The organism is Corynebacterium marambiense (genome assembly GCF_016342275.1).
GTDB classification, from domain to species: Bacteria; Actinomycetota; Actinomycetes; order Mycobacteriales; family Mycobacteriaceae; genus Corynebacterium; species Corynebacterium marambiense.
Genome location: NZ_JAEIOT010000005.1, coordinates 460,115 through 517,182 on the forward strand (window position 1 = coordinate 460,115; position 57,068 = coordinate 517,182).

Genomic DNA, 57,068 nt, shown 5'->3' on the forward strand with positions numbered 1-57,068 from the left:
GGTGAGTCCGTCCATGCCGGGCATCTCGATGTCGAGCAGGCACACGTGGGGTTCCAGACGTCGCGCGGCGTCAACGGTTTCGGCGCCGTCCGCGCATTCGGCGACGACCTCGATGTCGGCCTGCAGGGACAGCAGCGCGGCGACCGCGCCCCGGACGAGTGCCTGATCGTCGGCGATGATGATCCGTATCCGCCCGGTCATGACCACCGTGCCTCGACGCGGGTTCCGGTTGGTTCGGTTGCGGTGATCCGCAGTGTCCCACCGGACTGCCGGACACGTTTCGTCATCGACGCTGTCCCGGTGCCGGGGGCATCCGTCGCACCGGGCCCCCGCCCGTCGTCCGTGACGATGATCCGGTCCGACTCAACCCGGATCCGGCATTCATCCGCACCGGAATGCCGGACCACGTTGGTCACGGCCTCCCGCACGACCCACCCCATCACGGGGCTCAACGACTCCGGGACCAGCTCCAAACCGCGCCGGGGGATCACCGGGGTGATTCCGGCGGCGGTGAGGATGTCTTCCGCGTGATCGAGTTCCCGAGCGAGACCGGAATCGTGGAGATCACTGATGAGCGCCCGCAGCTCCGTCAGTGCGCGGCGGACGAGTTCCTCCGATTCATCCATCTCCCTGCGGGCGCGAGCGCCGAGGTCATCGGCGCTCGCTCCATTCGAGGACGCGGAATCGAAGAGCTGCCCGGCGACCTGCAGTTTCACTACCGCGGCGGTCAGTGTCTGCCCCACCGTGTCGTGGATGTCGAGCGCCAATCTGGAGCGTTCGGAGGTCACTGCTCCCGCGATCTCCAGGCTTCCCCGGCGCTGCCTTCCCGTGAACACGCGGATGGCCCCGATGATGAGGATGAGCGGCGCACCGGGGTAGAGAAAGATAATCCCCATCCCGACGCCCATCAACTTTAGGGCCAAAAACTGGGCGACGATCTCGAGAATGACGAAGAGGGCCCAGCCAGGCAACCAGACACGCCACGGACAGGAACAGACGAGCCAGAGCGCGGCGAGGAAGAATCCCGCCGCCGACGAATCCGGGTTCAGCGGCAGCATCAGTCCGGCGATGGCCGCCAGTCCTCCCGCGCCCCACAACCGCCGGCGGAGTGCGAGACGGCGTTCGCCGCGGTGGAACAGCCAGAGGAGCAACCCGCCGTAAGCCACCAGGAGCGCGATGACGCAGGGATGGAGGATCCAGGGACTGAGCGTGTACGGGCGATACTCCGGACCGTAGACGACGCCCGGTATGAGCGTCAGCAGTGCCGGCGCGGCGGTGATCGCGTTCGATCGGACACGTTCATCTGTTGTCGTCACGGGGGTGGCCTCCGGTGGGTGGGGGACAGTCTGGGGGTGCACGGATCCGTAGCGTGCATGCACCCACTAAACGGTACGTCGCACCGTACGGACACTGTCATATGTCACGGGTGCGGTGATCCGTTGTCGCGGGCCCGGGGAACCGCGGACAGCACAGGTGCGGCCCCGATGTCTCCCCCCGTTGTCCGTGACGCTAGAATCGTCCGCATGCGTTTTGGACGAATTGCCACCCCTGATGGTCTGTGCTTCGCGGTCGTGGAGGGCGACGGCGATGCAACGGTGTGCCGTGAGATCGAGGGCACCCCATTCACCGAGCCCTCCTTTACCGGCCGCCAGTGGCCCCTGAAGGAGGTTCGTCTGCTGGCCCCCTCGCTCCCGTCGAAGGTCGTGGCCATCGGCCGCAACTACGCCGACCACGTCGCCGAGGTGTTCAAGAAGTCCGCGGAATCACTGCCGCCGACCCTGTTCATCAAGCCGAACACCGCGGTGATCGGGCCGGGCGCGGCCATCCGGATCCCCGAGTTCGCCACCAACGTGGAATTCGAGGGCGAACTCGCCCTCGTCGTCGGCAAGCCCTGCAAGAACATCAAGGCTGCCGACTGGAAGTCCGTGATCCGCGGATTCACCATCGTCAACGACGTGTCCTCCCGCGACCTCCAGTTCGCTGACGGACAGTGGGCCCGTGCCAAGGGCATCGACACCTTCTGCCCGCTCGGCCCCTGGATGGAGACGGACCTCGACTCCATCGACACCACCAACCTGCCGATCAAGGCGCACCTCACCCGTGACGGTTCGACGGAGACCAAGCAGGACTCCAACTCCAACCAGATGATCATGAACATCGGGGAGATCATCGAGTTCATCACCGCGTCCATCACGCTGCTGCCCGGCGACGTGATCTGCACCGGCTCGCCGGCCGGTACAGCGCCGATGGAGCCGGGTGACTTCATCGAGATCGAAATTCCCGGCATCGGTCGACTCGGCAACCCCGTCGAACGCGCCTGATCGCCATCCGCTCAGCCCCGTCCAGTGGGCGGGGGCCGTCCTGACGGATTAATCTTGAAATCATGACCGATACCCGACGTCGATTCTTCCCGGGGCTCCAGATGTCGAGCTGGCAGGTGCTCGTGATCAGCCTCGCCCCGATCTTCTGGTACGCGGGAGCCTTCGGGCCTTTCTTCAGTCCCGATAGCACGCCGTCGTTCTCCGGTATACATCTTGCGTTGCTGGTGCTGGCGGTCGTCGCGGCGGTGTTCTCCGGGATCTGCGTGGAGATGCACTTTCCGCACCGTGGTCTGCGGATACCTGTCCTGGTCACCCTCGTGATGCTGGTGCTCACTGCGGTGACCTGGTCCGGGTTCATCGACGATTCCCTGAGCCGTTTCATCGCCAACGTCATCGACGCCGTGGTAGCCACCGCCGTGTACATTCCTGTTGTTCGCCTACGGCGGGCACTGCCCGCGACGAGCTGAGAGGATCACGATGGCAGATCATCCCAATGCCGCCTCCGGTGAGGAACATCTCTACGTTGGCCGTGCCCGGCGTTGGAGTGGCCGTCCGAACTATGCCTTGACCCATCTCGCTGCTGGCCTGCACCCCGGAACCGCTCTCGACGTGGGCTGTGGTGAGGGTGCGGACTGTGTGTGGTTAGCGGAGAATGGATGGCGGGTCACGGGGGTCGACATCGTCGCCACCGCTACCCGCAGAGCCGCAGCGGCGGCAGCATCCGCCGGGGTGGACATCGAGGTGATCACCGGTGGTTTGCGGGCGGTGACCGGACGGGTGTTTGACCTGGTGACCTGTTTCTATGTGCCGCTGCGGCGGGGGACCGGGGATCTCGATGATTTGCTCGCGCTCGTCGCTCCGGGAGGCTCCCTGATCGTGGTGCACCATACCGACGCCTCGAAGCAAGCCGCCCGGTTGGGCGTCAATGTGTCGGACCTGATTCGTCCGTTGGAGATAGCGGAGCTTTTGGCGGACTGCTGCTTCACCATCGAGGAATCCGGCACGGTCCCCGGAGGTAGCATGCACGCGAACAACCCCGACCAGGTGCTCAGGGCCCGTCGGAAGCTCAACTGATCCCGAGGGCGTGGAGCACAGTCCGCAGTTTCGCCGTGGTCTCCTCGAGTTCCGCCTGCGGATCGGAGTCGCCGATGATTCCACCGCCGGCCCAGGTACGGGCAGTCATCCCATCCGCAGAGACTTCGGCGCACCTGATGGCGACCATGTATTCGCCGTCTCCCGTCGAATCACACCATCCGACGGCCCCGGCGTAGAAACCCCGATCAGACTCCGCCGCACTGATCACAGCTTGAGCTGCTTCAGTGGGGGTTCCGCAGACGGCAGGCGTCGGATGCACGGCCAGAGCGAGTTCGAGTGCCGTCGTCCGCTTGTCTTTCAGTCTCCCGCTTATCGGCGTCGCTAGGTGCCACATCTCATTCGTGCGGGTCAGTTCCGGGTGAATCGGAACATCAAGCGAAGAACACAGGGGAGACAACGCCGCGGCGAGCGCATCAACGACGAAGCGGTGCTCCGCGAGGTCTTTAGTGGAGGTCCGGAGTTGTTGGCCCACGAGACAATCCCGGTCCCGGTCCGCGAGTCGCGCCGCGGAACCCGCCAGGGGATAGGCGCTCACCGTGGACCCGTGCTTGCGGACGAGTACCTCCGGTGAGGAACCGACGAGCAACCGGCCGGTGAATCGGCCGCCGGCCGGTGAGAGATCGGCGATGAACCCGTCCCGGTTCGCGGAATGGTCGATGAGTCTCGCCGCTACCAGAAGCGGATCGACCGGTGGATCGAAAGCGATGTCGACCGCGCGCGCAAGAACCACCTTCTGCAGCGGGGTGCGGGTGATGGTGCGGACGGCGGCGGAGACACGAGAGAGATGAGTCTTCTCGTCTGGATCGACCCCGGCTAGATGCGCGTTCAGCTGACTGCCCGGACCGAAACGGTAGTGGGCGTGCGGTTCCAGCGGTGAGTCCGAACGGATGATCGACTCGGGCACTGTCAGCGCGCACAGTGCCTCGGGGTCGAAGGGGAGGGCACCGACGATCATGTCGTGGCGGCCGGCGCGGAGCGCGGAGACGGCATCCCACGGATCATCGAAGGTGTCGCGGCTGCCCTGGGTGCGCACCGAGCCGTGGGCTCGGGAGAGGAGAAAGTCTGGGGCGGTCACCGGACGGGAGTTGGGCATGGAGAGACAGTCTACCGGGGAGCCCGGACGCCTCTGGACTACCATGGGGAACCATGTCTGATGTTCGCGTTCGCTTCTGCCCATCGCCCACCGGAACCCCGCACGTCGGTATGGTCCGCACCGCCCTGTTCAACTGGGCGCACGCCCGACACACCGGTGGGAAGCTGATCTTTCGCATCGAGGACACCGATGCCGCCCGCGATTCGGAGGAGTCGTACCAAGCGATCATCGACTCCCTCGAATGGCTCGGACTCGGGTGGGATGAGGGGGTCGTCGTCGGCGGTCCACACGAGCCCTACCGGCAGAGCCGACGGATGGACATCTACCTCGATGTCCTGGAGAAGCTGAAGGAGGCCGGTGAGATATACCCGGCGTACTCGACCGCTGAGGAGGTCGAGGAGCGTCACCGCGCAGCGGGCCGCGACCCGAAGCTCGGCTACGACAACTACGACCGGGACCTCACCGAGGAGCAGATCGCGGCGTTCGAGGCCGAGGGCCGCAAGCCCGTCTGGCGGCTGCGGATGCCTGATCAGGACTGGTCCTGGAACGATCTCGTGCGCGGCGAGATTGAGTTCAAGGGTACGACCCAGCCGGACTTCGTCGTCGCCCGATCCAACGGAGCACCGCTCTACACGCTGGTCAACCCCGTCGATGACGCGCTCATGGGGATCACCCACGTCCTGCGCGGCGAGGACCTGCTGCCCTCCACGCCGCGCCAGCTAGCCCTCTACGCGGCACTCGAGCGCATCGGTATCGCCGAACGGACGCCCGAGTTCGGCCATCTACCCTTCGTGATGGGGGAGGGCAACAAGAAGCTGTCCAAGCGCGATCCGCAGTCCAACCTCTTCAACCACCGGGATGCTGGCATCATCCCCGAGGGGATGCTCAACTACCTCGCTCTGCTCGGATGGTCGCTGTCCAAGGACCGGGACATCTTTGGTGTTGATGATCTCATCGCCAACTTCGATGTCACCGACGTCCTCGCCAACCCGGCCCGATTCGACCAGAAGAAGCTGGAGGCCATCAACGCCGACCACATCCGGCTGCTCGATCCGGAGGACTTCCAGGACCGGCTGCGCAGTTACCTGGAGAAGTACAAGGGATTCCCGGCCGACTACCCGGCGGACAAGTTCGCCTTCGCCGCCGAGCAGGTGCAGACCCGCATCAAAACCCTCGGCGACGCCTGGGACCTGCTCGAGTTCCTCGTCGTCTCCGACGACGACCTTGAGCTGGACGAGAAGGCCGCGCGGAAGAACCTCAAGGATGATGCGGTCGCTCCGCTCGACGCCGCCATCAGTGCCCTCGACGCCGTCGAGGATTGGACGACCCCGGCCATCGAGGAGGCACTGCAAAAGGCCCTGATCGAAGAGCTCGAGCTTAAGCCACGCAAAGCGTTCACCCCGCTTCGTGTCGCGGTGTCTGGGCGTCAGGTCTCCCCGCCGCTGTTCGAGTCGATGGAGCTTCTCGGCAAGGACTCGACCCTGGCGCGGCTACGCGCGGCTCGTGAGATCACCCCGGTGGCTCCGTCCGCACAGTGAGTCCAACGATGATCAGCAGGTGCGTCACCGCCTTGAGTGTTGGTCCACCTGCTGATTTGTCCGTGATCGGGCAATGAGGTTATAGTGTTCTTCGTTGCACAGCGCGGCGAAGCGGTGAGAATCGCCTGATCTGCGCGTGAAACGATGGCCTATGGTGTAATTGGCAACACAGCGGTTTCTGGTACCGTCGTTCTAGGTTCGAGTCCTGGTAGGCCAGCAGCGGATACAATCCGCGTCCTTTATGCCCCGTTCGTCTAGCGGCCTAGGACGCCGCCCTCTCACGGCGGTAGCACGGGTTCAAATCCCGTACGGGGTACGAGCAGAAAAGACCCTCACAGTCGACAGTTACGTCGCTGTGGGGGTCTTCGCATGTTTTACTGCATGCGTGGGATCGGCGCCGGGGTGGGGCGGTGCATCGGGACGCAGCAGTGTGAGAACCTGGTTATCGTGCGTGGAGAATCGATGATCGACATCAGTCCCCGGTACCGGCGCAGGGTCCTCGGGGCACTGATGGGGCCCAGGTCATGGCCGGACTCGCGAACGGGATCGCCTATTCGATGGGGAGCCTGCTTGCTGCGGACAAGGCCGGGACGGCGTGGGCGGGATAGCCGCGACCTGCACTACTCTCGGGGCCGCCGGGTTCGCTGTTCCGCTGGGATGGCTCGTGGTGTCCCGTGGGCGGCGTACATCGCTGAGCGTCGGACTTCTCCTTGGCGCGACGTGTGCGGGCTGTGCGATGGGCGCAGCCCAGATCTCCTCGTTGCCCTTGCTGATCGCAGGCTTCGTCCTCCTGGGTGCCGCATCCGCTGTCAATTTACAGAGCCGATTTGCCGCGACGGATGTGTCCGTTTCCGCATCCACCCGGGGACGGGACCTCTCCTTGGTTGTATGGGTCACGACCATCGGTGCCGTGGCAGGTCCGAAGCTCTTCGAAACCAGTGAGGTTCTGGGAGCCTGGCTGGGCGTGGCTCCGCACTCCGGGGCCTACCTCATCACCATCACTGCACAACTGTTGGCCGTGGCCGTATTGCAGGCTGCGCTGCGTCCGGATCCGGCCTGTGTACGGCGTGCCGGAGGTGAGGAACCACCGGGTGCCGCGACCGCACCGAGCAGATCGTGGCCCGGGCCGGTCGGAGTCGTCTTCACGATCGCGGTGGTTCACTTCGTGATGGTGGCTATCATGTCGATCACCGCCGTACACGTGCACCGGCACGGCGTGACGCTCACCCTGATTGGAGTCACCATCAGTCTCCACGTCGCCGGTATGTACGCACTGGCCCCTGTGTTCGGTCTTGCCGCTGATCGCATCGGCCGCTTGCGGACCATCGCGGTGGGCTACGGCATGATTCTCGTGTGTTGTGGGATTCTGGTGGTCGGCGATGGGGCGGCAGCAGCCGTCGTCGTGGCCCTCACGTTGCTGGGACTCGGTTGGTCTGCCGCCCTCATCGGCTCATCCGCGCTGCTCGTCGACGTCGTCGCCGCTGATACGCGGGTCCGGGCGCAGGGGCGCAGTGACCTCGTCATGAATGTCGCGGGGCGGCCGGTGATGCGTTGTCGGAACCAGTGGTGGCTTTCTGGGGGATGCCAGTCCTGGCAGGAGCAGTGCTCGTCATCGTTGCGGGGTACTTCATCTGGTTCGCCGGATCGGTTATCCGGACGTCTCGATAGTGGCGGACGTCGGGTCTCTTTCGCAGGTTGAATCCGGTCCGCAGACACTACGCTGTTCGCTGTCCAATCCGTGGCGTGGCGACGCCGGATGCCGAGAAGTGATGCACATCTCTTCTTCTGGATCGCCTGGAAAATGCCCGGGCGTGGTTAATTTCCGGATGATGTAGCATCATCGCTGATGGGGGGCGGTTTCTGCTTGGAACATGTCCGGCGATGGGCCGCCTCCGAAGGTCCCCGATTCCGCCTCCCGGGGACGGGTGGACACTGAGCCCTCACCGCTATCTGTGCATAAACCAATAGTATAGGTTATGCTTAATGAGCATTCACTAAATAAAGGAGCACTAAAGTATGAAGATTTCTAAGATCCGTCGTCTCAGCCTCATCACGACCGCGAGCATCATGGTCGTCGCTGGTTCCCTGTCGGGCTGTAGCTCAGACAAGGCCGAAGAGAAGGCCGAGGAAGTCACCTCGTCCGTTTCCTCCGCTGCAAAGGAAGCCACCGAGGAATCCTCGACGGCTACCAGCACCGAAGCCGAGAGCGACGACGATGCAGAGGAGGAGGCCAAGTTCGAGAACGTGGTTTCCGCTGAAGAGGTCGTCAAGGACCTGAAGAAGGGCGGCTACGTCATCTTCATCCGTCACGGCCACACCGCCAAGGACTACGCCGACCAGGCTGATCCGAACATGAAGCTCGATGACTGCTCCACGCAGCGTCAGCTCGATGACCTGGGCAAGAAGCAGGCTAAGGAGATCGGCGAGGCTTTCAAGAAGCTCGAGATCCCGGTCGGCGACGTCATCACCAGTGAGTACTGCCGCGCGTACAATACCGCTGATCTGGCATTCGGTCGTTACGAGAAGACCGCGAAGCTGAACTTCGAGCCTGCCGAGGAATACACCGACGCGCAGATCGAGACGATGAAGAACAACATCACTCCGTTCCTCGAGACGATGCCCGAGGACGGTAAGAACAACGTCATCGTCGGCCACGACGATGTCTTCGACGCCGCGACGGGTATCTACCCGGAGCCGCAGGGTACCGCCTACATCGTGAAGCCGGAGGGTGACAGCTTCGAGGTCATCACCCGCATCACCGCTGAAGAGTGGCCCAAGCTCGCTATGTGATCGTGATTCGCCGCACGTGGTAGTGCAGGTTTTCTGAGGCCGGTGGGCCGTCCCCTCGTGGGGCGTCCACCGGTTTTTCACTGTCGGTTCCCTGCCGTCTGCGCCGGGCAGATCGTTCCCGTGTTGCTATGCTGGGCCCTCAACCGTCCAGGGGTCGAAAGAGGAGAACCGAAACATGGTCGCAGTACGTCGGCGGGCGGCGTTCGGAGCGTTGTTCGTCTACGGCGGGGTGATGATCGCACTGACCATGCTCAAGGCGTTCTTCGTCATCGGTCACCTGTGGCGCCCAGAGAATCAACGCACCCGGTCCCTGGAACTCGTGCCCTTCGCGGAGGCGTTCCGGGGATCGAGCTGGTTCGCGCCGTTGTTCGACGGGGTGGGAAACGTCGCATTCTTTGTTCCCCTCGGCGTGCTGCTATACATCATCGTCGGATCGGGGTCGAACCCGCTCCGCAGGGTGTCCCTCGTGGGGGCGGCGGTGAGCCTGTGCATCGAGATACTTCAGTACGTTTTCGCGCTCGGGCACTCCGACGTCACCGACATCCTGTTCAACACGCTGGGCGCGTTTCTCGGCGCATGGTTCGCCGGGCTCTGCGGACCGAGGTACCACCGAGTGTGGGTCGGCCTGTCGTGTCTCCTCGGGGCGGTGTTCCTCGTGCTCGTGGGGCTCGGGGACCGCCTCGGCGACCCGGAGAAGATCGTCGAACTACGCTGATCCGGTAAATCTAACGCTACGCTGAGGTATCCCGCGACCTGCCCAGAAAAGTTGCCCGGATGCCGGCGCAGAACGCCAGTGAGACACTGGCGCCGGCGCCGAGGAACAGGGCACCGACCCCCGATTGGCCCGTGGTGTCCGTCGCGGCCGCTATGCAGAACGCGGTGACAAGCCCTGCGGTCACCCCGATCGCGGCGCTGAACCCGCCGAGCTTCCGCCATGAGGACAACCGGGCCGCCAGGAACCAGAAAATACCGACCGTGAGGGCGCAGGCCGCGATCTGCCAGGAGGGGAAGTTGGTCGGCGGCGGGAACCCGGGGGCCGTGATTCCTCCGTGGTCGTCCGCCGACCAGCTCAACCAGCCGACGGCCGCCAGAACGCCGAAGACGAACCCGATGAGCCCGGTCAGCCACAACCCCGGTCCGGACGCGGAACGGTCATCTGGGAACCGCCAGGCGAGGACCGCGAGAATCCCGCCCCACACGGCCGACGGGACGGCCGCGAAGATGAACGTGATCCAGAGGAAATGTTCGAAGGGGTAGCTGAACATGGTGCCGAGGCTACCACCGGGGTCACCCGGAGGGATCAGGTCGCCACCACGTTTGGCCGGGGGATCTGCTGTCAGAGACTCCGCCGGGATGCCCGCAGGGCCCCCCAGGCGAACACCAGAAGAAGTCCGCCAAACCAGATGAGACTGAAGGTGAGCGAATCCCCGACGCCGGTACCGTCGTTCAGCCCGGTCGCCGTTCGTACCGCATGGCTCACCGGGGAATTCACCGCCAGGGGTTGGACCGTGGCGACGAACCTATCCGCGGGCATCAGACCCTCGTTGAAGAACTGGAGAATCATCACCAACGGCGCGATCACCATCGCTGATTCCGGAGTCGTGAACGCGGATCCGATCAGTACAGACAGCGCTCCGGCAGTGAGTCCGGCGAAGACGATGAACGACGCCAGCCACACCCCGGCGGTGATCGTGTGTATCCGAAGTCCACAGGGGACGGCGACCGCGACGACGAGTAGGCCGCCGAGGATCATCCGGAACAGGGTGAAGAGCAGGTTTCCGGCGATGTACGAGCGGATCCCCGCCGGGGTGGTGGCGAACCGTGCGGTCAGGCCGAGGCGTTTCTCCCGGATCATCTCCGCCGACGTCGAGATAGTGAGCATGAATTCCACCGCGAAGATCATCATGACGGTCAGCGGCAGGAGGTCGAGCTCACCCTTCGGATGGACGGCCCGGATGAGATCACCGAACATGGCCCGGGTGATCAGCGTCATCAGTATCGGGGTCCCGAGGGTGTTGATAACGGCGGACGGGTTACGCCGCCAACCGAGGAAGAGTCGTCGGGCGTGAGTGGCAGCGGGGGAGAGGATGGACTGGGTCACTTGTGCTCCCTGGAGAATGCGGCGGAGAAACCGAGGACGGCGAGAACCGTGAGGATGATCAGCCAGATTGCGGCCTCAATGGTTGTTCCTCGGGTTAACTCAGACCCGGTCATGACCGCGCGGACGGTGTCGAGGATCGGTGACAGCGGCATGTGGGTGATGATCGGTCGGACGGTTGAGGACATCGCCTCGGCGGGAATGAACGCCGTGGAGAAGAGGATGAAGGGCATGACCAGGGACTGGATCAACATCGCCGTGGACGTCGGCTTCCGGCCGAGGAGACTGAGCCCACAGAAACCTGCGCAGAATGTCAGGGTGAGCAGAAGAAATACGAGGAGAACCGCTCCGATCCGCCACGCTCCGTCGTGGATGCGTGCCCCGAGTAGAAACGCGATGAGGGTGGCCACGCCCCCGGAGATGATGACACGGGTGACATCGCTCAGCAGGCGTCCCGTGACGATCTGGCCCGGGCTGACGGACATCGTCGCCAGGCGCGAGTGGATTCCGTTCTCCCGGTCCAGTGCGACGTCGAGGGCGGAACCGCCGGCTGCGAAGACGATCACCTGCATCATCGCCGCCGGATACAGGAACGTCGCGTAGTCGATACCGAATATCGACGTCGCGTCGGAGAAGACGCTGTAGAAGCAGGTAAGAAAGATACCGGGGATGAACAGCGCCGAGATCATCGCCGCGCGGTTGCGGAGAAACCGCAGGATACCCCTCGTCCACAGGGCCGTGAGTGTATTCATCGGTCGCCGTCCCCGTCCGACCCCTGTGAAGCCTGTACCCCGTCGCGGGCGAGCGCGAAGTAGACGTCGTCGAGGGAAGGTGGCGTCATACCCACGTCGGTGATGGTGAGGCCCGCTGAGTCGATCGCCTGCAGGAGGGGGTTGAGCTCGGTGAAACCGGAACGGACGAGAAGCTCGACAACGCCGGTGTCGCCCACCACGAGGTCATTGTCCTGGGTGGTGTATCCACGAGCCGTAAGGAGTTCACCGGCGGTGACTGCCGAGGCGTGATCCGGGAAGGACACCGAACACCGGTGGCGGCCGTACGCGGCTTTGAGGTTGTGCGGCGTGTCCACGGCGATGATCCGTCCGTCCCTGAGGACTGCCACCCGGTCCGCGAGCCGGTCGGCCTCATCCAGATACTGGGTTGTCAGGAGGATTGACATCCCGTGGTCGCGGAGGTCGAGGATCTGGTTCCACAGCGACTCTCGCGACTCCGGGTCTAGCCCCGTGGACGGCTCATCCAGGAACAGCAGGGCAGGTGGGATGACGAGTGACGCGGCGATGTCGAGTCGGCGGCGCATACCCCCGGAATAGTCCGACAGACGCTTGTCCGCTGCATCGGCGAGGTTGAATTCATCCAGTAGTTCCACCGCTCGCTCACGTGCCGATCGCCCGGACAGTCCGGAGAGGCGCCCGAAAAAGGCGAGGTTCTCCGTTCCTGTCAGGTCGTGGTCAACCGCGGCGAACTGGCCGGTGAGCGAGATGGCGTTGCGGACCCCGGTCGGGTCGGATTCCAGGTCGTGGCCGGCGACGGTCACCGATCCGGAGGTAAACGGGATCAGGGTGCTCAGGACGTTGATCAGTGTGGTCTTACCGGCCCCGTTCGCGCCGAGGACAGCGAGGATTCCGCCGGCGGGGATGGTCAGATCGACCCCCTTGAGTATCTCGGTGCCACCGCGGTCGCAGTGCAGGTCGCGGACGTCGAGAATGGTCGATGGCGGGGATGCGTGGGCGGAGACGGTCATCAGGCTCCTTGTGTGAGTTGACCCTAATAGAATTGTGAACATAATTTAGCAATCACATCTTGATTGTGCAAAACATGTGCTTCTGCGAGTCCGGTTGGTGCTGGTGGTCGTGGCGGTGGTTTGGGTTGTGGGGTGTCGTTGGGTGTGGAAAATGCTTCCTGTACAGGCGATTTGTCACTCCTTAAGTGGTCGCATAGAGTAGTTCGAGTCCACAAGGCATGCCCCGTTCGTCTAGGGGCCTAGGACGCCGCCCTCTCACGGCGGTAACACGGGTTCAAATCCCGTACGGGGTACAACACTAAAACGCCCGGACCGGTCATGGTCCGGGCGTTTTACTGTGTTTTCAATGGTTTATAGCATTGCCGACAGTTCCCGCGCCGCCCTGCCCAGTTCCACGCCCCACTTCTGGCCGGGGTGTGGGCGTAGCCGTTCCGCCGGGCCGGAGATCGACAGTGCCGCGACCATGGCGGCGTCTTCAAACACTGGTGCGCTGAGCGAGGCGAGGCCCGCCTCACGCTCGCTGACTGATTCCGCGTACCCGAGACGGCGGACCCGCTCGAGATCGTCGGTGGTGAAGGCGGCGTCGGGCAAGATGACGCCCCGGAGCTGCGGGGAGGCATAAGCCATGAACACTCGTGCCGCGGAGCCAGCGGTGAGGGACATTCGGGATCCGACGGGGACGGTGTTCTGTAGGCCCGACGGTGGCTCCAGGGATGCGATGCATGTCCGGGTCGTTCCCGTCAGCCGGTAGAGCTGTACGGATTCGCCGGTGGTGTCCATGAGTGCGCTCATCACATGGCGTGCTGCGTCGATGAGCTTGTCGGAGGCGTTCGCCCCGAGTGTCGTGAGTGTCCGCCCGATACACCATCGACCGTCGCCGGTACGGGTCAGCATGTTGTGCACCTCGAGGGCGGTGGCGAGTCGGTGTGCGGTGGCCCGGGGGAGCCCGGTCGCCTCACAGAGTTCCGCCAGTGAGCGGGGGTGTTCGGCGACCGTGGAGAGGATGAGTACGGCGCGGTCGAGGACCTTGATCCCGCTTCCTTCGGTGGCGTCCGGTGAGCTATACTGTCCCATATTCTGATACTAACATCTCATGCTGTGAGAAAGCGAGGGCGTTGCGTGGCGCCTTCTCCCGTGCGTTCCCACAGTTGATCCACACATGGAGGTGCTCCGACATGAGCGGTCCGAAAGATGGTGCCGCCACCGGTGTCGCAGCAGACGGACCCCGCACCCTCGCGGAGAAGGTCTGGGCGGACCATATCGTGGCCAAAGGAGACGGGGAGGACCCCGACTTGGTCTACATTGATCTGCATTTGCTGCACGAGGTGACGTCCCCGCAGGCGTTCGATGGGCTAAGGCTCGCTGGACGTCGGCTTCGTAGACCGGATCTCACCCTGGCCACCGAGGATCACAATGTCCCCACCTCCGGGATCACCACCGGCGCGGTCATCGAGATCGAGGACCTCATCTCCCGTACCCAGGTGGACACCCTGCGGAGGAACTGCGAGGAGTTCGACGTCCCGATCTTCCCGATGGGAACCGCGGAACAGGGCATCGTCCACGTCGCCGGTCCGCAGCTGGGGCTCACCCAGCCGGGAATGACGGTCGTCTGCGGTGACAGCCACACCGCGACGCACGGCGCATTCGGGGCCATCGCCTTCGGGATCGGGACCTCGGAGGTCGAGCACGTCATGGCGACGCAGACGCTCTCGCTGCGACCGTTCAAGACCATGGCGGTCAACGTTTCGGGGACCCTGCGGGACGACGTCACCGCCAAGGACCTCATCCTCGCGATCATCGCGCAGATCGGTACCGGCGGCGGGCAGGGACACATCATCGAGTACCGCGGAGAAGCCATCGGGAAACTCTCGATGGAGGCCCGCATGACGGTGTGCAACATGTCTATCGAAGCCGGTGCCCGGGCGGGCATGATCGCCCCTGACGACGTCACCTTCGAGTACCTGAAGGGCCGACGGCACGCCCCGACCGGTGCGGACTGGGACGCCGCCGTCGAGTACTGGCGCAGTCTCCGCACCGACGACGGCGCCGAGTTCGACACCGTCGTCGAGATCGACGGCTCTGCGTTGACCCCTTACGTCACCTGGGGTACCAACCCCGGCCAGGGGCTACCTCTCGATGGGTCTATTCCGTACCCGGAGGATTTCACCGACGAGACGGACCGTGCAGCGGCTGAGAAAGCCCTAACCTACATGGATCTTGTTCCGGGAACCCCGCTCCGCGAGATCTCCGTCGACACCGTGTTCGTCGGCTCGTGCACCAATGGCCGGATCGAGGACATGCGGGCGGTCGCCGCAGTTCTCAACGGTCGTCGTATCGCCGACGGGGTACGCATGCTCGTCGTCCCCGGTTCCGCTGCGGTGCGGGCGCAGGCCGAGGCTGAGGGACTTGACGCGATTATCCGCGCTGCGGGAGCCGACTGGCGCCAACCCGGCTGTTCCATGTGCCTGGCGATGAACCCGGATAAACTCCAGCCGGGCGAACGGGCGGCGTCGACATCGAACCGGAACTTTGAAGGCAGACAGGGGCCTGGTGGGCGAACTCACCTCGTATCCCCGCAGGTCGCCGCAGCTACCGCCGTGTCGGGGCATCTTGCCGCGCCGTCCGACCTCGAGCCCGTGCCCGCACTCGCGAGTGCCTGAGTGACGCAGGAGAGAAAATGGAGAAGTTCACTGAATTTACAGGTGTCGGAGTTCCACTAAAGCGTTCAAACGTGGACACGGACCAGATCCTGCCCGCCGTCTACCTGAAACGCGTCACCCGCACCGGATTCGAGGACGCGCTGTTCGAAGGCTGGCGGAAAGACCCCGAGTTCGTGCTCAACCACAATGCGTTCCGCAACGGATCGATTCTCGTCGCGGGCTCCGACTTCGGGACCGGTTCCTCCCGAGAACACGCCGTGTGGGCGCTCATCGACTACGGGTTCCGGGTCGTGTTCTCCTCGCGCTTCGCCGACATCTTCCGGGGAAACGCCGGCAAGTCCGGGCTGCTCGCCGCGCAGATGCAACAGACCGACATCGATCTCCTGTGGAAACTGATGGACGCCGATCCAGGCATGGAACTCACCGTGGATCTCGTCGAACGCACCGTGAAAGCCGGATCCCACGTCCTGCCCTTCACCGTCGACGACTACACCCGCTGGCGGTTGCTCGAGGGCCTGGACGACATCGGACTGACACTGCGGGACGAGCCGGCGATCAGCCGCTTCGAAGCCGCGCGGCCGGCGTTCAAACCGGTGACCCGCCGGGCGTGACCTGGGGGTGCACCGCGGACCCGCCGCTCAGAGGTACGTGAAATCGTCGTCGTCCATTGCCTGCGCGAAGCGCTGGATGCCAACGATCAGAACGACGATGACGATACACTGGATCACCTCGACGCGATGCTGCTCCGGGGTGGAGATCCAGACGCCGTAGAGGGTGCTGGCGACGAAGAACACGATAGCTGCCAGTGTCGTTCCGGTCAGTCGCGTCGGACGATCGATCCCGGGATGGAGCACCCCGAAATACGAGGCGAGTGACTGTTTGATCTTGAGGCCGATATCCATGGGGTCTCCTTGTGAACTGTGTAGCGGGGAGCTGCCGATGGTGGCCAATCAGCTGCCCCGCGGCGGGAAACGCACGCTATTTCACGGGCAGGGGGCTCACGAGGTAGTCCGCCCCGGTGAGCTCGCCGTCGGTGGTGAAGGTGAGAACCCACACCGAGGCCTTCTTCGCCTCCGGTTCCTGCAAGGGCAGTCGCCCCTCGGCGGACAGCCACGCGACGACATCAGGAATCGTGAGTCCCTGGGAAATCACCACCGGGGTTCCACCACCGGAGATGATCTCCCGGAAGCGTTTCTTCGAGTCCTTCATCGCGGTGGTCCACCCCTCATCACCCAGCAGCACGTCGGACTCGATGTCGAGGCCGAGGTGCGCGGCGAGGGGCTCTGCCGTGGCGACGCAGCGGTCAGGTTTAGCCGAGTAGATGCGGTCGGGCCGGTAGGGGGCGAGTAATTCCGTCAGAGCAGTCGCCTGGCGGCGGCCCTTCTTGTCCAGTGGGCGGACGTCATCGTTGCCGGACCAGGTGCGGCGCGCGAAGGCGTGTGCGTGCCGAACCAGAAGAAGACGGGTGTCCACCGGGACCGCCAGCCGCTTGGCCGCCTTGTCCAGGACCTGCCGGTCGACGTCGTAGCTCAGCAGGCCGTGGGCCTGCGTTATCGGCAGCCAGCGGATCTCATCGACCTCATCGTTGGTGGTGAACTCACCACCGAGCACCTTTCCCGTGAAGTAGTAGACGACCTTGGTGCGGTCAGCCACCGGGTACGTCACGCGGCCGAGCAACTTGCCCAGGCGGACCTCGTAGCCAGTCTCCTCGAAGATCTCGCGGGCGGCGGTCTGAGGCAGGGACTCGCCGGGATCCACCTTTCCCTTGGCCAGGGACCAGTCGTTGTAGCGCGGACGGTGGATGACCGCTACCTCGACGCTCTCCGGATCGGTGAGCTCGCCGCGCCACAGCACGGCGCCGGCCGCGAGAGTACACCTACGGAACTCGTCGGCGGGGTGGGCGGGAATGGACTGATAACGCCCCGTCACATTCAGCGCATTACTGCGGTCCTTGTCGGATTCGCTCGATTTCTTTGCCATCTGGCTTCCACTCTCCTTGGCTGGTTTTACGGGGGTGCTGTCCTCATCATTGTCCATCCTGGAGTGTCGTGTGGGCGAAACCGGGGTGATGTAACCACGTTTACTGGAAGAAAACGGCACGTAGAAAGGCAGAAACCACCCAGTAAATCGCCATCACAGGCGATCCCCTCTTGCAACAGGAAAGTCCCAGTAAACCCGCTCGGCCCACACCGTTTACTGTGGTCCGGGCTCTTTTCGTGTGCATCTGGGTCAGTAAAGAAATAAAAGTCCCACCTACTATACGTAGTAGATGGGACAGCAGATACATTTACATCCAACGTAGTGCCGGGGTCACTCAAGCTTATGGGCCTCTATCCACCGGGAGGACACCGACGAAAGCAGTTATCTTGAGCGACACGGCAAGACTAAACGATCGAGAGGATGTTTCCGTCCCCACGACTGTTCGAATGGCGACTTCAGCCCCTCTTCCTTGGACGCGAGAATAAGATTTCCGGGCTCAACCAAGCGGCGAAGTGTTTGCTGCAGTGGTCTCCCGCCAGGCAATCGGTAGGTTGAGAACTACCCGGGATCCGAGCTGCCACCAGGGATGACCTCAACTTTGAACGGGGACCCGTTCAGCAGGCCCAGGCGGGCTGAGATCATATCTCTCCTATCGTGAACCACTACCTCTGGACTGTGGCTCAGTAGCTTGTTCGTCAGCTTGTAGCGCATCCGTACTGCTACTGGTTCACCGATCTTCACAAGAGCGAGATCACCTCCCCAACGGCCTTGTGTGGACACCCCCCCGCAGCACACCACAGGACGAGTAAACGCCTGGTGGAATCTGAAAAGGGAAACGAAACGGTGCGGACGAATGTCGGCCTTGACCGCCACGAAATCATCCACGTCAGCGGAATCTGTTGATGTGGAGAGAACAGAAATATATGTGTAGCGATTAGGCGGTGTAATTATAGATAGGCAGCAGCCAATCATAATAAGGGCAAAACTAACAAGACCCATATTAAATATAATACCGCCGTGCAGGATAACAACTAAGGTGAATGCAAATCGCCGCATATTAGCGGTGCCGATAACATTAATCGCAATCAACAATACCAGTGCTATAGGCATCCATGTAGCCGCTGCTAAAAGCCAGCCATGCTCGAAAATTTCAGATCTCTCGAGAACCTGGAACCAATCACCAAATAAAGCATTCTTCTCGATATAGTAGAGAGCGGTTCCATTTGTCCAACCGGCAACGCCGAGCTTGGCAATCGCAGCATCAGCGTAAAGATAACACAACTGAACTCGCCCAAAAATGATCGCGGCCTGACTGACTCCCTGTAAGGGTTCCGGAATACGATCGACATCAAGGTTTGTGAGGTAGCAATTACGCCTGTTATCACTCAAGCTCACAACCGCAAGAAGGCCAATAAAAATAAGCGCTACAGATTCTCCGCCGTCTGGAAGAGTGACTGCAGTCGATATTGTGTAGGTAATGTAGAGATGTAGGATTCCGGTCCAACGCGGGTAGAATCCAATTATAACCAGGATCAGCCCAAACGCAATCACCACGTCAGCCAGGGTCAAATGCTCCTTACCAACCACGCAGTACAGACCGGCCTGACTCCAACTTTGACATCGCGGTCCGAACGGTTGCGGACCAACCTCCGCAAATCGCGCCTCTTGCGAGGTGAAGAGAATGAAGCTCAATTGTGCGACAGCGATGATTGCTCTGCCAATTGAAATGAACTTAGATTGAATATTCGCAGATCCAATTATAGCGTTGAGTTTTGCCGATGATTCTTCTTTGATTATTGGCACATTTTGATCAGTCATCACATATCACTCGTACCTTTGCGGCCTTTTCGATCCTGTGTTCATCTGTAGTTAGTGATCGATAAGACCAAGGGGTGATATGACTCAAGGTGATTATCACGTCTCCACATATTGTTTGCAGTGATGAGGTGTTCCTAATTTCTTCAGGAGTTATTTTTTGCGCATCTTTGAGGCACGACGAGAAATTATCGACGCAGTCCCTCCATTTGTCGTCTGGTATCTCTGAGACAAGCATAGCAACCTCAGGGCCTTGAGCGCGTTGATTCCGAGATATACCAAAATAATTTGACGGACGGTTTTGAGGGGTTCGCATCAGGCTTTGAAGAGAATCGCCGTCGACAACAATCAGTTCCGATGATTCAGGATCTTTGGTAAAGTATGCCCAGTTTTGCGGAGCGAAGGTGTACAAAAACCGGTGCAGACTGTCCTGTTGCCGTGAAGCTGCAGCGTTAGTGGGTATACCTGCAAATAAGCCCGCTAGATTAAACGTCAGAAAAACAGCAAATGCGAGAACAAATGAGAATTTCTTAGTCATCTGCTACCTGATATCACTTTCTGAATTGTTCACAAAGTTGAGCAATGAAAAGGTCGCCGTCCAGCGTATTTGCCATCATGGGGAACTGATAGCTGATAGCTCCGGGTACAATGTAAAGAACGAAGGCTACCTCAGTCGCTACAGCCACATTTGCGTATACCGCAGCATTTAAAACAGCAGCACCATTGAGTTCAACATAGGCGTGAGTATCATGTCAGCCGTACGGTGTATATTGGTTTTCTCCTGGTGTGTGGCTGTATTCCCTCTCGATCTCACGAAGAGCCTGTGCAGTGGTCACAATTGCTTGCTGCGTAAGATACGGGTCTCCGCTCTGCAGTTTGAGCGAAACTTCATCATGGTAATCCGGGATTTTTTCGAGCAGTTTGTCGTAAACAAACGTAACTTGCTCTTCAGTAGGGTGAACCTGTTGAGGATTATTCGTCTGGAACAAGCGGGCAAGCTCAGGATTCATTTCAGCCGCTCTGCCAAAGCCAAAAACAGTCAACTCGGCCACTTCCCGGTCAGTGTAAAGGGGTTTGATAGCGCTCAGCCTGTCTTCAAGGCGCTGTGCACCAAGGGGCCGTTCTGTTGGAAATGGGTCTTGGTTTTTTGGCGAGATTCTCGACAGTTCCTGCAAATCTTCTGGCTGGTTAGCGACGGCGGTCGGTGATCCCAAAAGAAGCAATGCGAGTGAGACAGTTAATCCTAGAGTACGTTTCATTGAAGGTTTCTCCGGTTACACGACTTGTCTTCGTATCTAATCCTCAGGCCGGATAAGCCTTAGACCGGGCCGGGATGTTTAGAGTTTGGAGAGGCTTGGCCCCTTCACTTTTTGGAGCCTAATAAACAACTAAAATACATGCTGGCAAACGTGATTAACATTACAGACAGCCGTTATTGTCTTAGGGAACACAGTTCGCTCCGGCAAAATCTTCTCCCACTGGTTACCGGTTCAATATGAAAGGTGTCACGCGAAGCTGAGTCGAGTCAGATGCCTGCTGCAACGCAAAAACCACGGGTCGGCCGCTTGCGGATTCCCGGATGTCCCCAGGGTGGAGGACCGGATCGTACGCGTTAGAATCGGGTGAGGGTTTTCTGGGAACCGTCGGCGGAGGGGTTCGCCGCACCGGACACCGAGGACGAGGAGAACGATCATGGTCAGAGTCGCAGTCATGGGCGCCGGTTCCTGGGGCACCACCCTCGCCAAGGTCTTCGCGGACGCCGGGAGTGCCGTCACACTCTGGGCCCGCCGCAGCGAGGTCGCCCGTACCATCCAGATCAGCCGAGAGAACACCGATTACCTCCCGGGGCTCGTCCTGCCGAGGGAGATCTGGGCGACGTCCGAGCCTGCCAAGGCACTGCAGGACGCTGACATCGTTGTGCTAGCGGTCCCGAGCCAGACGCTCCGGGAGAATCTTTCCGAATGGCGGGAACTCATTCCGGAGGACGCCACCCTCCTGAGCCTGGCCAAGGGCATCGAGCGGGGCACGCACCTCCGGATGACGGAGGTGATCGCCGAGGTCGCCGGTGTCGCCCCGGACCGTATCGCCGTTCTGTCCGGGCCGAACCTCGCCCGCGAGATCGCCCTCGAACAGCCTGCGGCGACGGTCATAGCGTGCACCGACGAGAAGAGGGCGAAAGCGGTTCAGGCGGCACTCGCGGCACCGTATTTCCGCCCGTACACCAACGACGACGTGATCGGCTGTGAGATCGGCGGCGCGTGCAAGAACGTCATCGCGCTGGCCTGCGGGATGGCGACCGGGAAGGGACTGGGGGAGAATTCGCTCGCCTCCCTAATGACCCGGGGACTCGCGGAGATCTCCCGACTCGGGGAGGCCCTCGGCGCGGACGCCCGCACCTTCTCGGGGCTCGCCGGTATCGGCGATCTCATCGCGACCTGTTCCTCGCCGCTGTCCCGGAATCGTTCCTTCGGAAAGTGCCTCGGACGCGGGGATTCCCTCGAGGACGCGGCCCGAGCGACCCACGGCCAGGTCGCGGAGGGTGTGATTTCGTCACAGTCTGTCTGGCAGCTCGCCCAGGAACATGGTGTCGAGATGCCGATCACCCAGGCGGTCGTCGGGGTGTGTCACGGCGGAATGGACGTGGACACCATGATCCGCGCGCTGATGGGACGTTCGAAGAAGGCGGAATAGGGCGGAACAGGACACAGGGCAGGGGCGCTCGGTACGATGACGGTCGTGACTTCACCCGTTGAACCCAGTACCGCCCCAGCAGGGGGCACCCCCGGATCCGATCGCCGCATCCGCGTCGCGGTCGTCTACGGGGGCCGCAGCTCCGAGCACTCCGTGTCATGCGTGACCGGCGGCGCGATCATGTCCCACCTCGATCCGGAACGCTACGAGATCGTGCCGGTCGGAATAACCCGCGAGGGAGTGTGGACCGTCGGCGAACCCGATCCCCGGGCGCTCACCATTTCCGGACGCACCCTGCCGGAGGTGCGGCTCCGTGAGCGCCTCCAGCTCTCCCTCGACCCGGACTCCCGGGGAAGGCTCATCGTGCTGGACGGGGACCGTGCCGGACAGGTGCACGCCGAGGTGGACGCGATCTTCCCGGCACTGCACGGCCGGTTCGGCGAGGACGGAACCGTCCAGGGGATGTTCGAGCTCTCCGGGGTGCCGTACGTGGGCTGCGGCGTCCTGGCGTCAGCGTGCTGCATGGACAAGGAGTACACGAAGAAGCTGCTCGCGGCGGCTGGTCTCGCGGTCGCCCCGGAGATCATCCTCCGGGAGCACAGGGACCTCGACTCCGCCGAGCGCGAACGCCTGGGTCTGCCCGTCTTCGTGAAACCCGCGCAGGGAGGATCCTCCATCGGGGTGTCCCGAGTGACCGCCTGGGAGGATTTCCCCGCCGCCCTCGACACCGCGTTCTCCGAGGACGACAAGGTCATCGTCGAATCCCAGATCTCCGGCCCCGAGGTCGAGGTCGGTGTCCTGCAATACCCGGACGGTCGGCTGCTCGCCTCGGTCCCGGCACAGCTCCAGGGGACCGAATCAGGAGACGAGGGATTCTACGGCTTCGACACGAAGTACCTCGACGATGCGGTCACCCCGCAGATCCCGGCGCCACTCGACGAGGTGACGACTGAGGAGATCCGACGGATGGCCGTCGCAGCGTTTCGTGCCGTGAACGCGGATGGTCTCGCCCGGGTCGATTTCTTCGCCACCCCAGACGGACCAGTGATCAACGAGGTGAACACGCTGCCCGGATTCACCCAGATCTCCATGTACCCGCAGGTGCTGGCTGCGTCTGGGGTCGCCTACGGCGAGCTGCTGGATATTCTCGTCGCCCGCGCGCTGCGCTGACAGCCCCGGTTAGTCTTTCCGCGGGGGCGCGGTGACGGTCCACAGGGACCGCATCGCGGCGCCGCGTCTGGTCTTCGCCTCGAACGCCTGCATCCCGAGGTGCAGCGTCACGACGCCACGGTTCGGTTCGGCGCACCACGCCAACGGCTCCCAGATGGCGAGGTGCGCGTAGAGCGGCCCCGTCACGGCCTCAAGTGACGGATCACACAGTCCGACCATGTCGATGGTGGCCTCATCACCGACCTGCCGGAGCACACTGAAGCCGACGATCGCCCCGGTGGTGTCCGTCGCTGTGAACACGGTCGACGAGTCCGCCAGGAACCGGTTCCGGCGTTCCAGTAGGTCGATGGCTCGGGCATCTGTGACGGGGTGCCCGTGGGCCCGTTCCACCGTTCCGAGCAGGTGCCCCAGTCTGTCGGGGGCGGGGCAGTCGACGGCCGCGGCGGCGGTCGCCGTGATTCGCACTGGTCCCCGGGCGAAGGAGGCGAGCTCGGCGCGGACGTCGTTGCGATGTTCGCGGGACTGGAGAGACCCGGCGATGTGCGCCTCGATTCCGCCCTCAGGGACATGGACCGTGCAATCTGCGCCGGCGAGTCGCAGATGGGAGGCACTGAATCCGAACGCGCGGATCAGGCGTCTGGAATCATCGCCGCTGAGAAAAGGCCACGCCCAGCCACCCCGGGAAGGCGGAAACAGGTCGACCGTCGCGTCGACGAGGGCAGGCAGCTGGAACTCCGAGGCACCGTAATCGAGGAGGAGTCGTGAGATCCGGCCTGAGAGGCCACCGAGGACCAAGCCGCCGGGGTAGTGCGGCGGGGGATTCGCGGGGCAGTGGTGCGCGATGAGGAAGGCACCGTCCCCGTCGGAGAGGTACGCGGGTTCCACAGTGGGATCATCCGAATCGACGAACCTGCACCAGTCGGCGCCGGAGTGAACGCCGGCGACGCGGTCGAAACCGGGGATGTCCGGCCTCCCGCTGTGGTGGATGGTCATGGTTGCCCTTCCTGGGACTGGCTGAGGTGAGCGAAACGGACGGAGCCGACGCTACCGCGCACCGGGCGACCCGGGGATGTTCCGGGAGATCGCATCGCCGAGACCGACGATCGCCGTGTTGCCGGCCGCCTGCGGCATCGAGACCGCGACGTTCGTGGCCCGGCCGAGGGCATACCAGGTCCCGGCCGTGGTGCCGTTGGCGAGCGTGGTGTCTCGGTACCAGGCGATGTCGTTGACCTGCTGAACCTGGACACCCGGCTCATAGGACGGTGCGTCGGCGACCCCGCACCGAAGAACCACGGGTTCCGCCCCCGGTGCTGTCCACCCGGCCGATCCCGGAGGTAGGCCGGCGGCGCTGATCCGGTCTCCGTCGACGCGAGTGTAGCCCGTGTCTCCGCCGAGCTTTTCCGGTAGCGCGGGGAGCAGCTTGTCGCACCCCTGATCGGAGTCTCCCTGCGCGAGCTCCGTGAGCGGTGCCGGGGCTGGGGTGGGATCCGTCCGGTCCAGGGTTCCGAGCGCTTCGGACAGTTCCTCCACCGGGGACCCAGTCCCATCCAGGGCCCGGTCATCGGCGGTCACCGCGACCACCGGGGAGCGGTTGACGGCGAACCACGTCCTCAGGCTGGAGTCCGTGGTCGCGTCATTCACCTGGACCCAGTCGACACCGTTGACATCGATTGTGTCGGACAGCGTCGTGTACTGCAGTGGAAGGGAGACACCGCACCGCAGGGTGATCCGACTGACGGAATTGGAGCGCCACGCCGCTGCTCCCGCCGGGGCTGGGTCGGTGAGCTCCGCCCGGGGATGCCCGGTGAGCTCATCGGGAAGCGTAGCGAGGAACGTTGCGCACTGCGGCGAATCCGCATCCGGGGAGTCGATCGTGGACATCGATACAGGTTGCAGCGCAGCTTTCCGGTAGACGATCTTCGCGCCGATGAGGGTCGCGATCACCAGCGCCACGGAGAGCCCGAGAGCGATGTACAACGGAACGCGGTTAAATGGAGTGGACTGCTCGGTGGTCATGGGACCCCATCCTAGTCGTCGGGTAATGTGCACCTCTGCCCGTACCCCACCACCGAAAAAGAGTGATTGGCCCCGTGTCCACCGTATATCCCACCTGCTACACCGGTCCGCCCCTCTCCGAGGTTGGAGAGCGAGCCACGATCCGGGCGATACTGGATGCGGTACCGTCCCAGCGCAATGGCGACGATGCGGCGGTGCTGCCGTTGCCGAACCCCAACACCCGGACCGTGGTCACGACGGACATGCTTGTCGAGGGACGGCACTTCCGCCTCGATTGGTCCCGTGCCACGGAGATCGGGCACAAAGCTGTCGTGCAGAACTTCGCTGACATTGAGGCGATGGGTGCCCGGCCCGTCGCCGTCGTCCTCGCGCTCTCCGCCCCGGGACACACCCCCCTCGACTTCATCACTGACCTCGCTCGCGGCGTCGGGGAACGTGTCTCCGTGTATAGCGCGGATCTCGCAGGCGGGGACCTCACCGGCGGTGAACACCTCGTGGTGAGTGTCAGCGCCATCGGACATCTCGGTGGGAGCCTGGCCGCCCTCACCCTGGACGCCGCGCGCCCCGGCCAGGCTGTAGTCGCAGCGGGACACATCGGATACTCCGCAGCCGGTCTCGCGCTCCTGCAGAGGTACGGCAGGGAAGGAGTCCCCGGAGAGTTCTCAGAGCTCGTCAACGCACACCTCGCCCCCGTACCTGACCCCGGCAGGGGGGTGATCGCGAGGGCCGCGGGGGCATCGTCGATGACGGACAACTCGGACGGACTCATCACCGACCTCGGTACCCTGGCCCGCCGCAGCGAAGTCGGTATCGACCTCGCTGGGCTCGCCATCGCGCCCGATGAACTCCTCACCGCTGCCGGGAAGCTACTGGGTGAGGACCCCTGGACCTGGGTCCTCACCGGTGGAGAGGACCACACCCTCATTGGCACGACCTCGAAGGACGCTCCCAGCGGATTCCGCGTGATCGGTGCGGTCCACCGACACTGCGCCGGGACAGACACCCCAGTCACCATCGATTCCGTGGCCCCGGCACACAGCGTCGGCTGGGATAGTTTCCCCGTGCCGGGGGCGACACCCTAGACTCGGAGACGCCATGAATGACACCGAGAACCCCGTGCAGACGTCGGCCGACCACACCGGGCCCCTCCCCGTGGAGGAAGGCTGGGCCCGCATCCTGGAACCGGTCACCCCAGCCATCCACCGGATGGGTGACTTCCTCCGTGCGGAGAACGCGGCGGGCCGCGGTTACCTCCCCGCCGGAACCGATGTGCTGAGGGCGTTCACCTACCCCTTCGATGAGGTCAAGGTGCTCATCGTGGGGCAGGATCCGTATCCGACACCGGGGCATGCGATGGGGTTGTCCTTTTCCACCCAGCCTGGGGTTCGTCCGCTGCCGAAGTCACTGGCCAACATCTTCCGGGAATACTCCGAGGATCTCGGTCTCCCGATGCCCACCGACGGCGATCTCACCCCGTGGTCGAAGCAGGGCGTTGCTCTGTTCAACCGGGTGTTGACGGTCCGGCCCCGGGCTGCCGCATCCCATCGAGGTAAGGGCTGGGAGGAGATCACCGAGGCGGCGATTACTGCTCTCGCCAACCGGAACCGCCCACTCGTCGCCATCCTGTGGGGCCGGGATGCGCAGAACACGCAGCGGTTTCTCGGCGACACCCCGTGCATCTGTTCCCCGCACCCGTCCCCGCTCTCCGCACATCGGGGATTCTTCGGATCGCGACCGTTCAGCCGGGCCAACGAGATCCTCACGACCCAGGGGGCGCAGCCCGTGGATTGGCGACTGTAGACTTGTCGACCATGGCCTCTGACGTATCCCTCGACGGAACCGCCCTCCTCTCCTGGGCGGAACGGGCGGTGGACGCTCTCTCCACCCGCAGGGAGGAGATCAACGGGCTGAATGTCTTTCCCGTTCCGGACGCGGATACGGGATCGAACATGACCTACACCATGGAGGCGGCGCTCGCGGAAGCCGTCCGACTCGATGACGGGGAGAAAGAGAGCGCACACGCCGTCGCGGCCGCACTCGCCGCTGGTTCTGTGCGTGGTGCCAGGGGGAATTCAGGCGTGGTACTCAGCCAGGTCCTCAGCGGCATCGCACAGGCAGCCGCCAGCGGAAGCATCGACGGCGAGGTCCTGAAGAACTCCCTGGCCATCGCCGTGCGACTCGTCGACCGCGCCATTACCGAACCCGTCGAGGGAACCGTCGTCACCGTTCTCAGGGCCACCGCCGTCGCCGCGGGCCAGGCCGGAGGAGGCCTCCGGGATACGGCGGTCGCTGCCGTCGGGGCCGCCCGCACTGCCCTGATGAAAACACCTTCCCAGCTTGAGGTCCTCCGGTCCGCAGGGGTCGTGGATGCAGGCGGGGCAGGTCTCGTTGTACTGCTCCAGTCACTTCTCGACGAAATCGAGGGTGTCTCCCGGGGTGACGGGGTAGTCGATTCCTTCGGGAAACCTGGATCTCACACGGTGGTGGAGGACAACACGGTCTGCGACGCCGGACACGGCAGGTGCCGCGAACTCGAGATCATGTGCTTCATCCGGTTGAGCGGTGAAACAACCATCGGGTCACTCCGCGATTCCCTCGCGGACAGGGGTGACAGTCTCATTCTCGCGCCGGCCGACACAGATCCCGATGGCCCCGTCCGTGCCGCCACCGTCCACATCCACAGTAGTACTCCGGGTCCCGTGATCGAGGAACTCTACCGGTCCGGTCAGGTGAGTGACCTCCGCCTCGAGGTGCTGCCGGAGAGACCGCAGGTTGAGACGCGTCACCGCGCCGTCGTGGCGGTCGCTCCGGACGGACCGCTTGCGGAGCTCTACCGCCAGGCCGGCGCGATAGTCATTACCCCGGCCTCGCCTGGTGACGACGATGCGGCAACCACCGACACGGTCTCCAGAATCCTCGCCGAACTGCGCATTCGCGGCATCGGTGAGGTCATTCTGCTTCCGAACGGTCTGCTCACACGTAGGGAGCTGGTCTCGGCGGAGCTCGCCGCGCACGCGGCGGAACGCACCATGACCATCCTCCCCACCGCGCGGCTGGTCAGCGGCATCGCAGCCTTGGCGGTTCACGATCCGGATCAGCCCGTCGCGGTGGATTCCTATGCCATGGCGGAGGCTGCCGGTTCGATGCGCACCGCGGTGCTGCAGCGCGCCGAGAAAGCCGCACTCACCCTCGCCGGCCCATGTTCCCGTGGAGATATCCTCGTCACGAGCGGGACAGGGGTTCTCTTCGTCGCCGACGACCTGCAGACCGCACTTGAACAGACCTGCTCCCGGCTCCTGGGGCGGGGAGGTGAACTGGTTACGCTGCTCCTCACCGATGAAGCCGCCGCGGAGCTCGACCTTGCCCGGTTCACTGATCACCTGCCCGGTTCCAACCGCTCCGTCGAGGGCGGTGCCGACGTCGAAGTGATGGTCTACCCGGCCGAGGGACTCGCGCATCTTGCTGAGGTCGGGGTGGAGTAGCGGCCATGCTCGGTTGGCTCGACCCCCGGAGAATCGACGATCTGATCCCGAAGAAGAACGCCGCCGCACTCAAGAAGGCATTCGGATACACCACCGTCGACGAACTCCTCCTGCACTTTCCGCGCGCCTGGTCACACCACGGCGCCGGAGTCAACGTCGATGCCGCGGCGCCGGGCGATACTGTCACCTGTGTCGGTACCGTGATCTCGGCCACGACCGGGTACACGTCCACTGGAAAGCAGATGCACCGCATCACGATCAGTGACGGCGCGAACACCCTCTCAGCCACCTTCTTCCAGGCGAAACTCCCGGCGAGACAGCTCAAGACTGGTGTCCGGGCGATGTTCTCCGGAAAACTCCGGATCTACCGGGGACAGGCGGAGATCTCCCACCCCGCGTACGTCATCCTGCCCGAACCCGGGCGGAGACAGTTCGCGACTGGTTCGCTGCGCACCCTCGGTGATTTCGGCTCCCCGGAGGAACTCGAGGAGCTGCTCTCCCAGCTCGAGTACCTCGCGGTCTATCCGGGTAAGAAGGGGGTAACCAGTTGGGCATTGCTCGGTGCGGTGAACGCCGTGCTCAGACAGACACCAGAGATACCCGAACCGCTTGACGTGGTGCCCGCCGGTATGGTCGGTTTCGACGAGGCAATCCGTGGAATCCACCAGCCTGACACCCGGGGGCCGGAGCCGTTCATCGAGCGTCTGAAATACAACGAGGCACTGTCGCTGGCGCTCGTCATGGCCCTGCGGCGCGCGGATGCCGCCGCCCGTGTCGCACCCGCCTGCCCCGAGATCCGAGCCGGGCAGAAGGCGATGATGCTCGCCAACCTACCGTTCCCGCTTACCGCGGGCCAGGAGGCGGTGGGCGCCGATATCACCGGTGAACTCGCTGCCCCGGTACCGATGAGCAGGCTCCTGCAAGGAGAGGTTGGTTCCGGTAAGACGATCGTCGCGCTGCTGGCGATGCTCCAGGTCGTCGACTCCGGCAGGCAGTGCGCGCTGCTCGCCCCGACCGAGGTACTCGCCGTCCAGCATGCCCGCAGCATCACGGCGACCCTCATGGCGGCCGGTGTGCCCGCGACCGTGACGGTGCTGACCGGATCGATGACCGTCGCACGCCGTCGACAGGCGCTGCTAGACACCGTCTCCGGGCAGACCGACATCGTTGTCGGAACGCATGCCCTGATCCAGGACGGCGTCGAGTTCTTTGATCTCGGGTTGGTCGTCGTCGACGAGCAGCACCGCTTCGGTGTCGAACAGCGCGACCGGCTGCGCAGCGCCGGACGTGACGGCATGACACCCCACCTGCTGGTGATGACGGCGACCCCGATTCCCCGCACCATCGCGATGACGGCGTTCGGTGATCTCCGGGTCTCCACGCTTCGCGAACTACCCGGCGGTCGGCGCCCGATCAGCAGTTCCGTCGTGCCCGGCTCTAAGCCCGCCTGGGTCCGCCGGGCGTGGGAGCGGATCCGCGAGGAGGCGGCGGCGGGTCATCAGGCGTTCGTCGTGTGCCCGCGCATCGACGGAGAGGGTGGGGTCATCGAGACCTTCGAGACCCTCCGCGAACAGATCTTCCCCGAGCTCACCGTGGGGCTGCTCCACGGCAGGATGCATCCAGATGACAAGGACCGGGTGATGTCCGACTTCGCCGCAGGCGGGATCGACGTCCTCGTGTCCACGACCGTCATCGAGGTCGGCATCGACGTGCCCAACGCCACGGTGATGTACATCCGAGAATCCGACAATTTCGGTGTCAGCCAACTGCACCAGCTCCGCGGGCGGGTGGGCCGCGGCGGACACGCCTCACTCTGCCTTCTCCACACCGACCAACCCGAGGACTCTGATTCCTTCGCGAGGATCAGTGCGATCGCCGCGACGACGGATGGTTTCCGGCTCGCGGAGCTGGATCTGCGCTCGCGGCAGGAGGGGGACGTCCTGGGGACCGCACAGTCCGGTGGACGGCGCCACGTCAGGCTGCTCGACCTCATCGACGATGCCCAGATGATCGAGCGGGCATCGCGCGACGCGACGGAGCTCGTGACCAGGAACCGCGTTCTCGCGGAACAGTTGGTCAGCGACGTCGAGCTTGAGGAACAGGAATTCATCGACAAGGCCTGAGTCGATGAGGCGCACCGGGGAAAGATCGTCCGGATGAACGCAGTGTGTCCGCGGTTTGGTCGCCTGCGCTGTGGAGTCATCGCACCCGTCGTCGTGGGAGGTGCACTGGCGCTGGGTAGACGACCACTGCGGCATCGCGGCGACCCTGTACCGTCGCGATGCCGACCACGACGAAGCGACAGTGTCCGTCCCGGTCCCAGTGCGGGTACGTGGGGACGTTATCCCCGCAACCACCTGTTTCGCCGGACGAGGGAGCGGTCTCTCCAGCCCGGCGGGTCGGCCGTAACCAACGGGAGACAGTGGGTGGATCCTGCATGAGGTGTGCTCAGGGTGGCCCTCAGCCCATGAGGATCGCCGGCGGAATGGGGCGCCTGACTGTGCCTGAGAGGGAGGGACTGGTGTCGTGTGCCCGGGATGCCCAGGTGAACGGGAACATCTAGTGGACGGTGAATCCGAGTGCGCGGAAACGGTCCCGTACGGCCTCGGTCGCCTCCGGGGAGGGCGGCTTGGTGTCCTCCAGGGTGTAGTGCATGCCCAGTTCGTGCCATTTGTCCCGGCCCATGTTGTGGAAGGGCAGGACCTCGATCCGCTCGATGGATTCCTTCCACCGTGAGACGATGTCGCATACTTTGCCCACGTTGTCGGGGTCGTCAGTGAGGCCGGGGACGAGAACGAACCGAATCCAGATCTTCTTTCTGTGTGCCGCGAGGCGATCACCGAAGTCGATGGTCGGCTGCAGTTCGCGGCCGGTCACAAGACGATACGTGTCCGGATCGCCGGATTTCACGTCGAGGAGAAAAAGGTCGATCGAATCCAGGTCAACATCCGTCAACCGGGAACCGAGGTACCCGGACGTGTCCACAGCGACATGGATCCCGGCGTCGTGGATGGCGGTGAACACGCGCCGCGCGAACGCGATCTGGAACAGCGGTTCGCCGCCTGAAATGGTGAGTCCACCTCCGGACGCGCGAAAAACTCCCCGGTAGCGCTTCACCTTGGCAATAATGTCGTCCGCGGTTTCCAGGGTTCCGGTTCGCATCTCCATCGTGTCCGGATTGTGGCAGTACTGGCAGCGCAACGGACATCCGGAGAGAAACAGCGTCATTCGGGTTCCGGGACCATCGACAGCGGTTACCAGCTCCCAGGAGTGGACCAGGCCGATGTCACCGGTACGCCGGGCCGCTAACAGTTTTCTGCGGCCTTCGGCGTCATCGGGGAGTACGGAGTGAGCACCACCGATGCCCTCGGCGGTTCCCCGCACCTTCGGTCCCTCTGAGGGGGCGATGATGACGGGGGAGTTGATGCCGTCAGACATGGTGGTGCAGCTCCTTTGCGGTACTTCCGTTCCTTAGCGGGTGATGATCCCGGTGGCGGTGTCAGGCACCCTCATGGAACGTACGGGAGATGACGTCGAGCTGCTGCTCCTTCGTCAGTTTCACGAAGTTCACGGCGTAGCCCGACACCCGCACTGTCAAGTTCGGGTACTTCTCGGGGTTCTCTACCGCGTCTTCGAGAGTCGAACGGTCGAGGACGTTGATGTTCGCGTGGTAGAGACCGGAGCCGGAGTGGGTGGCGGCGCGGTTCGCCTTCATATCTGCGAGACGCTCGTCGAAGGAAAGAGAGGACATGATTGTGGTGCTCCTTTACAGTTGTGGCGGGTGAGAGGGGGTCAGTCGGTCTCGTCGATGTAGAAACCGGCGTCGAGAACGCCCACGAGGTTGCGGATTCTCTCGTCCGGGGTTCGGCCGAGGCCGGACGGGGTGATGGTGTTGGTCAGCGAAATGCCGTCCAGGGCGTCGTTGTAGTCGAGTTTGCCCACCGACAGCATCGAGGCGACCATGCCGTGTGAGTCGAGTGCGTTTTCGGGGTTCGCGCCCGGGGCAAACGGTGTACCGGCCTTGTGACCTGAAGGGAAAGACCCGGTGGCCTTGCCGTAGACGACGTTCGAGGTGATGGTCAGCACTGACTGGGTCGGGATGGCGTCCCGGTACATCGGGATCTCCTTGATCTTCGCCATCACGGTGTGCACGATCGTTGCCGCGATGTCGTCGGCCCGATCGTCGTCGTTGCCGTAGATGGGGAAGTCGCCCTCGGTGCGGTAGTCGACGATCAACCCGGTCTCGTCGCGGACGGGGTAGACCTTCGCATACCTGATCGCGGAGAGAGAGTCCGCGACGATAGACAGGCCGGCAATGCCGCAGCCCATCGTGCGCTGGATGTCCGAATCGTGGAGGGCCATCTCCACCGCCTCGTAGGCGTAACGGTCGTGGCAGTAGTGGATGATGTTCAGGGCCTCGACATAGGTGCCGATCACCCAGTCCAGCATGTCCTCGTACTTGCGCCAGACCTCGTCGAAATCGAGCGGGCCATCGCCCTCGACGGGGGTGAACCCTTCGACGATCTGTTTTCCAGATACCTCGTCACGTCCGCCGTTCATGGCGTAGAGCAGGGCCTTGGCCGCGTTGACACGCGCGCCGAAGAACTGCATCTGCTTGCCGACGGTCATGGGGGAGACGCAGCAGGCGATTGCGGCGTCATCACCCCAGTGTGACCGGATCTGCTGGTCGGACTCGTATTGGATCGAAGAGGTTTCGATGGAGATCGCTGCGCAGAATTCCTTGTATCCCTCGGGTAGTGCTGGATCCCAGAACACCGTTATGTTCGGCTCCGGTGCCGGGCCGAGATTGCGCAGGGTCTGCAGCAGACGGAACGCGGTTTTTGTGACCAGTGGGCGTCCGTCCTCGCCGAAGCCCGCATCTGACCAGGTGGCCCAGTAGGGGTCGCCGGAGAAGATCTGGTCGTAGTCGATGGTGCGCAGGAACCGGACGATCCGGAGCTTCAGGACCAGTTGGTCGATGATCTCCTGGGCATCCTCCTCAGTGATTCGGCCTGCGGCGAGGTCACGTTCGAAGTAGATGTCGAAGAACGGGGAGAGCCTACCGAAGGACATGGCCGCACCGTCCTGGCTCTTCACCGAGGCGAGGTAGCCGAAGTAGGTCCATTGCACAGCCTCCTGCGCGGTGGTCGCCGGACGGGAGATATCGAACCCGTAGTCCGCGGCCATCTTCTTCAGCTTCTTCAGGGCTTTGATCTGTTCGGAGTGCTCCTCGCGGTAGCGGCACCAGTGCTCGCTGAACGGATTCGAACCGACCGCGTGCTTGGCGGCCTCCTTGTCCTCGATGAGGCGGTCGACGCCGTAGAGAGCGACGCGGCGGTAGTCACCGATGATGCGGCCACGTCCATAGGCGTCCGGGAGACCGGTCACGATGTGGGACGAACGGGCCGCGCGGATCCGTGGAGTGTAGATTTCGAAGACGGCGTCATTGTGTGTTTTACGGTAACGGGTGAAGATCTCTTTGACGCGCTTGTCGGGTTCCTTGCCCGCCTCGCGGATGGCCTGCTCCACCATTCGCCAACCGCCGTTGGGCATCATTGCTCGCTTGAGTGGAACGTCCGTCTGCAGTCCGACGACGACGTTGTCGTCATCGGAAATGTATCCGGCGGGGAATGCATCGATGTCGGCTGGGGTCTGTGTGTCTACGTCGTACACCCGGCGTCGGCGTTCCTCGGACAGGTAGTTCTTTTCCAGAGTGTTCCAGACCCGAAGGGTCTTGGCGGTCGGACCGGACAGGAATTCCGCATCACCTGTGTAGGGAGAGTAGTTCCGTTGTACGAAATCACGGACATCAATATGGTCACACCAAGGGCCGGGCTCGAACCCCTCCCAGGGAGAGTCGGTGTCGGTGGGGGTTGGAGCGAAAGTGGTCACGGTTACTTCAGACCTTTCCAAGACTGGGGATCAACTGGGGATCCGGGTAATCAGGTTCACTCACGCAAACAAGCTCCATCAGACTGGTGTCCAGCGGTCGAATAACCCATCGCGTTCGACTGGCCTTCTATTCCCCGAATCAAACGGGGGCATCAGGCTCCATGGTGAGCTCATCGCGTCATCATTTTTGACGCTACGCCGGGTCGGTACTCGAGTGCAGGAGAGAACACTGAAGACGGGGGTGAATAGGTCCCCCGGATAGCTGTCGGTGTCGGGTAAACACTGGCAGGATGGGTATTTTCGCAGGTTGACTGGGGGTGGTGGTGTTCTGTGGGAATGATCACTACCACCTGTTGTGCGACCGGAGGGAACCTCTCTCCGGAAACCATCGGGACGCCGATGACGACGGGAGCGTCATCCGACACCTAATGAGCGCCCCGGTTCCCGTCTCGCTCTAGAGCGAGATTCCTTCGGTACGTCCCTGCGGAACCGGTTCCACCCGGGGCGCGTCCGGTCCCCGCAGCTCCTCCAACGGATACATGATGGGATGCCAATCGCCGCATCCCAGGGACTCGAAGACCACGGCTTTTGGATCGCCGAGGTCAACCATCTGATTGACCCAGTTACTCTTCTCGGCGATTACCTGCCCCTGGCCGTCAAGAACGCGCCAGGTGCAGGAGTCACCACCAGGGGCCCAGTACCAGCTGTATGCGGTGGTGACGCCGACCTTCTGTTTCCCGGGCCCGACGCTGGGTCCGTCCTCGAGATACAGAATCTTCTGCGAATTCTCTAGCTCGCGTGCGGCCATGTAGGAGGAGATGCCGAGGAGCACCGCCCAGGTCATGAGGCCCGCCACGAAACCGGCGAAGAACATCCCGAACCTACGGAGGAACGGTTTCCGTTCCTTGTCCTGTTCTGCGGAGTGCCTCCGTTGGTCTCCCCGGGGTTGAGGAGCGGGGGACTGTCCTGCCTGCCACCCGGGGGGATGGGGGGGAGGGGGCCCGGGCGGCGGCCCCTGGGGGGCGCCCTGCCCCGGTGACGATGGAAAGAACCCCGGGGGCGGACCCGGCGGAGTACCCCCGGAAGGTCCCGGCCCGGACCAGCCGAACCCCCCGTCAGACGCCGACCCCGGGATACGGGGGTATGGGGCCCCTGGTCTGAACTGCGGATCGACGGGACTGGGCCCGCGACCGCTAGCGGTATCGGAAGGATCGGTTGGTGGTCGTTCTGGGGACATGGTCTCTCCTCGGGCTCCCCCGCCGAAGTCGGATCGGCGGATATGTCTGATGGTAACGGGACCGACGACGAACCGTCTGGTTGCGATTCTGCTCTATCCGGGGTCTGTCCGCAGCGGATTTACTAAGTGTAGCGCCCCCGATTAGGGGCTAGTTTTCCCTGTGCGGCAGCCTCCGGTTACGTGCCCGCCCCATTCCGTCGGTGCGATAGGCTGAAAGCCATGAGAATCTGTGCTCCGTTCGCCGGAATAGTCCGCTACATGGTCGCGGACGGCGAACACGTCGACACCGGGTACCCCGTCGCCGTCGTCGAGACGGTCAAACTTGAGGCCCCCGTCCTCGCCCCGGGTCCCGGAGTAGTCCGTGCGCGGAGATTCCCCGACTTCGCCGATGTGACCGGCGGTGACGTGCTACTTGAATTGCTTGAATTGGAGGAGAACTGACATGGGCCTGACCCGCATCATTTCCGGTGAGGCTCGGGGTCGGAAGATCAAAGTGCCGCCGGTGGGAACACGTCCCACCAGTGATCGGGCACGGGAGGGACTATTCTCCTCGCTGCAGGTGCGTTTCGGATTTGCCGGTAGACGGGTCCTGGATCTGTTCGCAGGCTCCGGTGCGCTCGGTCTCGAAGCAGCGTCCCGTGGCGCCGATGAAGTCGTGCTTGTCGAGAACAACCGGGTTGCCGCAGACACCATCCGCCACAATGCCACGGTGGTCGGACACCCGAACGTCACCGTCGCGGAGATGAAGGCCTCCGTCTACGTCGCGGGTGCACCCCGTGGACACTTCGACATGGTCCTCGCAGATCCACCCTACGAGCTTGCGGATGAGGCGGTGGCGGAGATGCTGACTGCCCTGATGCCCGCACTCGCGGATGGCGCCGCCGTTGTCGTCGAACGGCACATCGACTCCCCGGAAACGGCCTGGCCTGCCTGCTATGTACCGACGACCCAGAAACTGAAGAAGCGCACCTACGGTCGGGCGCGGATGGATATGGCGGTCTTCCATGCCGATCTGGTTGGGGATGTCACCGGAAACGTGACTGGTGTGCGCTCACCCGATGATGAGACAGGGGAGTGACAATGAGGGTCGTCTGCCCGGGTTCCTTCGATCCCGTCACCATGGGACATCTCGATATATTCCAGCGGGCCGCCGACCAGTTCGGTGAGGTCACGGTATTGGTCACGGTCAATCCGAAGAAGCAGGGCCTGTTCACCATGGAGGAACGGGTCCGGCTCATCGAGACCGCAGTCTCCGGGATACCGGGAATCACCGTCGATACCTGGTCTGGTCTCCTCGTCGATTACACCACGCAGAACGGTGTGACCGCCCTGGTAAAGGGCCTCCGGTCCGGGATTGACTACGAGTACGAGCTGCCGATGGCGCAAATCAACAGGAGGTTGTCGGGAGTGGACACGTTCTTTCTCTTGACGGACCCCAAGTACGGGTACATCTCTTCCACGTTGTGCAAGGAAGTGGCCCGGCACGGTGGTGATGTCTCCGGGATCCTCCCGCCGAATGTCGCCAGGGAGATCCGGGCGAAGTTCTCCGGCGGAGACACAGGCCACTGACCTCCGCGGAACTCACCGAACATTCGGATGTAAGAGACTGGTCGAGCGGCGGGTCGGGAAGAATGTTCCGCCACCAACTGTCCTACCCCAGCTGACCCTGCGGTTCAGTGCCGCCGGTTCATTGTGAGCTCCGGAGGCTGAACGGGCAGTGACAACCGACCTCCCGATTTCACCCCCGCTGTACCCCTTTGCCAGACTATCAAGTCTATATTTCCACAGGCTCCAGTAGCGGCGGGCCTGCGAAAGCGAGACTGGAGTTGCCTAGTTTGGGGTCGACGCGGTGAATTCCGGCTGCGGCTGTACGATTCCCCGCATGAGCGTCCTAGCCACCGTCTCGATCACGGTGATCATCGTCATCCTGGGGTCCTGCCTGCAGCGCATATCAGGTATGGGATTCGGACTCCTCGTCGTCCCGGTCCTGGCGATACTGCTGGGCCCCGCAGACGGTGTTCTGGTGGTCAACGCCCTGGCAGCCGTGAACGCGGCGCTGACCACCTGGACTGTGCGGCAGTATGTGGACTGGCGGAAGGTCAAGCTCCTCGCCGTCCCCCTTCTCTTGGGAGCTTTTCCCGGGGTATTCCTCATCCGTGCGATCAACGCGGCACCGCTGCAAATTATCGTCGGTGCACTTCTCCTCATTGCCTTGGCGGTGGTCCTCGGAGGACGGCGACACATTCCTCATGTCTCTGGCAACGGAAGTCTGTTCACGGCCGGTGTCATCGGCGGGTTCATGAATACCCTCGCCGGTGCCGCTGGTCCCGCTATCACCGTATACGCACAGGCCGCGCGCTGGAAGCACCAGATGCTCGCCGCGACTCTGCAACCGCTGTTCGTGATCTCGGGTGGGCTGTCCTTCATCCTGAAGATTCTCCTCGGTGCCAGTTCTGTGACCGCCGTGCCGCTCGCGATCTGGCCGGTGGCCTTTGTCGGTATGCTCGTGGGGATCTTCGGCGGCACCATGCTGTCGCGGGCCATCCCTCGGGAGATCGCCCGTCGGATCGCGTTGTCCGTCGCCGGGCTCGGTGGGACCACCGCGATCATTCAGGGTGTCGTCTCGCTCGGCTCCTGATACCCGACTGACTGTGATGGCTCGAGACGGGTAAAGTGCGGGAACGATGGCGCAACGCAAGACCACGACGTGATGACGATCGGTCTGTTCTGTACCCGGACCGAGCTGGACCATGTGAAGACGCTGCTGCGGGAGGCAGGTGCGTGGCGGCTCCGCGCAGAGCGATTCATACCGTTTGATGCGGATCGGCTCCACATTGGATACATCGGGTCCGATTCTGACGATGCCATCTGGAAGGAGACGCGGGAGAGACACCTCGCGGATGATCGGGAGCTGGGCCGGATCGAACGCGAATTCTTTGTCCTGGTTCCCGGAGATACACCAGTCAACCTGCAGGGAGTCGGAGGAGACTCCGGAAGCGCCGCCGCGGCAAACCGGTACGAGGAAACTAGTGCCCTTGTGTTCGCGTGTCTCCAACGATCAGTGAGCGTGAGCGGTGATGACGGGGGACCCGGGGACACGGTGCCCTCCTGTGATCTCCTCATCTCCGCCGCCACGCCCTGCCCCGCCGCTGAACCTAGCGGCAGTCGTCTCTCAGAGTATTGAGGAGAGAAACGCCTGGGTGCGTTCGTGCTGTGGCGCGGAGATCACCTGGGAGGGCGGTCCGGCCTCGACGACCACACCGGCGTCCATGAAGGCGACCTGGTCTGCGACCTCGCGGGCGAACCCCATCTCGTGTGTGACCACGAGCATGGTCATACCGGCGGCGGCGAGCTGTTTCATCACGCCGAGAACCTCACCGACGAGTTCGGGATCAAGTGCGGAGGTCGGCTCGTCGAAGAGCATTAGCTTCGGGTCCATCGCGACCGCACGAGCAATAGCAACGCGCTGCTGCTGGCCACCGGACAGCTGGACCGGGTATGCGTCGGCTTTGTGGACAAGACCCACCTGATCGAGCAGTTCGAAGGCCTTCTTCCGGGCCTTGTCTACGGGGACACGTTTGACCTGGATCGGGGCCTCGATGATGTTCTCGATGACGGTGCGATGGGGGAAGAGGTTGAAGCTCTGGAAGACCATCCCGATGTCGGCACGCTGGCGGGCGGCCTCTTTCTCGGAGATTTCGTGGAGAACACCGTCGCGTTCGCGGTACCCGATCAGTTCACCATCGACGTAAAGGCGTCCCGCATTGAATTTCTCGAGGTGGTTCACACAGCGCAGCAGTGTTGATTTACCGGAGCCGGAGGGACCGATCAGACAGGTGACGGATCCCCGAGACACCTGGAGATCGATACCCTTGAGCACCTGGAGCTGTCCGAAGCTCTTGCACACCTGCTGTGCGTCAATCATGAGGTCAGTCATGTGAATTGTCCTACTTCGTGGTGGGGGAGACGGAGACATTACTCGGCGGGACGCCCTCAGCGTCAGCGAGGGCGGCGAGCTGGCGGGAGGACAGTTCGCGGGAGGAACCGCGGGCGAAATGGCGCTCCAGGTAGTATTGGCCGACCATAAGCACCGAGGTGATCACCAGATACCAGGTCGCGGCGACCATCAGCATTGGGACGGGCTGGAAGAGGCTGTTCGCGATGTCCATAGAACGGCCAAACAACTCGAGTGAGTAGGGCACCGCCACCACGAGGGAGGTGGTTTTGAGCATCGAGATCAGCTCGTTGCCCGTCGGGGGGATGATGATCCGCATGGCCTGGGGAAGGATCGTGCGTCGGATCGTCTGCGACCAGCTCATGCCTAGCGCCTTGGACGCTTCGGTCTGTCCCTCCGGTACCGCCTGGATGCCAGCGCGCACGATCTCCGCCATGTACGCGGACTCGTTGAGCCCGAGGCCGAGCGCTGCGAGGAAGAAAGTGTTCTGGAGGAGTGTCTGCACGTCGATCTCGGCGATACCGACGTTGATGGTCTGATACAGGGTCGATAGCAGACCCCAGAACACGAGCTGCACGTATACCGGGGTGCCCCGGAAGATCCAGAGGTAGAGCCACGACACCGACCGCATGACCGGGTTCGGCGACATCCGGAGCACCGCCATGATGGCACCGAGGACGACACCGATGATCATCGCGAGAATTGTCAGGAGGATCGTACGTCCGGCCGCGGTGAGGATCCGGGTGTCGAAGACGTAGCTGCGGTAGACGTCCCAGGAGAATGCCTCGTTGGTGGCGACCGAGTAGATCACTCCGACGGCGATGAGCAGCAGGAGGGCCGAGGCGATCCAGCGGCCCGGATGGCGCAGTTGCTTCGCCTCGATGGGTTTGGGCGCCGTGGCGGTGGTGTGTGACATGAATGTCCTCTGTGTCTGTGAGAATGTCGGGCGAGTTCGGGAAGGGGGAACGCCGGTCAGGGCCGGTACGGCTCACCGTTGATCTGGGCGGTCTCGATGAGGCCATGCTCGATTCCCCAGAAGCCGAGTATGCGTTCATAGTCCCCGGTATCCACCAGGTGCTGGAGTGCGGCCGCGAGAGCGGGACCGAGCGGGGACTGCTTCGGCACCGGCCAGCCGTACGGGGTCGCATCGAAGAGATCGCCGGTGATCTCGATTTTCCCGTCGGCACGGGCGACAGCGAAGGCGGCGACCGGTGAGTCACTCGACATCGCGTCCGCCCGCCCGAGGACAAGTGCCGTGGCGGCTCCGTCGGAGGAGTCGTACGCGAGTTTGGTGATCGGCTCCAGCCCGGCTTCGACGCACGCCTCCGATTTGGGGTTGATGTCATCGGTCTCGCTGACGGTGTTGCGTTGGACGGACACCGTCATTCCGCATGCGTTGTCCGGATCGACGGGGTTCCCGGTCTGGGCGGTCCACTGGATACCGGCGTAGAGGTAATCGACGAAGTCGTAGCTCAGTCGACGTTCCTCGTTGTCCGTGAAGCTAGACGCTCCGAAGTCCACCGTGCCGGCGCTCACCGATGGGAGGATGAGCGCGAAATCCTGTTCCGCGACCTCCAGTTCGAGTCCCATCACCTGTGCGACGGCCCGGGCGAGGTCGATGTCGAATCCGATGATCTCGCCGTCGGAGTCCTTGAACTCGGCGGGGGCGTAGGGAACGTTCGTTCCGACCGTGATCTTTCCGTCCTCCGCGATCTCCGGGGGAACCATGGCGGCGATCTCCGGGACGGCGGCGATATCGAGTTCCTCCCACCCGTCGGGGTGGCCGGTCTCTTCATTTGTCACGCAGGCTGTGAGAGCCAGGACCGACGCCGTCAGCGTGGCGACGAGTCGGGTCCCGGTACGGCCGGTGCGGGGAAAGTGGAAAAACATGAAGCGATTCTAACCCAAGCTTAACAATTGCTTTAGTTACCCGGCGCGTCGCTGCGGTCCTCGGTGTTCCTCAGGTGTCTCCGGATCAGTTGAGGTTGCGGAGTGCCTGCACCTGGCGGTTGCGATGCTGGGTCATCCGCTCTGCCCAGAGCGTGGCCACGACCGCCGCGGCGCCGATCACGATGAACAGGGCGGACAGGCCGACGTTGCCGGCGGGGGCGAGGAGGTCGGCGTCCGTGGTCTGCCACGGCCAGAGGGCTCGCAGTGACCCGAGCATCAGGCCCGCCATCGTGACCAGCGTCAGCGTGCGGTGGTGATGCATGAGGTACCCGAGCAGCCGGATGAAAAGGATGATTCCCGTACCGGCGCCCGCGACGAAAACCGCGATTACCGTGAGGTCCCGATCATGCACCGCGCCGAGGACGAAACCGTACAGCCCGAGTGCCAGAAGGAGGAATGAGCCGGAGACGCCCGGCAGGACGAGGGCGCAGACGGCGAAAGCCGCAGCGACGAAGATGAGGGGCAGTGCCGGCGAGGTGTTTTCGGCCGCAGTGAAGCCGGTGAGCACGAAGGTACCGACGGTGGCGGCGGCGAACAGAATCCCGGCGATAGTACTCCTCTTCCTCAGGTCCGTCCGGTCCACCATCTGGAGGGGAACCATGATGGAGGCGGCGACCATGCCGAGGAACAGAGACCGGGAGAGCTGAGGTTGGTTCTCGACGAAACTCTTCATGACTCCGGCGAGTGCGAATACCGTGAGGAGCATTCCAGCGCCGACTGGGAGGATGAGTCCCCAGTCGACCGCCCGTGCGTTCCTTCGGATGTTGGGGCGGTCGGTGACGAGGGACTTCGCGAGCGTGATGAGGTCATTTCCCGCGTCCAGGGCGCGTTCGTAGACACCGACGACGAGGGCGATGGTCCCTCCCGATATTCCGGGTACGAGTTCCGCCAGGGCGATGAGGCCGCCGCGGATCACGTTGAGCAGGATTTCGCCGATGCCCGTACGGGTGCGTGCTGGTGATGGGGACTGACTCATGGTTCCTGGTTTCCTTCGGTACGAACTTCCCGACTGATCGGGCTGCGGTGTTCGGGGAAAGATTACACGGGTTTCCCGCCGGCTCCGGGAGCGGAGACGCGTCCCGCGTCCGGGTCGACACTCGAGAGGGGGAGTACCGGAAAACCACCCGAAGTTGACAATGAAAATCAATACCGTTTAATTATCCCCATGACATCCACCACCAAGAACCGAACCCTGATCGGGGTTCTCGCCGCATCGGCGCTCCTGCTCGGGGCATGCGGCGCAGACCCCTCCACCGAGGAAACCCCGTCATTCTCCGGTGAGACGACTCCGCCGACGACGAACGCGGAACACCGTGACGGAGAATCCGACGGAGAGGCGGGAGAGCTCGCCGAGTCCCGCCGTGCCCAGCCCAGGATCGCCGTGGCCCATGAGGGCGGGATCACCGTCCTGGACGCCGGGGATCCGGGGGCCGGAACAGCGCCCGCGGTCATCGCCGATCTGCCCGAGCACGGATACCTGCGGCTCAACCGCGCCGGTGACGACCGGCACGTCTTCGTCTCCACACCCGGCGGATTCCGCGTCCTCGACATCGGCTCCTACTCACAGAGCCACGGTGACCACTCACACCACTTCGCGGGTGACCCGTCCCTGCTCCAGTTCACGGTGGACGCCGTCAAGCCCGGACATGTCGTCGGCGGAGAAGGTCACGCCGTGCTCTTCGACGACAAGACCGGAACGGTCACCGACGTGGATCTGGGGGGCATGACGGTGTCCGAGCAGTTCACGTTGCCCCCGCACCACGGAATCGCGGTCCGGAACGAGGACGGCACCTACGTCGCCACCATCGCGGACGACGATGCCGAACGGATCGGCATCGCCGAATACGACGCGTCCGGTTCGGAGCTCAAGCGTTTCGAACAGTGTCCCGGTGCACACGGGGCAGCTGAGGCCGGGGGCGGGGCCGTCGTGGTCGGCTGCACCGACGGAGCGCTGATCCACCGTGGAGACGGCGTCACCAAGGCAACGTCGCCCGATCCCTACGGACGGATCGCCACCCAGGTCGGAAACGGTACCTCACGCTTCGTTCTCGGGGACTACAAATCCGACCAGAAGGCGGCGGAGGAGGATCGCCGTGAGCATCCCACCCGGGTCAGCATCATCGACATCGAGACCGGTGAACTCCGGTTGGTCGACCTCGGGACGTCCTACACCTTCCGCTCACTTGCCATGACGGACGACGGCAACGCGGTCGTTCTCGGGACCGACGGAAAGCTCCACCTCATCGATCCCGGTACCGCCAGCGAGATCCGGACCATCGACGTCCTCGAGCCCTGGGAGGAACCGGACGAGTGGCAGGAACCGCGCCCCGCGCTCGCCGTCGCCGGAAACCGCGCCTACGTCACCGATCCCGCGGCAGGGAAACTCCACGCCGTGGTGCTGACCGGAGGCACGGACCCGGTCTCCGTCGACCTCCCCGCGACGCCGGACGAGATCGTCGCCACCAAGGGCTGAGTACCCGGGACCGGGACCGTCACCCCATCCTCCGGGGCTGTGTCCGGTCGCTTCCGGTCGTCCCCGGACGAGGTGGTCGATCTGTCCACGGTGTGTCCGTCACCCACGGCGACGGCGCAGGCATCAGGGTGACGGATGACGTGCGGGCCATGGGTGGATTCCACCCGCCGAGGCCTTCAACGGAAGCTCGGTTGCGGATCACGCGCTCCGACGGTGTCCGACCGCCGGCCCGCCGAGGGTTGCCACGGATGACGATCAGGGGAGGGGTCGCCGCGGACGCCTGCGGGGAGCGACGAAGACGTGGCCGTGTGTCGATCGTGGGGATCCGGCGAGCCGTATACCCGTTCAGCGCCCGCTCACCGGTACCCGGACCCTCCCCGGGGCGTAGGTCGGCACGGTCCGGGATGGCTCGGCGCCGCTCGCCACGGCGGACGCCGGGAGCGGCGCTGTGAAGGGGTCGGTGTCCGGCCCAGGACGAAGGCGCCGCCGCACTGCGCCCGGTATGATGACCTGCATGAATAGAGACGATCGCGGGTCTCGACCCTGGAACGCCGGATCGGGGGAACCGGTCCTCTGGCGGGATGTCCGCCAGATTCTCACGGTGTGCCTCGTTGTGGGGGTCCTGTCCGCCGTGTCGAACTGGACATCCACCGCTGAACTGAGCGGTCAGCTGACCGCCTACTCGGTGGTACGGAAAACCGTTAGCAAGCTGTTGAGTAGCGGAACAATCTGGGCCGCCGTCGCCGTGTTCGCAGGCTACCGACTCCGCCGGCCCCTCCCGTCTGCTCTGGGCGGGGGCGTCGCGGCGGAGCTCACCCTGATCATCCACTACGGATTCGGCCGGATGGTGGGGATCTACCCCGACACGATCTGGCGCGACAACCTGGTGTGGTTCTACGCCGGTGTGCTGCTGTGTGTGCCGCTCGGCCTGTGTGGACTGCTCGCCGCGCGCACGGACCGGACAGGCGTCGTCGCCAGCCTCCTGGTGCCGGTCGGGGCGGTGGCGGAGCCTCAGCTCCTCCACATGCTCTCGCCCCCGCAGTTGCTCCCGTGGCCCGAGCGGTGGTCGTCGGTGATCAGCGGTGTGATCCTCGTGGTCGCCGGACTGGCCGGGACGGTCATCGTGCTGTGGCGGGCGCGTGGGTCTTCCCGGCGCGCGGCGTGACTGTCGTCACCCGGGCGTTTGTCGGATCCCGGGAGATCCTCCCGGCTTTTCCGGCCCATGGTGCCCCCGGTGAGACTCGAACTCACACTGGACGGGTTTTGAATCCGTTGCCTCTGCCAATTGGGCTACGGGGGCGTGCGAGACGATGATACCTGAAGGCGGGCGAAGGCCCACAATGAGCCCTCTGACCCGGTCTCACGGGCTGCCGCCGCACGAGTCATGGGGCCCGACGGAAAACCCAGTTGGAGGCCGCCACCCAGTACACTCGTATCCCGTGAGTGCCTCTCCAGAAAAGCCCCAAGACGTTAAGCGATTGATGCTCATCGACGGACACTCGATGGCTTTCCGCGCGTTCTTCGCCTTGCCCGCCGAGAACTTCTCCACCACCGGCGGTCAGCACACCAACGCCGTCTACGGATTCATCTCGATGCTGGCGAATCTCCTCAAAGAGGAGAAGCCGACCCACGTCGCGGTGGCGTTCGATGTCGGCCGACAGACATTCCGGAGTGAGAAGTTCCCCGACTACAAGGCACAACGTGACGCGACCCCCGAGGAATTCAAGGGGCAGGTGGGACTGATCAAGGAAATCATGGAGACCCTCGGCATCGTCACCATCGAGAAGGAGAACTTCGAGGCCGACGACATCATCGCCACCCTGTCCGTCGCGGCCCGGCCCCTCGGCTTCGAGACCTCGATCGTGACCGGCGACCGTGATTCCTTCCAGCTGGTCAATGACACGACGACGGTCCTCTACCCGATGCGTGGCGTGTCGAACCTGCACCGGTTCACACCCGCCGCGGTGAAGGAGAAGTATGGACTGACTCCGGAGCAATATCCGGATTTCGCGGCCCTCCGTGGAGACCCCAGCGACAATCTGCCCAACATTCCCGGGGTGGGGGAGAAGACCGCCACCAAGTGGATCACGCAGTACGGCAGCCTGGATGAGCTGCTTGAGCACGCCGACGAGATCAAGGGTAAGGCCGGGGACAGTTTCCGAGAACGGCTCGACCAGGTGCGCATGAATCGGGAACTGACCGAGATGGTCAAGGACATGGACTTGCCTTATGGTCCGGATCAGCTCGAGTTGACCCCAGCGAGCGTGGGTGCACTCGCGGAGAAGTTTGATGAGCTGCAGTTCGGTACGAACCTCCGGGAGCGGATCCTCGGTGCCGTCGAGCACGACGGCACCGGTTCCGACGATGACACTCCCGTCGAGGATCGTCCGGCGTTGAGTATCGACGTGCAACCGCTGGATGACTGGCTTTCCGCCCGTCCCGGGGCCGGGCTCGCGGTGGCCGTCGCCGGAACCGCGACACCCGGAGCCGGGGACATCGAGGCGGTGGCGTTCGTCGACACCGAGCGCCATGCACTCGTCGTCGAGGTCGCGGATCTGTCGCCCGCGGAGGAGAAGGCGCTCGCCGAGTGGGTCAGCTCCGAATCGCCGAAGTATCTGCACGGGGCGAAGAGCGCGTGGCACATGTTCGCGGGTCGGAACATGGAGCTGGCCGGTATCGCGCATGACACCGCCATCGCCGCTTACCTGCTGCGCCCCGGTCAGCGGACCTACGGGCTCGGCGACGTCCTGCAGCGGCACCTGCAGCGTCAGCTCGATGGTGCTGATGCCGGGAACGGCTCCGGGCAGCTCTCCCTGCTGGACGTGCACGAGAACCACACCGGTCTCATCGCTGAGGCCGAGGCTATCGCTGACCTCGCCGTGGCGCTCACCGCGGCGCTTGAGGATATTGACTCGTTCGCACTCTACCGGGAGCTGGAACTGCCGTTGATTCCGGTCCTCGCACGGATGGAGCACGCCGGGATCGCCGTGGACACCGACAAACTGGAGCAGCAGCGGGACGAGTTCATCGCGAAGGTCGAGGCGGAGGAGGCCGCGGCGCGTGAGATCGCCGGGGACGACACCCTGAACCTCTCCAGCCCCAAGCAGCTGCAGGTGGTCCTCTTCGACACCCTCGGCATGCCGAAGACGAAGAAGACGAAGACCGGCTACTCGACCGCGGCGAAGGAGATCGAGTCGCTCGCGGTCAAACACCCGCACCCGTTCCTCGAGCATCTGCTCGCCCACCGTGAGTATCAGAAGATGAAAACGACCCTTGACGGCCTGATCAAGGCCGTCGCGGATGACGGTCGCATCCATACGACGTTCAACCAGACGGTGACCTCCACCGGGCGGTTGAGCTCCACGGATCCGAACCTGCAGAACATTCCGGTGCGTACCCCGGCGGGCCGCCAGATCCGCGGCGCGTTCGTCGTTGGTGACGGCTACAGCACGTTGCTCACCGCCGACTACTCCCAGATCGAGATGCGCGTGATGGCCCATCTCTCGGGAGATGCCGGGCTGATCCAGGCGTATCGAGACGGCGAGGACCTGCACAATTTCGTCGGCTCCCGGGTGTTCGACGTGCCGGTCGACCAGGTCACCCCGGAGCTCCGGCGCCGCGTCAAGGCGATGTCCTATGGGCTGGTCTACGGATTGAGTGCCTTCGGACTTTCCCAGCAGCTGGACATCTCGGCGGGCGAGGCGAAGCACATCATGGGCAACTACTTCGAGCGTTTCGGCGGGGTGAAACGGTACCTCGACACCGTCGTTGACACCGCCCGCCAGGACGGCTACACGGCCACGCTTTTCGGTCGTCGGCGCTATCTGCCCGAACTGTCCTCGACGAACCGGGTGGCGCGGGAGAACGCGGAACGTGCCGCGCTCAACGCCCCGATCCAGGGGACCGCCGCGGACATCATCAAGGTGGCGATGTTGCGGGTCGACGCCGCCCTCCGCGCCGTCGGTGTCCACAGCCGTGTTCTGCTCCAGGTACACGACGAACTCGTCGTCGAGATCGCTGATGGAGAACTGGAGCAGGTACGTGGGATCCTGGAGCGTGAGATGGATGGAGCGATCACCCTTGATGTGCCGCTGGAGGTCTCGGCTGGATACGGGGAGAACTGGGACGCCGCGGCCCACTGACCCTGTGGATCGCTATCCCCGGAGATGTGCGACGAAGATAGCGGTACCGGGGAAGAGTCTCCCCCGCAGCGGCGACCACTGTCCCCAGTTCTCGGCGAGGTCGTCGGGCCACTCCGGTTCGATCAGATCGTCCAGAATGAAGCCGGCACCGACCAGTTCCCGGATCCGGTCGCCGATCGTCCGGTGCTGTTCCGCGTACGTCACTTCTCGGGTATCCGGGTCACGTTCAACGTACCCAGACCGGTCAAAATAGCTGATGTAGGCGGTCAGCCCGTCCTCGCCGGGATCATCGGGGAAGATCCACCGCATCGGATGGTTGACGGCGAACACGAACCGACCACCGGGGACGAGAACGCGGGCGACCTCCCGCATGAGTCCGGCGCTGTCGGAGACGAACGGGATGGCGCCGAAGGCGCTGAAGGCCACGTCGAAGGATGCGTCCTTGTACGGGAGGTTCATCGCATCTGCCTGGACCAGTGCGACACCGTGGTCACTGTCTCCACGGGTGCGTCCTCGGTCGAGCATTCGCCGGGAGAGATCGAAGGCGGTGATGAATCCGACGCCATCCGCGGCCAGCCATCGGGCACACGGGGCGGATCCGCACCCGATCTCTAGCACATTGGCGGAACGGACGTCACCGAGGAGCCGGACGTCCCGCTCGTGCAGCATCTCTGGGCACCAGTGGAACTCGCCGACAGGGGAATCCGTACCCAGGTACGTCGCGTGCTCCCGGTGATAGGCGGCGGCGTCGGAGTCCCACCACGCGCGATTCGCCGCGGCGGACTCCTCGTCGGTGACGAGTGCGGAGTCGAGGGGATCGGTGCTCACATACCGGATGTCAGGGAGGGGCGAGGGCTGCGGGCCAAAATCGTTCATCCCGCCATGGTAGGCGGTCCGGTTGCCCGAACACCGAATCCCGGTTATTGTTGGTCTCGTGTGTCTGTAAAGGCGACAAGATGCTGCTCACAATAGGAGGGCGGCATCGGGAAAACGCCGTTACGGGTCCCTCCGGAGCCTCAACTCCGACTTCTCTCCCGTGGCGCCGCGGCTGAATGCCTCTGTAGCTTAGTCTTCGCAGGTCATGCAGGGGAGATAAGGACGGCACACATTCCCTGTCCACTTTCGATTCCTATCCATTTCGGAGCACTCAAACATATGCCCACCAACAACGCCCCTCAGGTTGCCGTCAACGACATCGGCTCCGCTGAGGACTTCCTCGCTGCAGTCGACGCAACCATCAAGTACTTCAACGATGGTGACATCGTCGAAGGTACCGTCGTCAAGGTCGATCGCGACGAGGTTCTGCTCGACATCGGTTACAAGACGGAAGGTGTCATCCCCTCCCGTGAGCTGTCCATCAAGCACGATGTCGACCCGGGTGAGGTCGTCGCTGTCGGCGACGAAATCGACGCACTCGTTCTCACCAAGGAGGACAAGGAAGGCCGCCTGATCCTGTCCAAGAAGCGCGCGCAGTACGAGCGTGCGTGGGGTGCCATCGAGGCCCTCAAGGAGAAGGACGAGCCCGTCACCGGTACCGTCATCGAGGTCGTCAAGGGCGGTCTCATCCTGGACATCGGCCTCCGTGGTTTCCTGCCCGCTTCCCTCGTCGAGATGCGTCGCGTCCGTGACCTAGATCCGTACATCGGCCAGGAGATCGAGGCCAAGATCATCGAGCTGGACAAGCACCGCAACAACGTCGTGCTGTCCCGCCGTGCATGGCTCGAGCAGACCCAGTCCGAGGTCCGCTCCGAGTTCCTGCACCAGCTGCAGAAGGGCCAGGTCCGCAAGGGCGTCGTCTCCTCGATCGTCAACTTCGGTGCCTTCGTCGACCTCGGCGGCGTCGACGGACTCGTCCACGTCTCCGAGCTTTCGTGGAAGCACATCGATCACCCGTCCGAGGTTGTCACCGTCGGCGACGAGGTCACCGTCGAGGTTCTCGACGTTGACCTGGACCGTGAGCGTGTCTCCCTGTCTCTGAAGGCCACCATGGAGGATCCGTGGCGCGTCTTCGCCCGCACCCACGCGGTCGGCCAGATTGTTCCGGGCAAGGTCACCAAGCTCGTTCCCTTCGGCGCGTTCGTTCGTGTCGAAGAGGGCATCGAGGGTCTCGTCCACATCTCCGAGCTGGCTGAGCGCCACGTTGAGGTCCCGGACCAGGTCGTTACCGTCGGTGAAGAGGCCATGGTCAAGGTCATCGACATCGACCTCGAGCGTCGTCGTATCTCCCTGTCTCTGAAGCAGGCTGATGAGGACTACACCGAGGAGTTCGACCCGTCGAAGTACGGCATGGCCGATTCCTACGACGAGCAGGGCAACTACATCTTCCCCGAGGGCTTCGACCCGGAGACGAACGAGTGGCTTGAGGGCTTCGACGAGCAGCGTCAGGCGTGGGAGGCCCGCTATGCGGAGTCCGAGCGTCGCTTCCAGCTGCACACCGCTCAGATCGAGCGTCACCGTGCCGCCGCCGAGGAGGCCGCCGTCGCCGGCGCCACCAACTACTCCTCCGAGTCCTCTGAGGCCCCGGCGGCTGCCGCTGCGGGCGACGCGGAGACCACTGGTGGCTCGCTGGCTTCCGATGAGCAGCTCGCCGCTCTGCGCGAGAAGCTCGCCGGAAACTAGATCGTCTCCGTAGCGGACTCGTTTTTGGTGGGTCCGCGATCCGAGGAGGCCCGGTGTCTCCGGTTCCCGAGCCGGAGGGACAGCTTCGACCGAGGGCCCCACATCCTGACCGATGTGGGGCCCTCGGTCGATTCAGATGCTCAGGAGGATGCGGATTGTCTGGATGTTTGCAGCCCGGTGCGGTTCCGGTTTCGCCCCAGGGTTGGTGTGCGTCGCCGCGGGTGCGTTCGACCCGGTTTTGCCGCTGGCTCCCCATAGTTTTGTACAGTGTCCTTGCTGAGAATTTCACAGAAGTTAACGAACCCGTTGGTGTTTCGGGTCGGTCTTACGCTAAGCTGTGAGATAGCTTACAAATGTTTTGTCCGTTCCGTGTTTTTATATCCGTAGCGGGCGAAATGCCACTTAAATAGGTGGCAAACGGGCGGGTAATCGACCTGTTCGGACAGTTGGAAGTTGGAGTACCCACGGTAATGTACATATGATTGTGGGGACTCACCGCAAACTCGGGCATGTATGGCCTCGATCACTGTTGCACCACACGGGTAATCCTGTGCAAACACATCGCCGCCTCCCAGGTTATTCCCAGATGAAGATGCGCGTCACGTGATGTGCGCTCTATCGAGATGACCGGTTGCATGGCCGCGGTTGAGCCGGTCAGGAATAAGCCTGAACCGGATGAGGATTCACCCCGCGCACCGTGCGGTGGTGACGTAAGAAAGGTTCGTACATGGCGTCTACAACGATGACGACATCACAGTTCATCCTGGAGAAGGTGGGCGGCGCTGAGAACGTCGCCAACCTGACCCACTGCGCGACCCGGCTGCGTTTCCAGCTGCACGATCAGTCCAAGGCTGATCAGGAAGGCCTGGATTCCAATCCCGACGTTCTCGGTGTCGTTCCACAGGGAACGACCGGCCTGCAGGTCGTCATGGGCGGTGGAGTCGCCGATTACTACCAGGCTCTGATCACCCAACCGGGTATGGGAGAGAGTGCCAAGGCCTCCAACGGTAAGAAGCAGTACGACGGCGTCCGAGGTAAGTACTCCTGGGTCGACTACTGCTTCGAGTTCCTCTCTGACACCTTCCGACCGGTCCTCTGGGCCCTGCTCGGTGCGTCGCTGATCATCACCCTCCTGGTGCTCTTCGATACCTTCGGTATCCAGGATTTCCGTGAGCCCACGGATTCCACCTTCATCTTCATGCACGCGATGTGGCAGTCGGTGTTCTACTTCCTGCCCGTCATGGTCGGCGCGTGTGCAGCACGGAAGCTCGGCGCGAATGAGTGGGTGGGCGCGGCGATCCCCTGTGCTCTCCTCACGCCGTCCTTCATCGGTTTGGGCGAGGCCGGGGACACGGTTACCGTGTTCGGTCTGCCGATGGTCCTGAACGGCTACTCGGGTCAGGTGTTCCCGCCGTTGATCGCGGCCATCGGCCTGTTCTGGGTCGAGAAGGGTCTGAAGAAGATCATCCCCGCCGCCGTACACATGGTCTTTGTGCCGTTCTTCTCGCTGTTGATCATGATCCCGGCGACGGCCTTCGTCTTCGGCCCCTTCGGTATCGGCATCGGCAACGGCATCTCGAACCTGCTGAACTCCGTCAATGAGTTCTCGCCGCTGATCCTCGCCATCATCATCCCGATGCTGTACCCCTTCCTCGTGCCGCTGGGTCTGCACTGGCCGCTGAACGCCATCATGATCCAGAACATCGCGACCTTGGGCTACGACATCATCCAGGGCCCCATGGGTGCCTGGAACTTCGCCTGCTTCGGCACCGTCACCGGTGTTATGTTCGTCGCCATGCGGGAGCGTGACCGCCAGATGCGTCAGGTCTCCCTGGGTGGCATGATGGCAGGTCTGCTCGGTGGTATCTCCGAGCCCTCGCTTTACGGCGTGATGCTCCGGTTCAAGAAGTCTTACCTCCGCCTGCTCCCGGGCTGTTTCGCCGGTGGTCTCGTCATGGGTCTCGTACCCATGATCATCCCCTCGGTCGACGCCGTCACCGCGAACGCCTTCGTGTTCACCTCGCTGCTGACCATCCCGGCCTTCAACTCGGTCGGCCTCTACGTCGTCGGCATCGCGGTCGCATTCTTCACCTCCTTCTTCCTGGTTGTCCTCTTCGACTACCGCTCCGAGGATGAGAAGATCAGCGCACGCGAGGCGTCCGCTGAATACGAGCGCAACCTCGCTGCGGAGGCCGATATCGAGGATGCCGCCGCCACGGGTACCGCCGCCGCTTCGGGCGCTGCGGGCTCCGTCGCGGTTGCTGAGGCTCCCGCCCCCGCCACCACGGAGAAGACCGCTCTCCGCCCCGGTGCGGTTACCACCATCACCGCTCCTCTGGCTGGCCGCGTTGTCCCGCTGAGCGAGGTTCCCGACCCGATGTTCTCCGGCGGCAACGTCGGTAAGGGCGTCGCCATCATGCCGAGCTCGACCACTGTGACGGCACCGGGCGACGGACAGATCCTGGCGCTGTTCCCGCATGCTGTCGGAATCCGTCTCGACAACGGCATCGAACTGCTCGTCCACGTCGGACTCGACACCGTCGAGCTCGAGGGCAAGGGCTTCACCTCGCACGTCGAGAAGAAGCAGCGTGTCCGCGCCGGTGATCCGCTGATCACCTTCGATCCGGAGGTCATCGCCGCCGCAGACAAGCCGATCATCACCCCGGTCGTTGTTCAGAACCACCGGAAGTTCGCTTCCGTGGAAGGCCACACCGCTGATTCCGTGGATTCAACCACGACGATCATCACCGTGACCGCCAAGTAGCGGCAGCTGATCGGCGAGACCCGGTCGGCCCCGCACTTCGGAGAGCCCCCTCACACCCGTTCGCGGGCGTGAGGGGGCTCTCCGATATCTGAGGTGTGGCTCAGGGTGGTTTCCATAGGCCGGCTACGAGTAGATGGTGTGACACCGATAGACTTAGGAATATGTTGAGAATCGGATTAACCGGCGGAATCGGCAGCGGCAAATCAACGGTCGCCGCTGCCCTCGCGGACCTTGATGGTGTGACCGTCATCGACGCCGACGCGATCGCCCGCGACATCGTCGAACCCGGCCAACCGGCCCTCGAAGAGCTGGCCAGGGAGTTCGGATCCGACATCCTCCAGGCGGATGGAACCCTTGACCGGAAACTCCTGGCCGAACGGGCATTCAGCGATGACACCGCCACGGAACGGCTCAACGCGATCATGCACCCCAGGATCATCAGGGAAGCCAGCCAGCGTCTCGACACTGCGGAACGGAACGGCGCCGTGGCCGGCGTCTACGACATGCCGTTACTCTTTGAGACTGGTCAAGCGGACAAATTCGACACCGTCATCGTCGTCGACGTCGACAGCGAGGAGCGGGTCCGGCGGCTCAAGGAACACCGCGGTATAGACGCAGCGGACGCCCGGCGTCGGATGGCTGCACAGATCGGCGATGAGGAACGGCGGAGCGGAGCCGACATCATCATCGACAACAACGGCCCACTGACCGCGCTCGAACTTCAGGTGAAGAGCATCGTCGCACCGCTCATCGAAGCGGAACGACGACGCCCTGGTCATTGATCGCGGTAGTCGACCACTCCGACGACCTCAAGACCGTCGTCATCGGAAGGATCGTAGCCGGGCCCTGCTGCGGGTCTCGGATCGGTGCGCGCGATCCGGTCCCCGCGGTAGGTGCGTTCCCCACCACCCAGTCCGAGGAGCTCATCGAGATCGGTGCGCATCAACAGGACATTGTAGTTGCTCCACGTTGTCGCGACGAAGTACAGGTCGCGTCCGGTGTCACCCGGGAGGATGAAACCACCGTAGAGATCGCCTACGGTACCGGTGTCGACCACCATGCGTTCCGTGCCCCACGGACCGGTGAGATTCTCAGCCGTCCGGAGCACCATGCCGTTACTGGTGGTGTAGAGCGCGATGAACCTGCCGAGATGCTCGTTCCACGCGACGGAAAGCTCCGACACCGGGCGGTCGAGGACCGCGACCGCTTCCTTGAGGCTGTACCACTCGGGATCACCGTCGGTACCCGGCTTGCGGTCGCCGGGGGAGAACCAGCCCTCGCCGTCGAAGAAGGTGAAGGACTTCTCATCGGGGAAATCGGCCACCGGCACCCGACCGAGCACCGCTGCGCCGTCCCGACCCGATGGTGTACTGAACCTGTAGATGAAGCCGTCGTGCTCGATGAACGAGGACATCTGCAGTTGCTCTCCACCGTCCCTATACCGGGGAAGATTCTGGACCCGGGTCAACGATGAAGAGCGCTTGTTCGTGCGGATCGAATCTCTCTCGAGGGTCCAGGTCACACCGTCGGGGGAACTGACCGTGGCCGCGTAGTTCGTCTCCCATTCCCCGGGAGCACCCCAGGAACGGACCGACATGTAGTCCACGTAGTGGATACCGTTGACGGTGATCGCCGCGGTCGGGATGGTCGTATGCTCGTACCCCGGATCCTTGAGGGAAGGGATGAACTCGATGGCGCGGCCCCTGTCCGACCAGCCGCGGCGGGTCAGGGCTTCGGTGATCTCCAGACCGTCGGAGTAGTCGAGATCCCCCGTGCGGACGATCGTGTTGCTGCGCCAGTTGTCCGACGAACTGTCGCAGGCCATCGTGTCGCCGAATACCAGGATGAGCCGCCCGTCGGCGTCCTGCATCGCGACCCCGAGATCGGTACCTGCGATACCGAAGGCGTGATCCGTTCGCTTCGGCGCTCCGGGGCCGGTCACCAGGTGCAGTGCCTCGGTGTGCCCCTTGATGATCGGCAACTGACCGGGGCGTCCCTTCATCCACGGTGGTTTATCCCCGGTGTCCTCCGTGGGGGCGGTTGCCGTGGTTCCCGATGATCCGAAACCGATCGAGCCGAGGAGGCCCCCGGTTCGCTCGGGCAACGGTTGTTGCCGGTGATTGTTCACGCACGGGCCGCCCGCTGCATCGGCCTGCGGGGCGGTGACGAGCAGGAATGGGCCGCCTACCGTGACGATGGCCAGTGAGGCGAAGTATCGGCGGCGACGTCGGTTGGCTGGTGCTTCACTCATGCTTACACGGTAGTCGTTGAAAGTACGGTGGGCGAATTACGTCCCCGGGCCAGGTACCTCAGCGGGGAAATCCTGGTGCTGGATAGATGGGTAGACTCGTGGCCATGGCTTTTGCTGCTGAACAACCCGTACTCTCCCATTCCGAGCACCGGCCTGTCGGTGAGATCGAGCGCACCGCCGCCACCTTCGAGGTGATCTCCGACTACGAACCCGCGGGCGATCAGCCCGCCGCGATCGCCGCCCTGAAGGACCGTTTGGAGAAGGGGGAGCGGGACGTGGTTCTTCTGGGAGCCACGGGCACCGGTAAATCTGCGACCGCGGCGTGGCTGATCGAACAGGTGCAGCGCCCGACCCTCGTGATGGCTCCGAACAAGACGCTGGCGGCCCAGCTGGCCAATGAGCTGCGGCACCTGCTGCCGAACAACGCGGTCGAGTACTTCGTCAGTTACTACGACTACTACCAACCCGAGGCGTATATTGCGCAGACGGACACCTACATCGAGAAGGACTCGTCCATCAACGAGGACGTCGAGCGTCTCCGCCACTCCGCGACATCGGCGTTGCTGTCCCGCCGTGACGTCGTCGTGGTGAGCTCGGTGTCGTGCATCTACGGCCTGGGCACCCCGCAGAGCTACCTCGACCGGTCGGTGGTTCTCACGGTGGGCGATGAGATCGACCGGGACCGGTTCCTGCGGTTGTTGGTGGACATCCAGTACGCGCGTAACGACGTCGCCTTCACCCGGGGTACCTTCCGGGTGAAGGGGGACACGGTCGACATTATCCCCGCTTACGAGGAGCTCGCCGTGCGGGTCGAGTTCTTCGGCGATGAAATTGATTCGCTGTACTACATCCACCCGCTGACGGGCGATGTGGTCCGGAACGTGGAGGAACTCCGGATTTTCCCGGCCACGCACTACGTCGCGGGCCCCGAACGCATGGAAAAGGCGGTTGCCGCGATCAAAGCCGAGCTCGCCGACCGGCTCGCCGATCTGGAGAACCGCGGCAAGCTGTTGGAGGCGCAGCGGCTGCGGATGCGCACCGAATACGATCTCGAGATGATCGAGCAGGTTGGTTTCTGCTCCGGCATCGAGAACTATTCGAGGCACATAGACGGACGTGCTGCGGGATCCGCACCAGCGACCTTGATTGACTATTTCCCGGAGGATTTCCTCACCATCATCGACGAGTCGCATGTCACGGTCCCGCAGATCGGAGGTATGTTCGAGGGCGATATGTCCCGGAAACGCAACCTGGTCGACTTCGGGTTCCGGCTGCCC

General features: G+C 63.5%; 52 protein-coding genes and 4 tRNA genes (2 of these 56 running past the window's edge). 30 read left to right on the plus strand and 26 right to left on the minus strand.

Annotated features, from left to right (window positions below; genetic code table 11):
- Both JDV76_RS04745 and JDV76_RS12885 read right to left on the minus strand, forming a co-directional pair.
- Positions 1-201, minus strand: partial view of a response regulator transcription factor gene (locus tag JDV76_RS04745; RefSeq protein ID WP_198735717.1) — the beginning only. Its footprint begins 414 nt before the window's first position; the window shows 201 of its 615 coding nt (coding positions 1-201); its start codon is at positions 199-201; its stop codon lies beyond the left edge, outside the window.
- Positions 198-1,316, minus strand: coding sequence for a histidine kinase (locus JDV76_RS12885; RefSeq protein WP_198735718.1), 1,119 nt, complete (start codon positions 1,314-1,316; stop codon positions 198-200). The genes JDV76_RS04745 and JDV76_RS12885 overlap by 4 nt, the downstream gene beginning before the upstream one ends.
- Positions 1,317-1,523: 207 nt before the next feature.
- Between JDV76_RS12885 and JDV76_RS04755 the strand changes: the two genes are divergently transcribed.
- The 3 genes from JDV76_RS04755 (at position 1,524) to JDV76_RS04765 (ending at position 3,395) form a co-directional block, all read left to right on the plus strand.
- On the plus strand, positions 1,524-2,321 hold the full coding sequence (locus JDV76_RS04755; protein WP_198735719.1) for a fumarylacetoacetate hydrolase family protein: 798 nt from the start codon (positions 1,524-1,526) through the stop codon (positions 2,319-2,321).
- 62 nt (positions 2,322-2,383) lie between these two features.
- On the plus strand, positions 2,384-2,788 hold the full coding sequence (locus tag JDV76_RS04760; RefSeq protein ID WP_198735720.1) for a hypothetical protein: 405 nt from the start codon (positions 2,384-2,386) through the stop codon (positions 2,786-2,788).
- Positions 2,789-2,798: 10 nt separating this feature from the next.
- Entirely contained in the window at positions 2,799-3,395 is a 597-nt protein-coding gene (locus JDV76_RS04765) for a class I SAM-dependent methyltransferase (protein WP_198735721.1), read from the plus strand.
- Here the strand turns inward: JDV76_RS04765 and JDV76_RS04770 are convergent.
- Positions 3,388-4,509 (minus strand): isochorismate synthase, encoded by a 1,122-nt coding sequence (locus JDV76_RS04770; RefSeq protein WP_198735722.1) that lies wholly within the window; start codon positions 4,507-4,509, stop codon positions 3,388-3,390. The two genes, JDV76_RS04765 and JDV76_RS04770, sit on opposite strands and share 8 nt — an antisense overlap.
- A 53-nt stretch (positions 4,510-4,562) precedes the next feature.
- Between JDV76_RS04770 and gltX the strand changes: the two genes are divergently transcribed.
- The 6 genes from gltX (at position 4,563) to JDV76_RS04800 (ending at position 9,552) form a co-directional block, all read left to right on the plus strand.
- Complete coding sequence (gltX, locus tag JDV76_RS04775; RefSeq protein WP_198735723.1) at positions 4,563-6,047, plus strand: glutamate--tRNA ligase; 1,485 nt, start codon at positions 4,563-4,565, stop codon at positions 6,045-6,047.
- Positions 6,048-6,192: 145 nt separating this feature from the next.
- Positions 6,193-6,264 (plus strand) — tRNA-Gln (locus JDV76_RS04780).
- A 26-nt stretch (positions 6,265-6,290) separates the two neighbouring features.
- A tRNA-Glu gene (locus JDV76_RS04785) sits at positions 6,291-6,363 on the plus strand.
- A 279-nt stretch (positions 6,364-6,642) separates the two neighbouring features.
- Positions 6,643-7,746 (plus strand): MFS transporter, encoded by a 1,104-nt coding sequence (locus JDV76_RS04790; RefSeq protein ID WP_248140895.1) that lies wholly within the window; start codon positions 6,643-6,645, stop codon positions 7,744-7,746.
- Between the two features lie 317 nt (positions 7,747-8,063).
- On the plus strand, positions 8,064-8,837 hold the full coding sequence (locus JDV76_RS04795) for a histidine phosphatase family protein (protein ID WP_198735724.1): 774 nt from the start codon (positions 8,064-8,066) through the stop codon (positions 8,835-8,837).
- Between the two features lie 175 nt (positions 8,838-9,012).
- Positions 9,013-9,552: a VanZ family protein gene (locus JDV76_RS04800; protein WP_198735725.1), complete on the plus strand. Its 540-nt coding sequence runs from the start codon at positions 9,013-9,015 to the stop codon at positions 9,550-9,552.
- A 16-nt stretch (positions 9,553-9,568) separates the two neighbouring features.
- On the opposite strand, the gene JDV76_RS04805 is transcribed toward JDV76_RS04800, so the two are convergent.
- The 4 genes from JDV76_RS04805 to JDV76_RS04820 form a co-directional block, all read right to left on the minus strand.
- Positions 9,569-10,102: an ABC transporter permease family protein gene (locus tag JDV76_RS04805; protein ID WP_198735726.1), complete on the minus strand. Its 534-nt coding sequence runs from the start codon at positions 10,100-10,102 to the stop codon at positions 9,569-9,571.
- A gap of 71 nt (positions 10,103-10,173) precedes the next feature.
- The gene (locus tag JDV76_RS04810; RefSeq protein WP_198735727.1) at positions 10,174-10,938 is read right to left on the minus strand and encodes an ABC transporter permease; all 765 of its coding nucleotides are present in this window, start codon (positions 10,936-10,938) and stop codon (positions 10,174-10,176) included.
- Complete coding sequence (locus tag JDV76_RS04815) at positions 10,935-11,687, minus strand: ABC transporter permease (RefSeq protein WP_198735728.1); 753 nt, start codon at positions 11,685-11,687, stop codon at positions 10,935-10,937. The genes JDV76_RS04810 and JDV76_RS04815 overlap by 4 nt, the downstream gene beginning before the upstream one ends.
- Entirely contained in the window at positions 11,684-12,694 is a 1,011-nt protein-coding gene (locus JDV76_RS04820) for an ATP-binding cassette domain-containing protein (protein ID WP_232958831.1), read from the minus strand. Before JDV76_RS04820 ends, JDV76_RS04815 begins: the two co-directional genes overlap by 4 nt.
- 220 nt (positions 12,695-12,914) lie before the next feature.
- Between JDV76_RS04820 and JDV76_RS04825 the strand changes: the two genes are divergently transcribed.
- Positions 12,915-12,987, plus strand: a tRNA-Glu gene (locus tag JDV76_RS04825).
- 58 nt (positions 12,988-13,045) lie between these two features.
- Here the strand turns inward: JDV76_RS04825 and JDV76_RS04830 are convergent.
- Positions 13,046-13,768 (minus strand): IclR family transcriptional regulator, encoded by a 723-nt coding sequence (locus JDV76_RS04830; protein WP_198735730.1) that lies wholly within the window; start codon positions 13,766-13,768, stop codon positions 13,046-13,048.
- 101 nt (positions 13,769-13,869) lie between these two features.
- Between JDV76_RS04830 and leuC the strand changes: the two genes are divergently transcribed.
- Positions 13,870-15,354 carry a 3-isopropylmalate dehydratase large subunit gene (leuC, locus tag JDV76_RS04835; RefSeq protein WP_198735731.1) on the plus strand — a complete coding sequence of 495 codons (1,485 nt, stop codon included), beginning with the start codon at positions 13,870-13,872 and terminating at the stop codon, positions 15,352-15,354.
- Positions 15,355-15,371: 17 nt separating this feature from the next.
- A complete protein-coding gene (gene leuD, locus JDV76_RS04840; protein ID WP_198735732.1) occupies positions 15,372-15,965 on the plus strand; it encodes a 3-isopropylmalate dehydratase small subunit in 594 nt (197 codons plus the stop codon).
- Between the two features lie 27 nt (positions 15,966-15,992).
- On the opposite strand, the gene JDV76_RS04845 is transcribed toward leuD, so the two are convergent.
- From JDV76_RS04845 to JDV76_RS04865, 5 genes are all read right to left on the minus strand, one after another.
- Positions 15,993-16,256, minus strand: coding sequence for a hypothetical protein (locus tag JDV76_RS04845; protein WP_198735733.1), 264 nt, complete (start codon positions 16,254-16,256; stop codon positions 15,993-15,995).
- Between the two features lie 76 nt (positions 16,257-16,332).
- Positions 16,333-17,334, minus strand: a complete 1,002-nt coding sequence (locus tag JDV76_RS04850) for an NUDIX hydrolase (protein ID WP_198735734.1) — start codon at positions 17,332-17,334, stop codon at positions 16,333-16,335.
- Between the two features lie 558 nt (positions 17,335-17,892).
- Positions 17,893-19,152, minus strand: a complete 1,260-nt coding sequence (locus JDV76_RS04855; protein WP_198735735.1) for a sporulation-delaying protein SdpB family protein — start codon at positions 19,150-19,152, stop codon at positions 17,893-17,895.
- Complete coding sequence (locus tag JDV76_RS04860; protein ID WP_198735736.1) at positions 19,145-19,687, minus strand: SdpA family antimicrobial peptide system protein; 543 nt, start codon at positions 19,685-19,687, stop codon at positions 19,145-19,147. The genes JDV76_RS04855 and JDV76_RS04860 overlap by 8 nt, the downstream gene beginning before the upstream one ends.
- Positions 19,688-19,901: 214 nt before the next feature.
- Entirely contained in the window at positions 19,902-20,408 is a 507-nt protein-coding gene (locus JDV76_RS04865) for a sporulation delaying protein family toxin (protein WP_198735737.1), read from the minus strand.
- Positions 20,409-20,841: 433 nt separating this feature from the next.
- Between JDV76_RS04865 and JDV76_RS04870 the strand changes: the two genes are divergently transcribed.
- Both JDV76_RS04870 and JDV76_RS04875 read left to right on the plus strand, forming a co-directional pair.
- Positions 20,842-21,840: an NAD(P)H-dependent glycerol-3-phosphate dehydrogenase gene (locus JDV76_RS04870; RefSeq protein ID WP_198735738.1), complete on the plus strand. Its 999-nt coding sequence runs from the start codon at positions 20,842-20,844 to the stop codon at positions 21,838-21,840.
- Positions 21,841-21,885: 45 nt separating this feature from the next.
- Complete coding sequence (locus tag JDV76_RS04875) at positions 21,886-23,010, plus strand: D-alanine--D-alanine ligase family protein (RefSeq protein ID WP_376993006.1); 1,125 nt, start codon at positions 21,886-21,888, stop codon at positions 23,008-23,010.
- 9 nt (positions 23,011-23,019) lie between these two features.
- Here JDV76_RS04875 and JDV76_RS04880 read toward each other — a convergent pair whose 3' ends face one another.
- The gene (locus JDV76_RS04880) at positions 23,020-24,003 is read right to left on the minus strand and encodes a hypothetical protein (protein WP_198735740.1); all 984 of its coding nucleotides are present in this window, start codon (positions 24,001-24,003) and stop codon (positions 23,020-23,022) included.
- Between the two features lie 51 nt (positions 24,004-24,054).
- On the minus strand, positions 24,055-25,026 hold the full coding sequence (locus tag JDV76_RS04885) for a DUF3515 domain-containing protein (RefSeq protein WP_198735741.1): 972 nt from the start codon (positions 25,024-25,026) through the stop codon (positions 24,055-24,057).
- A gap of 74 nt (positions 25,027-25,100) precedes the next feature.
- On the opposite strand from JDV76_RS04885, the gene JDV76_RS04890 reads away from it, so the two are divergent.
- The 4 genes from JDV76_RS04890 to JDV76_RS04905 are packed head-to-tail and all read left to right on the plus strand — an operon-like array spanning position 25,101 to position 30,631.
- Complete coding sequence (locus tag JDV76_RS04890) at positions 25,101-26,108, plus strand: thiamine-phosphate kinase (RefSeq protein ID WP_198735742.1); 1,008 nt, start codon at positions 25,101-25,103, stop codon at positions 26,106-26,108.
- A gap of 13 nt (positions 26,109-26,121) precedes the next feature.
- Entirely contained in the window at positions 26,122-26,826 is a 705-nt protein-coding gene (locus JDV76_RS04895; protein WP_198735743.1) for a uracil-DNA glycosylase, read from the plus strand.
- 11 nt (positions 26,827-26,837) lie between these two features.
- Positions 26,838-28,508 (plus strand): DAK2 domain-containing protein, encoded by a 1,671-nt coding sequence (locus JDV76_RS04900; protein ID WP_198735744.1) that lies wholly within the window; start codon positions 26,838-26,840, stop codon positions 28,506-28,508.
- Between the two features lie 5 nt (positions 28,509-28,513).
- Positions 28,514-30,631: an ATP-dependent DNA helicase RecG gene (locus JDV76_RS04905; RefSeq protein ID WP_198735745.1), complete on the plus strand. Its 2,118-nt coding sequence runs from the start codon at positions 28,514-28,516 to the stop codon at positions 30,629-30,631.
- Between the two features lie 436 nt (positions 30,632-31,067).
- Here the strand turns inward: JDV76_RS04905 and pflA are convergent, their stop codons facing one another.
- From pflA to JDV76_RS04925, 4 genes are all read right to left on the minus strand, one after another.
- Positions 31,068-31,946, minus strand: coding sequence for a pyruvate formate-lyase-activating protein (gene pflA, locus JDV76_RS04910; RefSeq protein ID WP_198735746.1), 879 nt, complete (start codon positions 31,944-31,946; stop codon positions 31,068-31,070).
- 61 nt (positions 31,947-32,007) lie between these two features.
- Complete coding sequence (gene grcA2 / locus JDV76_RS12785) at positions 32,008-32,259, minus strand: autonomous glycyl radical cofactor GrcA2 (protein ID WP_198735747.1); 252 nt, start codon at positions 32,257-32,259, stop codon at positions 32,008-32,010.
- Between the two features lie 41 nt (positions 32,260-32,300).
- Entirely contained in the window at positions 32,301-34,400 is a 2,100-nt protein-coding gene (locus tag JDV76_RS04920; protein WP_198735748.1) for a pyruvate formate lyase family protein, read from the minus strand.
- 454 nt (positions 34,401-34,854) lie between these two features.
- Complete coding sequence (locus JDV76_RS04925) at positions 34,855-35,274, minus strand: hypothetical protein (RefSeq protein WP_198735749.1); 420 nt, start codon at positions 35,272-35,274, stop codon at positions 34,855-34,857.
- Positions 35,275-35,856: 582 nt separating this feature from the next.
- On the opposite strand from JDV76_RS04925, the gene JDV76_RS04930 reads away from it, so the two are divergent.
- The 5 genes from JDV76_RS04930 to JDV76_RS04950 all read left to right on the plus strand — a co-directional run bounded on the left by JDV76_RS04930 (position 35,857) and on the right by JDV76_RS04950 (position 38,821).
- Positions 35,857-36,078 (plus strand): acyl-CoA carboxylase biotin carboxyl carrier protein subunit, encoded by a 222-nt coding sequence (locus tag JDV76_RS04930; protein ID WP_198735750.1) that lies wholly within the window; start codon positions 35,857-35,859, stop codon positions 36,076-36,078.
- A gap of 7 nt (positions 36,079-36,085) precedes the next feature.
- Positions 36,086-36,715, plus strand: coding sequence for an RsmD family RNA methyltransferase (locus JDV76_RS04935; protein WP_198735823.1), 630 nt, complete (start codon positions 36,086-36,088; stop codon positions 36,713-36,715).
- A 2-nt stretch (positions 36,716-36,717) separates the two neighbouring features.
- Positions 36,718-37,206, plus strand: coding sequence for a pantetheine-phosphate adenylyltransferase (gene coaD, locus JDV76_RS04940; RefSeq protein WP_198735751.1), 489 nt, complete (start codon positions 36,718-36,720; stop codon positions 37,204-37,206).
- 313 nt (positions 37,207-37,519) lie between these two features.
- Entirely contained in the window at positions 37,520-38,275 is a 756-nt protein-coding gene (locus JDV76_RS04945) for a sulfite exporter TauE/SafE family protein (RefSeq protein ID WP_198735752.1), read from the plus strand.
- A gap of 72 nt (positions 38,276-38,347) precedes the next feature.
- Entirely contained in the window at positions 38,348-38,821 is a 474-nt protein-coding gene (locus tag JDV76_RS04950; protein ID WP_198735753.1) for a hypothetical protein, read from the plus strand.
- On the opposite strand, the gene JDV76_RS04955 is transcribed toward JDV76_RS04950, so the two are convergent.
- The 4 genes from JDV76_RS04955 to JDV76_RS04970 all read right to left on the minus strand — a co-directional run bounded on the left by JDV76_RS04955 (position 38,810) and on the right by JDV76_RS04970 (position 42,518).
- Positions 38,810-39,574: an amino acid ABC transporter ATP-binding protein gene (locus JDV76_RS04955; RefSeq protein ID WP_272487623.1), complete on the minus strand. Its 765-nt coding sequence runs from the start codon at positions 39,572-39,574 to the stop codon at positions 38,810-38,812. The two genes, JDV76_RS04950 and JDV76_RS04955, sit on opposite strands and share 12 nt — an antisense overlap.
- A gap of 10 nt (positions 39,575-39,584) precedes the next feature.
- Positions 39,585-40,508 carry an amino acid ABC transporter permease gene (locus tag JDV76_RS04960; RefSeq protein ID WP_198735754.1) on the minus strand — a complete coding sequence of 308 codons (924 nt, stop codon included), beginning with the start codon at positions 40,506-40,508 and terminating at the stop codon, positions 39,585-39,587.
- A 56-nt stretch (positions 40,509-40,564) separates the two neighbouring features.
- Positions 40,565-41,482, minus strand: a complete 918-nt coding sequence (locus tag JDV76_RS04965; RefSeq protein WP_198735755.1) for an ABC transporter substrate-binding protein — start codon at positions 41,480-41,482, stop codon at positions 40,565-40,567.
- 85 nt (positions 41,483-41,567) lie between these two features.
- Positions 41,568-42,518, minus strand: a complete 951-nt coding sequence (locus tag JDV76_RS04970; protein WP_198735756.1) for a DUF368 domain-containing protein — start codon at positions 42,516-42,518, stop codon at positions 41,568-41,570.
- A 189-nt stretch (positions 42,519-42,707) separates the two neighbouring features.
- Between JDV76_RS04970 and JDV76_RS04975 the strand changes: the two genes are divergently transcribed.
- Positions 42,708-44,015 carry a hypothetical protein gene (locus tag JDV76_RS04975; RefSeq protein ID WP_198735757.1) on the plus strand — a complete coding sequence of 436 codons (1,308 nt, stop codon included), beginning with the start codon at positions 42,708-42,710 and terminating at the stop codon, positions 44,013-44,015.
- Positions 44,016-44,529: 514 nt separating this feature from the next.
- Positions 44,530-45,180 (plus strand): hypothetical protein, encoded by a 651-nt coding sequence (locus JDV76_RS04980; protein ID WP_198735758.1) that lies wholly within the window; start codon positions 44,530-44,532, stop codon positions 45,178-45,180.
- 58 nt (positions 45,181-45,238) lie between these two features.
- On the opposite strand, the gene JDV76_RS04985 is transcribed toward JDV76_RS04980, so the two are convergent.
- Positions 45,239-45,315 (minus strand) — tRNA-Leu (locus tag JDV76_RS04985).
- Between the two features lie 181 nt (positions 45,316-45,496).
- On the opposite strand from JDV76_RS04985, the gene polA reads away from it, so the two are divergent.
- Positions 45,497-48,157: a DNA polymerase I gene (gene polA / locus JDV76_RS04990; protein WP_198735825.1), complete on the plus strand. Its 2,661-nt coding sequence runs from the start codon at positions 45,497-45,499 to the stop codon at positions 48,155-48,157.
- 12 nt (positions 48,158-48,169) lie between these two features.
- Here polA and JDV76_RS04995 read toward each other — a convergent pair whose 3' ends face one another.
- Positions 48,170-49,033 carry a class I SAM-dependent methyltransferase gene (locus tag JDV76_RS04995; protein ID WP_198735759.1) on the minus strand — a complete coding sequence of 288 codons (864 nt, stop codon included), beginning with the start codon at positions 49,031-49,033 and terminating at the stop codon, positions 48,170-48,172.
- Between the two features lie 279 nt (positions 49,034-49,312).
- Between JDV76_RS04995 and rpsA the strand changes: the two genes are divergently transcribed.
- From rpsA to coaE, 3 genes are all read left to right on the plus strand, one after another.
- Positions 49,313-50,776: a 30S ribosomal protein S1 gene (gene rpsA / locus JDV76_RS05000; protein WP_198735760.1), complete on the plus strand. Its 1,464-nt coding sequence runs from the start codon at positions 49,313-49,315 to the stop codon at positions 50,774-50,776.
- 727 nt (positions 50,777-51,503) lie between these two features.
- Entirely contained in the window at positions 51,504-53,540 is a 2,037-nt protein-coding gene (locus JDV76_RS05005) for a glucose PTS transporter subunit IIA (RefSeq protein ID WP_198735761.1), read from the plus strand.
- Positions 53,541-53,701: 161 nt separating this feature from the next.
- The gene (gene coaE, locus JDV76_RS05010) at positions 53,702-54,322 is read left to right on the plus strand and encodes a dephospho-CoA kinase (RefSeq protein ID WP_198735762.1); all 621 of its coding nucleotides are present in this window, start codon (positions 53,702-53,704) and stop codon (positions 54,320-54,322) included.
- On the opposite strand, the gene JDV76_RS05015 is transcribed toward coaE, so the two are convergent.
- A complete protein-coding gene (locus JDV76_RS05015; protein ID WP_232958832.1) occupies positions 54,316-55,791 on the minus strand; it encodes a DUF4185 domain-containing protein in 1,476 nt (491 codons plus the stop codon). The two genes, coaE and JDV76_RS05015, sit on opposite strands and share 7 nt — an antisense overlap.
- A gap of 104 nt (positions 55,792-55,895) precedes the next feature.
- On the opposite strand from JDV76_RS05015, the gene uvrB reads away from it, so the two are divergent.
- Positions 55,896-57,068 carry the 5' portion of an excinuclease ABC subunit UvrB gene (gene uvrB / locus JDV76_RS05020; protein WP_198735763.1) on the plus strand. It continues 933 nt past the right edge of the window, so 1,173 of the gene's 2,106 nt are visible here — the first part of the coding sequence; its start codon is at positions 55,896-55,898; the stop codon falls past the right edge of the window.

Excerpts from the sequence above, each read along its gene's own strand:
- JDV76_RS04930 (WP_198735750.1), top strand. The coding sequence starts at position 35,857 with ATGAGAATCTGTGCTCCGTTCGCCGGAATAGTCCGCTACATGGTCGCG.
- JDV76_RS04795 (WP_198735724.1), top strand. The coding sequence starts at position 8,064 with ATGAAGATTTCTAAGATCCGTCGTCTCAGCCTCATCACGACCGCGAGC.
- JDV76_RS04960 (WP_198735754.1), bottom strand. The coding sequence starts at position 40,508 with ATGTCACACACCACCGCCACGGCGCCCAAACCCATCGAGGCGAAGCAA.
- JDV76_RS04900 (WP_198735744.1), top strand. The coding sequence starts at position 26,838 with ATGGCCTCTGACGTATCCCTCGACGGAACCGCCCTCCTCTCCTGGGCG.
- coaE (WP_198735762.1), top strand. The coding sequence starts at position 53,702 with ATGTTGAGAATCGGATTAACCGGCGGAATCGGCAGCGGCAAATCAACG.
- JDV76_RS04850 (WP_198735734.1), bottom strand. The coding sequence starts at position 17,334 with ATGGCAAAGAAATCGAGCGAATCCGACAAGGACCGCAGTAATGCGCTG.
- JDV76_RS04880 (WP_198735740.1), bottom strand. The coding sequence starts at position 24,003 with ATGACCATCCACCACAGCGGGAGGCCGGACATCCCCGGTTTCGACCGC.
- leuD (WP_198735732.1), top strand. The coding sequence starts at position 15,372 with ATGGAGAAGTTCACTGAATTTACAGGTGTCGGAGTTCCACTAAAGCGT.
- coaD (WP_198735751.1), top strand. The coding sequence starts at position 36,718 with ATGAGGGTCGTCTGCCCGGGTTCCTTCGATCCCGTCACCATGGGACAT.
- JDV76_RS05015 (WP_232958832.1), bottom strand. The coding sequence starts at position 55,791 with ATGAGTGAAGCACCAGCCAACCGACGTCGCCGCCGATACTTCGCCTCA.
- JDV76_RS04860 (WP_198735736.1), bottom strand. The coding sequence starts at position 19,687 with ATGACTAAGAAATTCTCATTTGTTCTCGCATTTGCTGTTTTTCTGACG.
- JDV76_RS04865 (WP_198735737.1), bottom strand. The coding sequence starts at position 20,408 with ATGAAACGTACTCTAGGATTAACTGTCTCACTCGCATTGCTTCTTTTG.
- JDV76_RS04885 (WP_198735741.1), bottom strand. The coding sequence starts at position 25,026 with ATGACCACCGAGCAGTCCACTCCATTTAACCGCGTTCCGTTGTACATC.
- JDV76_RS04975 (WP_198735757.1), top strand. The coding sequence starts at position 42,708 with ATGACATCCACCACCAAGAACCGAACCCTGATCGGGGTTCTCGCCGCA.
- JDV76_RS04770 (WP_198735722.1), bottom strand. The coding sequence starts at position 4,509 with ATGCCCAACTCCCGTCCGGTGACCGCCCCAGACTTTCTCCTCTCCCGA.
- JDV76_RS04995 (WP_198735759.1), bottom strand. The coding sequence starts at position 49,033 with ATGAACGATTTTGGCCCGCAGCCCTCGCCCCTCCCTGACATCCGGTAT.
- JDV76_RS04945 (WP_198735752.1), top strand. The coding sequence starts at position 37,520 with ATGAGCGTCCTAGCCACCGTCTCGATCACGGTGATCATCGTCATCCTG.
- JDV76_RS04755 (WP_198735719.1), top strand. The coding sequence starts at position 1,524 with ATGCGTTTTGGACGAATTGCCACCCCTGATGGTCTGTGCTTCGCGGTC.
- JDV76_RS04970 (WP_198735756.1), bottom strand. The coding sequence starts at position 42,518 with ATGAGTCAGTCCCCATCACCAGCACGCACCCGTACGGGCATCGGCGAA.
- rpsA (WP_198735760.1), top strand. The coding sequence starts at position 49,313 with ATGCCCACCAACAACGCCCCTCAGGTTGCCGTCAACGACATCGGCTCC.
- JDV76_RS04980 (WP_198735758.1), top strand. The coding sequence starts at position 44,530 with ATGAATAGAGACGATCGCGGGTCTCGACCCTGGAACGCCGGATCGGGG.
- JDV76_RS04925 (WP_198735749.1), bottom strand. The coding sequence starts at position 35,274 with ATGTTCTTCGCCGGTTTCGTGGCGGGCCTCATGACCTGGGCGGTGCTC.
- JDV76_RS04870 (WP_198735738.1), top strand. The coding sequence starts at position 20,842 with ATGGTCAGAGTCGCAGTCATGGGCGCCGGTTCCTGGGGCACCACCCTC.
- JDV76_RS04815 (WP_198735728.1), bottom strand. The coding sequence starts at position 11,687 with ATGAATACACTCACGGCCCTGTGGACGAGGGGTATCCTGCGGTTTCTC.
- JDV76_RS04895 (WP_198735743.1), top strand. The coding sequence starts at position 26,122 with ATGAATGACACCGAGAACCCCGTGCAGACGTCGGCCGACCACACCGGG.
- JDV76_RS04765 (WP_198735721.1), top strand. The coding sequence starts at position 2,799 with ATGGCAGATCATCCCAATGCCGCCTCCGGTGAGGAACATCTCTACGTT.
- JDV76_RS04805 (WP_198735726.1), bottom strand. The coding sequence starts at position 10,102 with ATGTTCAGCTACCCCTTCGAACATTTCCTCTGGATCACGTTCATCTTC.
- JDV76_RS04965 (WP_198735755.1), bottom strand. The coding sequence starts at position 41,482 with ATGTTTTTCCACTTTCCCCGCACCGGCCGTACCGGGACCCGACTCGTC.
- JDV76_RS04955 (WP_272487623.1), bottom strand. The coding sequence starts at position 39,574 with ATGACTGACCTCATGATTGACGCACAGCAGGTGTGCAAGAGCTTCGGA.
- JDV76_RS04830 (WP_198735730.1), bottom strand. The coding sequence starts at position 13,768 with ATGGGACAGTATAGCTCACCGGACGCCACCGAAGGAAGCGGGATCAAG.
- polA (WP_198735825.1), top strand. The coding sequence starts at position 45,497 with ATGCTCATCGACGGACACTCGATGGCTTTCCGCGCGTTCTTCGCCTTG.
- JDV76_RS05005 (WP_198735761.1), top strand. The coding sequence starts at position 51,504 with ATGGCGTCTACAACGATGACGACATCACAGTTCATCCTGGAGAAGGTG.
- JDV76_RS04820 (WP_232958831.1), bottom strand. The coding sequence starts at position 12,694 with ATGACCGTCTCCGCCCACGCATCCCCGCCATCGACCATTCTCGACGTC.
- JDV76_RS04950 (WP_198735753.1), top strand. The coding sequence starts at position 38,348 with ATGACGATCGGTCTGTTCTGTACCCGGACCGAGCTGGACCATGTGAAG.
- gltX (WP_198735723.1), top strand. The coding sequence starts at position 4,563 with ATGTCTGATGTTCGCGTTCGCTTCTGCCCATCGCCCACCGGAACCCCG.
- JDV76_RS04855 (WP_198735735.1), bottom strand. The coding sequence starts at position 19,152 with ATGACTGATCAAAATGTGCCAATAATCAAAGAAGAATCATCGGCAAAA.
- pflA (WP_198735746.1), bottom strand. The coding sequence starts at position 31,946 with ATGTCTGACGGCATCAACTCCCCCGTCATCATCGCCCCCTCAGAGGGA.
- leuC (WP_198735731.1), top strand. The coding sequence starts at position 13,870 with ATGAGCGGTCCGAAAGATGGTGCCGCCACCGGTGTCGCAGCAGACGGA.
- JDV76_RS04905 (WP_198735745.1), top strand. The coding sequence starts at position 28,514 with ATGCTCGGTTGGCTCGACCCCCGGAGAATCGACGATCTGATCCCGAAG.
- grcA2 (WP_198735747.1), bottom strand. The coding sequence starts at position 32,259 with ATGTCCTCTCTTTCCTTCGACGAGCGTCTCGCAGATATGAAGGCGAAC.
- JDV76_RS04845 (WP_198735733.1), bottom strand. The coding sequence starts at position 16,256 with ATGGATATCGGCCTCAAGATCAAACAGTCACTCGCCTCGTATTTCGGG.
- JDV76_RS04800 (WP_198735725.1), top strand. The coding sequence starts at position 9,013 with ATGGTCGCAGTACGTCGGCGGGCGGCGTTCGGAGCGTTGTTCGTCTAC.
- JDV76_RS04760 (WP_198735720.1), top strand. The coding sequence starts at position 2,384 with ATGACCGATACCCGACGTCGATTCTTCCCGGGGCTCCAGATGTCGAGC.